We start from the raw sequence: 53,416 nt of genomic DNA on the forward strand, positions 1-53,416 counted from the left end.
ACCGCGGTACCGCCCAGCGCCAGCTCCGCCAGATGCGGCAGGCTGTGGTCGATGTGGCGCAGGATATGTTCAAGCATCGCCACCCAGCCAGAAATCTCCTGACCCAGCGTCAGCGGCGTAGCGTCCTGCAGATGGGTACGGCCAATTTTGACGATATCGGCAAAGGCATGGGCCTTCTGGTCGAGGGTCTGTTTCAGCACATTCAATTGGGGGATCAACTGCTCGCGCAGGGCAATCAGTGCCGCCACGTGCATCGCCGTCGGGAAGACGTCATTGGAGCTTTGGCTTTTGTTAACGTCATCGTTGGGGTGGATTTTGCGTTCCATGCCGCGCACTCCGCCGAGCAGTTCGCTGCCCCGGTTTGCCAGCACTTCGTTCATGTTCATGTTGCTCTGCGTACCGGAGCCGGTTTGCCAGATGGCGAGGGGAAATTCATCAGGGTGTTTTCCCGCCAGCACTTCATCAGCGGCGGTAATAATTACGGTGGCTTTCTCCGCCGCCAGCAGGCCCAGATCCTGGTTCACTTTGGCGGCCGCGCGTTTGGTCAGCGCCAGCGCCTGGATAAGCGAGACAGGCATTTTTTCAGTGGAGATACGGAAGTGTTCCAGCGAACGCTGGGTTTGCGCGCCCCAAAGTTTGTCCTGCGGGACGTCGATGGCACCCATCGAGTCTTTCTCACTGCGTGAGGTGGTCATTACTTTCTCCTTGATAACAACGAAGTGGGTTGCTCACAGCTCAAAGAAATAAGTATTGATGAGAACGGGAAAACGGTATGGCGCTTTGTGCGCTCTTTTTTTACCGGGCGGCATTCGCACCGCCCGGCATAACTACAGACTTACTTTACACAAGCAGAACACTGGGAGGACTGGATCTGCTTGAAGAAGTCATTGCCTTTGTCATCCACCAGGATAAACGCCGGGAAGTCCTCGACTTCGATTTTCCAGATAGCTTCCATCCCCAGCTCCGGGTATTCCACGCACTCCAGGCTTTTGATACTGCCCTGCGCCAGCACCGCGGCCGGGCCGCCGATGCTGCCCAGATAGAAGCCGCCATGTTTGTGGCAGGCGTCGGTCACCTGTTGGCTGCGGTTGCCCTTCGCCAGCATGATCATGCTGCCGCCGTTGGCCTGCAGCTGATCGACATAGGAGTCCATACGGCCTGCAGTGGTTGGGCCTAACGAGCCGGACGCATAGCCATCCGGTGTTTTTGCCGGGCCTGCGTAGTAGATCGGGTGATCTTTAATGTACTGCGGCAGCCCTTCGCCGTTATCCAGACGCTCCTGCAACTTAGCGTGCGCGATATCGCGACCGACAATAATGGTGCCGTTCAGCGACAGACGGGTGGAGACCGGATAGGCAGAAAGTTGCGCGAGGATCTCGCTCATTGGACGGTTCAGGTTAACGTGGACCGCTTCCCCCTCGCCCGCCTTACGCAGCGCTTCCGGGATGTATTTGCCTGGGTTGTTTTCCAGCTTTTCGATCCAGACGCCGTCGCGGTTGATTTTGGCCTTGATGTTGCGGTCTGCCGAGCAGGAGACGCCCATTCCCACCGGGCAGGAGGCACCGTGACGCGGCAGGCGGATCACGCGGATGTCGTGGGCAAAGTATTTGCCGCCAAACTGTGCGCCCAGACCAAGGTTCTGCGCTTCGACCAGCAGTTCTTGCTCGAGCTGAACGTCACGGAACGCCTGACCGTGTTCATTCCCTTCGGTCGGGAGGCCATCGTAGTATTTGGTGGAGGCCAGCTTGACGGTTTTCAGGGTGCTTTCTGCCGAAGTCCCCCCGATGACAAACGCGATGTGGTACGGCGGGCAGGCTGCGGTGCCGAGGGTGCGCATCTTCTCGACCAGGTAGTTTTTCAGCTTGCCCGGCGAGAGCAGCGCTTTGGTTTCCTGATAGAGATAGGTTTTATTGGCGGAACCGCCGCCCTTGGCGATGCACAGGAATTTGTATTCGTCGCCATCGACGCTGTACAGGTCAATCTGCGCCGGCAGGTTGGTGCCGGTGTTGACCTCTTTGTACATATCCAGCGCCGCATTTTGCGAGTAGCGCAGGTTATCTTCGATATAGGTGTTGTACACGCCGTGGGCCAGGGCCGCTTCATCACCGCCGCCGGTCCAGACGCGCTGGCCTTTTTTACCGGTAATGATGGCAGTGCCGGTGTCCTGACAGGTCGGCAGAATGCCTTTGGCGGCGATATCGGAGTTACGCAGGAACTGCAGCGCGACGTATTTGTCGTTTTCGCTGGCCTGCGGATCGCTGAGAATATCGGCCACCTGCTGCTGATGCGCCGGGCGCAGCATAAAGGAGGCATCGTGGAAAGCGTGCTGCGCCAGCAGCGTCAGCGCCTGCGGATCGACTTTGAGGATCTCTTGTCCCTCAAATTCAGAGACGGAAACGTGGTCGCGGGTTAACAGGTAATATTCGGTCTGATCCTTTGCCAGCGGGAAAGGATCCTGGTAATGGAAGGGTTTGTTCGACATTGATCTCTCACTTACGACATTGCTGATTATGGTTCAGGCAGATCTTCCGTTGCCCTGCTTAAAAGCGAGTTGGCCTATCCTACACAATTTTTTAACAAAAACTGAGACTAGTACGACTTTTTCCGCGCAGAGGTTACTTCCGCCCGGTTTATTGCTTTAATACGGGCAGTTAATTCCACATTTGAAACAGGGCTTGATAATGCAAAAACTCATCAACTCAGTGCAGAACTACGCCTGGGGAAGTCAAACTGCGTTAACGGATCTCTACGGCATCGCCAACCCGGACAACCTGCCGATGGCAGAGTTGTGGATGGGCGCGCACCCGAAGAGCAGCTCAAAAATTGACGATGCCCACGGCATACGCGCTCTGCGCGATGTGATCGATGCCGATAAAGAGACGCTGTTAGGTAGCGCTGTCGCCCAACGTTTTGGCGAACTGCCGTTCCTGTTTAAGGTCTTGTGCGCCGATCAGCCCCTCTCTATCCAGGTCCATCCCAACAAACATGCTTCGGAAGAAGGCTTTGCCAAAGAGAACGCGGCCGGTATTCCGCTGGATGCCGCTGAGCGTAACTATAAAGACCCGAATCACAAACCTGAGCTGGTGTTCGCCCTGACCCCGTTCCTGGCGATGAACGCCTTCCGCGAGTTCTCTGAGATCGTCTCCCTGCTGCAGCCGGTTGCCGGGGCGCACAGCGCGATTGCCCACTTCCTCGAAAAACCCGATGCCAGCCGTCTGAGCCACCTGTTCGCCAGCCTGCTGAATATGCAGGGCGACGAGAAAGCGCGCGCGCTGGGCGTGCTGAAAGCCGCGCTGAACAACCAGCAGGGCGAGCCGTGGCAGACCATTCGCGTGATTTCAGAATTTTACCCGGACGACAGCGGCCTGTTCTCTCCGCTGCTGCTGAACGTGGTGAAACTGGCCCCCGGCGAAGCGATGTTCCTGTTTGCCGAAACGCCGCACGCCTACCTTAAAGGGGTGGCGCTGGAGGTGATGGCCAACTCCGATAACGTTCTGCGCGCGGGGCTGACGCCGAAGTATATCGATATCCCGGAACTGGTTGCCAACGTGCAGTTCGTTGCCAAACCGGCGGCGGAGCTGCTCACCCAGCCGGTACAAAACGGCGCTGAGCTGGACTTCCCGATCCCGGTAGATGACTTTGCCTTTTCCCTGCATGCCCTGAGCAGCACAGAAACGGTTATCGCCCAGCAGAGCGCCGCGATCCTGTTCTGCGTGGACGGCGAAGCGGTACTGAGCAAGGGCGACGAGCGGCTGGTACTGCAGCCTGGCGAGTCCGCCTTTATCGCCGCCAACGACTCACCGGTTAGCGTCAGCGGCGTCGGACGACTGGCAAGGGTATTCAATAAGCTGTAGTGACCTACTGATTGTTTTAACAATTATTGCTAAGCTATAGGTAACCTTATGACCTTACCGGGCGGTTTTGACCGCTCGGTTTCATTTTTATGGATAATCACGATGAAAAAATCGGTTATAGCTGCAGGCATTATTGTTGCGTTAGGCGTGGTCTGGACAGGTGCTTCCTGGTTTACCGGGAAACAGCTGGAAACCCGCATGGCCGAGATGGTGGCTCAGGCAAATAGCGAAATCAAAAAATCCGGGCTCGAACTGAGCTATCAGGACTATCAGCGCGGCGTGTTCTCCAGCCATCTGCAGCTGGTGGTTAAACCGCTGGCCGGCACCGAAAGCCCGTGGCTGAAGCCGGGCGAGAGCATTATCCTGAACGAAGAGGTCGATCATGGCCCGTTCCCGTTGACCCAGCTGAAAACCTTCAACCTGATCCCGTCGATGGCCTCGGTTAAAACCACCCTGGTGAACAACGAAGCCGCGAAGCCGCTGTACGATCTGGCGAAGAATGAATCCCCGTTCGTGGTGGACACCCGCATCAGCTATGCCGGTGACACCCGCTCCGATATCGCCCTGAAACCGCTGAACTACGAGAGCGGCGACGAGAAAGTGGCCTTCAGCGGCGGTAACTTCCAGCTGGATGCGGATCGCGAAGGCAATGTCTTCTCCCTGAAAGGTGAAGCGGCCAGCGGTCTGGTTAACGCGGTGAACGAATACAATCAAAAGGTCCAGCTGACCTTTAACAACCTGAAAGCCGAGGGTGACAGCCACCTGACCAGTTTTGACGAGCGTATTGGCGACCAGAAGATCATCCTGGATAAGCTGGCAATCGCCATTGAAGGCAAAGAGATGGCGGTTCTGGAGGGGATGGATCTCACCGGTAAATCTGAGGTTTCTCAGGATGGCAAAAGCATCAACAGCCAGCTGGATTACACCCTCAAGAGCCTGAAAGTGCAGAATCAGGATCTGGGCAACGGCAAGCTTACGCTGAAAGTCGGCAATATCGACGGGCAGGCCTGGCACCAGTTTAGCGAGAAATACCGCGCCGACAGCCAGGCGCTGCTGGCCGACAAAGCGCTGATGACCGATAACCCAGCGCTGTACCAGCAGAAAGCGATGGATGCTTTCTTCGGCAACCTGCCGATCCTGCTGAAGGGCGAACCGGTGGTGACCATTGCCCCGTTGAGCTGGAAAAACAGCAAAGGCGAGACCAACTTCAACCTGTCGCTGTTCATGAAGGATCCGGCCACCGCCACGGGTGAAGCGCAGACCCTGTCCCAGGAAGTGGATCGCAGCGTGAAGTCCCTCGAAAGCAAGCTGACCATCCCGATGGACATGGCGACCGAGCTGATGACCCAGGTGGCGAAGCTCGAAGGCTATAACGACGAAGACGCGGGCAAGCTGGCCAGCCAGCAGGTGAAAGGCCTGGCGGCGATGGGTCAGATGTTCCGCATCACCACCCTGGAAGACAACGTGATTGGCGCCAGCCTGCAGTACGCGAATGGCCAGGTGACGCTCAACGGGCAGAAAATGCCGTTGGAAGAGTTTGTTGGGATGTTTGGCGTGCCTACGCTGGGGATGCCAGAACCGGCAGTTCCGGCTGAACCTGCCGTCCCGGCAGACCCTGCGGTTCCGGTTGTGCCTCAGCAGTAAAAAACAAAACCCCTCTCCGAGGGGTTTTTTATTGCTTCAGGCTAACGCCCTACCACCAGCCTTGCCGGGACAATCTGATGTCCCGCCGCCACATCGCTGCGTTCAATCCGCTGCATGATGCGGTCGGCCAGGGTATATCCCATCTCGCGGGCGGGCGTCGTGATCCAGGCAATCGGCAGATCGTCGAGCGCATTTTCCGGCACATCGGCGAATGCCCCCAGCGCAACCTGGTGATCGAAGAAAGCATCCACCCCGACCTCCCCACTCTGGCGTCCGGCCCGCATCAGGCCAAACCACGCCCCCGTCGCAATCGCCTCGTTATAGCAGATCACCGCGCTGATGGTCGGGTTGTGGCGCAGCAGCGCCCCGATGGCTTCGGCGGCTTTTTTCTGACTGGCGTCGCACTCGACCACCCATTCGCTGTGGAACGGCAGGCCATATTTCAGCAGCGTGGCGCAATAGCCCCCCACCCGCTCCGCACGGGTCAGGGAGGCACTGTTGCCCCCCAGCCAGGCGATGCGCTGGTGACCCCGACGAATAAGATGTTCGGTCAGCATTTGTGCGGCCTGCATATTATCCGGGCGCAGCGTGTCGGCCTCGTCCAGATAGCTGGCACGGGAGGCAAACACCAGAGGAACGCCTTTTTGCGCGGCGCGCTCGCACAGTTCATTGCTCAGACCGGAGGCCCCGGCAATGATCACCCCGTCGACGCCCTGGGACAGTAGCATGTCGAGACGCTGGAGCAGCTGATCGGCTTCACGTCCGCCGTGGAGTAAAAACACCATCCGCCCCTGGACCTCCAGCGCCTCCGTCAGGCCGGCGGTAAGCTCGGCATAAAACGGCGAGGTCAGGTCGCGCACAATCAAACCAATCACCCCACTTTGCCCACCGCGCAGCGCCGAGGCCTGGCGATTGCGCACAAAGCCCAGCTGTTCAACTGCGTCATTGACCCGCTGACCGGTGGCGGAGGAGATCCGTCCTTTTCCGCTCAACACCAGTGAAACGGTGCTGACAGACACGCCAGCCGCCAGCGCGACGTCATTAATGGTGATTTTTTTCGCTACAGCCATGTGTCGGCGTGACTCCCTGATAATGAGATCGGTAAAACGTTTTATCAATACGTTATCTTTATACTCTCTACCAAAGCCTGAGAATGTGATTTAGCGCGCACTAAACTTTGATAAAACGTTTTATCTTCTCGCAGCACTGAGGCAGGTAAACTTATTTTAACATTCAAGGAGTCGTTTTATGACGGCGAAAGCAGCACAAAAAATATCGCTATGGGAGTTTTTCCAGTCGTTGGGTAAAACCTTTATGCTGCCCGTGGCGCTGCTCTCCTTCTGCGGGATCATGCTCGGGATCGGCAGTTCCCTGAGCAGCAACGATGTCGTTACCCTGATCCCGATGCTGGGCAACCCTGTGCTGCAGGCGATTTTCGTCTGGATGAGCAAAATCGGCTCTTTTGCCTTTAGCTTCCTGCCAGTAATGTTCTGTATCGCTATCCCGCTGGGGCTGGCGCGCGAGAACAAAGGCGTCGCGGCATTTGCCGGTTTCGTTGGCTACGCGGTAATGAACCTGGCGGTCAACTTCTGGCTGACCGCGAAAGGCATTCTGCCAACCACCGACGCGGCAGTGCTGAAAGCCAACAATATTCAGAGTGTGCTGGGGATCCAGTCGATTGATACCGGCATCCTGGGCGCAGTGATCGCGGGCGTCATCATCTGGATGCTGCACGAACGTTTTCACAATATCCGCCTGCCGGACGCGCTGGCCTTCTTTGGTGGCACCCGTTTTGTGCCAATCATCACCACCGTGGCGATGGGCCTGTTCGGGCTGGTGATCCCGCTGGTGTGGCCGATTTTCGCAATGGGCATTACCGGTATCGGCAATATCATCAACAGTGCCGGTGATTTTGGCCCGATGATTTTTGGTACCGGCGAACGCCTGCTGCTGCCTTTTGGCCTGCAGCACATTCTGGTGGCGCTGATCCGCTTTACCGAAGCCGGTGGCACCATGGACGTCTGCGGCAATAACGTCAGCGGCGCGCTGACCATTTTCCAGGCGCAGCTGAGCTGCCCTACCACCCACGGCTTCTCGGAGAGCGCGACCCGCTTCCTGTCGCAGGGTAAAATGCCGGCGTTCCTCGGCGGCTTACCGGGTGCGGCGCTGGCGATGTACCACTGCGCGCGTCCTGAAAATCGGCATAAGATTAAAGGCCTGCTGATTTCCGGCGTCATCGCCTGCGTGGTCGGCGGTACTACAGAACCGATCGAATTCCTGTTCCTGTTCGTCGCCCCGGTGCTGTATCTGATCCATGCTCTGCTGACCGGTCTGGGCTTTACCACCATGGCGGTGCTGGGCGTCACCATTGGGAATACCGACGGCAACGTGATCGACTTTGTGGTGTTCGGCATCCTGCACGGTCTGGCAACCAAATGGTATCTGGTGCCGGTGGTGGCCGGGATCTGGTTTGCGGTCTACTACGCCATCTTCCGCTTCGCCATCACCCGCTTTAACCTCAAAACGCCGGGCCGTGATATCGAGAGTGCGGCCAGCGTGGAACAGGCGGTGGCGGGCGTCACCGGAAAATCGGGTTACAACACCCCGGCAATTCTGGCAGCCCTCGGCGGCGCGGATAACATCACGACGCTGGATAACTGCATCACCCGCCTGCGTCTGTCGGTGAAGGAGATGTCGAAGGTCGACACTGCGGCGCTGAAAGCCAATCGTGCCATCGGCGTGGTCCAGCTCAACCAGCACAATCTACAGGTGGTGATTGGCCCGCAGGTCCAGTCGGTGAAAGATGAACTGGCCACCCTGATGCGCACCGTAGAAGCCTGACGTCTCGCCCCCTTCGCTGAAGGGGGCATTCATTTAAAGGACGAGAAGATGTTCGATTTTTCAACCGTCGTGGATCGTCACGGCACCTGGTGCACCCAGTGGGATTACGTCGCCGACCGTTTCGGCGCATCCGACCTGCTGCCTTTCACCATCTCCGATATGGATTTTGCCACCGCCCCCTGCATTACCGATGCCCTGCATCAGCGCCTCGATCATGGGGTGTTTGGCTACAGCCGCTGGAAAAACGACGAGTTTCTGGCGGCCGTTGTCCACTGGTTCCAGCAGCGTTTTGCCTGCCCGATTGACACCGACGCATTAGTGTATGGCCCGTCGGTCATCTATATGGTTTCTGAGCTGATCCGCCAGGGGTCAAATCCGGGCGACGGCGTGGTGGTGCATACTCCCGCCTACGACGCGTTTTACAAAGCCATCGAGGGCAATCAGCGCCGGGTGGTGGGCGTGGCGCTGGAGAAAGACGCTACCGGCTGGCAGTGCGATATGAACGCGCTTGAAGCGGTGCTGGCCCAACCGCAAAACCGCATTCTGCTGCTGTGCAGCCCGCAAAACCCGACCGGCAAGGTCTGGACCCGCGACGAGCTGACCACCATGGCCGCGCTGTGCGAACGTCATAACGTGAAGGTCATCAGCGATGAAATTCATATGGATATGGTGTGGGGCGAGCACCAGCACATACCCTGGAGCGCGGTGGCGCGCGGCAACTGGGCGCTGGTCACTTCCGGCTCCAAAAGCTTTAACATTCCCGCCCTGACCGGCGCCTATGGTCTGATTAGCGATGAGCCCAGCCGGAGTGCGTACCTGCAGGCGCTGAAAAACCGGGATGGCCTGTCGTCACCCTCGGTGCTGGCGCTGGTTGCCCACATTGCCGCCTACCGCCAGGGCGAGCCGTGGCTGGATGCACTGCGTCAGTATCTGGAGGCCAATTTAGGCTATGTTGCTGAGACGCTGAACGCTGCGTTTCCCGCGCTCAACTGGCAGCCGCCGCAGGCCTCTTACCTGGCGTGGATAGACCTGCGCCCGCTCAATCTTGACGACAACGCCCTGCAGAAGGTGCTGATCGAGCAGCAAAAAGTGGCGATCATGCCGGGGTATACTTACGGTGCGGAGGGCGCAGGTTTTGTGCGGCTCAATGCCGGATGCCCGCGCAGTAAGCTCGAGCAAGGGGTGCAGCGGTTGATTGCCGGGATCCGCTCACTGGGTTAAAACGTTTGCGCAACGGAATATTCCTTTGCGCAAATAGCTTTTTACCTCGTTTTATTTTTATAATGGGCCGCACTACTTTAACTATAAGAGTGCGACCATGATTGATTCCCGCCTGCCGTTAACTGACATTCACCGCCATCTTGATGGCAACATTCGTGCCCAGACCATTCTCGACCTCGGGCAACAATATAATTTGACCCTGCCCGCCCGGACGCTCGAAAGCTTAATCCCGCACGTCCAGGTCACCGAAAACGAACCGGATCTGGTCAGCTTCCTGAGCAAGCTCGACTGGGGCGTGAAGATGCTGGCCTCGCTGGATGCCTGCCGTCGCGTGGCATATGAGAACATCGAAGACGCAGCCCGCAATGGCCTGCACTACGTTGAGCTGCGTTTCTCCCCGGGATATATGGCGATGACCCACCAGTTGCCAGTAGAGGGTGTCGTTGAAGCGGTGATTGCGGGTGTGCGCGAAGGTTGCAAAGCCTTTGACGTTGAAGCGCGTCTCATTGGCATCATGAGCCGTACCTTTGGCGAAGCAGCATGCCTGCAGGAGCTGGAAGCGCTGTTGGCGCACCGGGATCAGATCACTGCCATCGATCTGGCGGGTGATGAACTGGGCTTCCCTGGCAGTTTGTTCCTCTCTCACTTCAACCGCGCGCGCGATGCAGGCTGGCACGTCACCGTGCATGCCGGTGAGGCCGCAGGCCCGGAGAGCATCTGGCAGGCGATCCGTGAGCTGGGCGCCGAGCGTATTGGTCACGGGGTAAAAGCGGTGGAAGACAGAGCCCTGATGGATTTCCTGGCGGAGCAGCGCATCGGGATTGAATCCTGTCTGACGTCCAATATCCAGACCAGCACCGTCGCCACGCTGGCGCAGCATCCGCTGAAAATCTTCCTTGAGCATGGGGTTCTGGCCTCGCTGAACACCGACGATCCGGCGGTTCAGGGCGTGGACATTATTCATGAATATACGGTGGCTGCGGCGCTGGCCGGGCTGAGCCGGGAGCAGATCCGCCAGGCGCAGATCAACGGTCTGGAGATGGCCTTTTTAACGCCTGCTGAGAAACAAGCGCTGCGTGATAAGGTTGCGCAGGGATAATAAAAAGCCCGGCATCTCGCCGGGCTGATTGCATTACGCCAGACAGAGCGTCGAGCGATGTTTGGCGGATTCAATACCCAGCTCGATCAGCTCCATAATCTGAATCGCCTGACTTGCCGGAACCGGGTTTTCACCGTCACCGTTCAGCGCATCGCGGATACCCGCGTAGTACGCCGGATAGTTGCCCGGCAGCGTCAACCAGCTCTCTTCCACTCGCTCTTCACCCTCAACGCGGGTCAGGACGCCGTCACGCATGTCGTAGCCCCAGTCTTCCTGCGGCAAACGCTCGCCATTTTTCAGACGATCTTCCTGTGGGTCGAGACCGTATTTCACATAGCTGCCGCGCGTACCGTGAACGATATAGCGCGCCGACTCCGCCGCCGCCAGCATGGTGCCGTGCAGCACGACGCGACGCTGCGGATAGCTCAGTACCGCATGGAAGTAATCCGTGGCCTGCGAGCCTGGACGCAGCTGGGCCAGATCGACGGTCAGGCTGACCGGCAGGCCAAACAGATTGACGGCCTGATCGAGAAGATGCGGAGCCAGATCGTACCAGATGCCGCTCCCGGGGCCTGCCTGCTCGCGCCAGCGGTTACGCACCTGCGGACGGAAACGGTCAAAATGAGACTCAAAGAAAGCTACTTCGCCGAGTGACCCATCGGCAATCAGCGCCTTGACGGTCAGAAAATCGCTGTCCCAACGACGGTTGTGGAATACGGACAGCAGTTTGCCGAGGCTTTTTGCCAGCGCATCCAGCTCGCGCGCTTGTGACAGTGTCACGGTGAAAGGCTTATCGACGACCACGTGTTTACCCGCTTCCAGGGCGGCTTTCGCCAGCGGGAAGTGCGTATCGTTTGGCGTTGGGATCACAATCAAATTAATATCGGGATCGTTGAACAGATGCTTAGGCTCGGAGACCACCGGGACCGTCGGCCAGTCAGCATGGACTTTCGTCGCGTCGCTGCTGGACACTGCCGCCAGCACCATCCCAGGCGTACCGGCAATCAGCGGCGCGTGAAACGTTTTGCTCGCGTAACCATAACCAATTAATCCAACACGGATTTTGTCACTCATGAAGTTGCCTCTCATCTTTTTACACGCTTATTTCACACGATCTTTTCATACGTCACAATAGTTTAATCTGGGGTTTCCCGGTGAAATACACTATTTGCAATCAGTAATTTCTAATTAACATTTATAACTTGCTGAATAAAATAATAAAACAGCCTCGCAAACCGCTTGCCGCATGGACGGGTGCGCTGTAAAATTCTCAACCTGAATTTATGGACAAATCTAATTAATGAATCATGACGACAATTATTAATCGAATTATTGAGTTAGCAGGGTGGATTGTTCTGGGCGTGTCAGTCGTGTTACTGGGTATCGCCAGCCAGATTGATACCTATCAGCCGCCAGAGCCGGTTAACAGCGTGATGCAGCATACCCCCCCTAATAACCACAGCTGATGGCCGTTGCGTATTGCCAGCCGTCATGAACAGCGTTACCCTTCTGCAGGCGTCAGTCGACGCCTGATTTACCAGTAAAGAAAATTCTTAATTTTGCCGACGGGCAGGTACCGCTGTTTACCTTTTTTTGATCCGTTTGTTATTCAAACGAAATACCCCTTCGGTATGACTGACTTTATATAGGGAAAATAATTAATATGACCGTGCAAGATTATTTATTAAAATTTCGCAAAATTAATTCGCTGGAAAGCCTGGAAAAGCTGTTTGACCATCTGAACTATACCCTGAGCGATCATCAGGAGATCATCAGCATGTACCGTGCCGCCGATCACCGCCGCGCTGAGCTGGTCTCTGGCGGGCGTTTGTTCAACATCGGTGAGGTTCCCAAGGCGGTCTGGCACTTCGTGGAATAAGAAAGTAGCCATTCAACTGAATTGTTATATAATCTCGCCCCTGCTAATTTCGCTGCACGCGCTTTGACTGACTTTCGGGAGAGAAGATGGCCACAACGGCTGGAGAAAAAATTGGCGGCTGGTTACTCGCCCCGCTTGCCTGGCTGCTGGTTGCTTTATTGAGTGCCTCCCTGGCGCTGCTGCTTTACACCACGGCGTTAATTACCCCGCACGCGTTAAAAACGCTGGGCGCACAGAATACGTCTGAAATCGTGATGTGGTTTATCTCCTTCGCCTTCGCGATCGCCATGTGGTACTACACGTTGTGGCTGACCATCGCCTTTTTTAAGCGCCGTCAGAAAGTCCCTAAGCATTATATTATCTGGCTGCTTGTCTCCGTATTACTGGCGGTGAAAGCGTTTGCCTTTTCGCCGGTTTCCGATGCGCTGGCCGTGCGTCAGTTGCTCTTCCCTCTGCTGGTGACCGCGCTGTTCGTGCCCTACTTTAAGCGCTCGACGCGGGTGAAGAACACCTTTGTGAACCCGTAATAACCCTACAGTTAACCTGTTGTCGCCTGCGTCGCTTTGTCCGATAATAGGCGGCTTTTTTATTTCAGGCTGAATAATGACCGATTACTTACTGCTCTTTGTCGGCACGGTGCTGGTGAACAACTTCGTCCTCGTGAAGTTCCTTGGCCTTTGCCCGTTTATGGGTGTGTCTAAGAAGCTAGAAACCGCGATGGGGATGGGGCTGGCAACCACCTTCGTGATGACTCTCGCCTCTATTTGTGCATGGTGGATTGACACCTGGATCCTGATCCCACCCGGTCTGACCTACCTGCGCACGCTGGCCTTTATTCTGGTTATCGCCGTGGTGGTGCAGTTCACCGAAATGGTGGTGCGTAAAACCAGCCCGGCGCTGTACCGTCTGCTGGGTATCTTCCTGCCGCTGATCACCACTAACTGTGCGGTGCTCGGCGTGGCGTTGCTCAACATTAACCTTGGGCATAACTTCCTGCAATCGGCGCTGTACGGCTTCTCTGCCGCCGTCGGCTTCTCGCTGGTGATGGTGCTGTTTGCGGCAATCCGCGAGCGCATGGTCGCCGCCGATGTCCCTGCACCGTTTCGCGGTAACGCCATCGCGCTGGTGACCGCCGGTCTGATGTCGCTGGCCTTTATGGGCTTCAGTGGTCTGGTGAAGTTGTAATGAATGCTATCTGGATTGCCATCGCCGCCATCAGTGTGCTGGGGCTGATTTTTGGCATTATCCTCGGTTACGCCTCGCGCCGCTTTGCGGTGCAGGACGATCCGGTGGTCGAAAAAATCGATGAGCTGCTGCCGCAAAGCCAGTGCGGACAGTGCGGCTACCCTGGCTGCCGCCCTTACGCTGAGGCGGTGGGTTCCGGCGGCGAAAAAATTAACCGCTGTGCCCCCGGTGGCGAAGCGGTGATGCTGAAGATTGCCACACTGCTTAACGTAGATCCGCAGCCCGTTGATGGCGATGAGAGTGTTCAAGAGCCGGTTCGCGTGCTGGCGGTCATTGACGAGCCCAACTGCATCGGCTGCACCAAATGTATTCAGGCCTGCCCGGTCGATGCCATCGTGGGTGCTACCCGCGCGATGCATACCGTGATGGCGGATCTGTGCACCGGCTGTAATCTCTGCGTCGCGCCTTGCCCGACACAGTGCATTACCTTAGTGCCGGTAGAGACAACGACCGACAGCTGGAAATGGGATCTCCAGACCATTCCGGTGCGCATTATTCCAGTGGAACAACATGCTTAAGTTATTTTCTGCCTTCAGAAAAGAGAAGATCTGGGATTTCGACGGCGGTATTCACCCGCCGGAGATGAAAACCCAGTCCAGCGGTACGCCGCTGCGCCAGATTCCGTTGGCCAACCACTTTATTATTCCCCTGAAACAGCACATTGGCGCTGAGGGTGAGCTGTGTGTCAAAGCCGGTGACAGCGTGTTACGCGGCCAGCCGCTGACCTTCGGGCGCGGACGGATGCTCCCGGTTCACGCCCCGACCTCGGGCAAAGTGGTGTCCATCGCGCCGCATACGGTCGCCCACCCTTCGGCGCTGTCCGAACTGTGCGTGGTGATTGAAGCCGACGGCGAAGACCGCTGGATCGACCGCGACGGCTGGAGCGACTATCGCAGCCACAGCCGCGAGGCGCTGATCGAGCGCATTCACCAGTCCGGCGTGGCCGGTCTGGGTGGCGCGGGCTTCCCGACCGGCAACAAACTGCAGGGCGGCGGCGACAAAATCCAGACGTTGATTATCAACGCTGCCGAATGCGAGCCTTATATCACTGCCGACGATCGGCTGATGCAGGACTGCGCGGCGCAGATTGTCGACGGGATTCGCATCCTCGCGCATATTCTTCAGCCTCGCGAAGTGCTGATCGGCATCGAAGATAACAAACCGCAGGCGATCTCCATGCTGCGCGCGGTGCTGGCAAACAGCCACGACATCAGCCTGCGGGTAGTCCCGACCAAATACCCCTCTGGCGGCGCAAAGCAGCTGACGCAAATTTTAACCGGGAAGCAGGTTCCGCTCGGCGGGCGCTCCTCGGACATTGGCGTGCTGATGCAGAACGTCGGTACCGCGTATGCGGTGAAACGTGCCGTTGTCGACGGTGAACCGCTCACCGAGCGCGTCGTCACCTTAACGGGCGAAGCCGTAAACCGGCCTGGCAACGTCTGGGCACGCTTGGGTACGCCGGTCCGCCACCTGCTGGAGCAGGCCGATTTCTGCCCGGGAGCCGAGCAGTTGGTGATTATGGGCGGCCCGCTGATGGGCTTTACCCTGCCGTGGCTGGACGTTCCGGTGGTAAAAATCACCAACTGTCTGCTGGCCCCGTCTGCGAGCGAGATGGGCGAAGAGCAGGAAGAGAAAGGCTGCATTCGCTGCAGCGCCTGCGCCGACGCCTGTCCGGCGGATCTGCTGCCCCAACAGTTGTACTGGTTCAGTAAAGGCCAGATCCACGACAAAGCCAAAGCCCATAATCTGGCCGACTGCATTGAATGCGGCGCCTGCGCCTGGGTTTGCCCGAGCAGCATTCCGCTGGTGCAATATTTCCGCGTCGAGAAAGCCGAGATTTATGCCATCGAGCGGGAAGAAAAACGCGCGGCCGAAGCCAAAGCGCGCTTTGAAGCCCGCCAGCTGCGCCTCGATCGTGAAAAAGCTGCCCGTGAAGCGCGCCATAAAAAGGCTGCGGTGCAGCCTGCCGCGAAAGATCAGGACGCCATCAGCGCGGCCCTGGCGCGCGTTCGCGAGAAGAAAGCCACCGCGACCCAGGACGTGGTGATCCCGGCAGGACGTCGTCCGGACAACAGCGATGTGATTGCCGCCCGCGAAGCGCGAAAGGCCGAGGCCCGCGCCCGTCAGGCAGAAAAAGAACAAGCGACCCAGCCGCAGCCGGATGTTGATCCGCGTAAAGCCGCGGTTGAAGCCGCCATCGCCCGTGCCAAAGCGCGTAAAGCGCCGCAACCCGAGGTGATTGAGGTCGAGCAGGCCCCGGTCGACCCGCGCAAAGCGGCCGTCGAAGCCGCGATTGCGCGTGCCAAAGCGCGCAAAGCGACGCCGCCGGATGTGACCCTGACAGAACCTACACCAGTCGACCCGCGTAAAGCGGCAGTCGAAGCCGCCATCGCCCGTGCGAAAGCACGCAAAGCGGCACAACAGGAAGAAGAATCGGCGGCCAACGACGATCCGCGCAAAGCTGCAGTTGCTGCGGCGATTGCGCGCGTTCAGGCCAAAAAAGCCGCACAGCAGGCAGTCAACGAGGATTAAATGGTTTTCAGAATCGCAAGCTCCCCTTATACCCACAACCAGCGTCAGACATCGCGCATTATGATGCTGGTTTGTCTGGCCGCGCTGCCGGGCATCGCCGTTCAGTTCTGGTTTTTTGGCTGGGGGACGCTGTTTCAGATAATCCTGGGCTGTGCGAGTGCGCTGGCCGCTGAGGCGCTGGTGCTAAAGCTGCGCAACATGGCGGTCAGTAAGATTCTGGCCGACAACTCTGCCCTGCTCACCGGTCTGCTGCTGGCCATCAGTATTCCGCCGTTTGCTCCCTGGTGGATGGTGGTGCTGGGTACCGTTTTCGCGGTGATCATTGCCAAACAGCTGTACGGTGGACTGGGCCATAACCCGTTCAACCCGGCGATGATTGGCTACGTGGTATTGCTGATCTCGTTCCCGGTGCAGATGACCAGCTGGCTGCCGCCGCACGACATCGCCGCCACTGTACCGGGCATTATTGATGCGCTGCAGGTGATTTTCTCCGGCCATACCGCCAGCGGTAGCGATATGTTAAGCCTGCGGATGGGCGTGGATGGCATCAGCCAGGCGACGCCGCTCGACACCTTTAAAACCTCCCTGCACGCGGGACACAGCGTCGAGCAGATCCTGAACATGCCGATCTACAGCGGCGTGCTGGCAGGCGCGGGCTGGCAGTGGGTCAATCTGGCCTATCTGGCGGGCGGTCTGTTTATGATTTGGCAAAAGGCGATCCGCTGGCACATTCCGGTCAGCTTCCTGGCTACCCTGGCAATCTGCTCCGGGCTGGGCTGGATTTTCTCGCCGGAAACGCTGGCCTCGCCGCAAATCCATCTGCTCTCCGGAGCGACCATGCTCGGTGCGTTCTTTATCCTTACCGACCCGGTGACAGCCTCCACCACCAACCGTGGACGCCTGATCTTTGGCGCGCTGGCCGGTCTGCTGGTGTGGCTGATCCGCTGCTTTGGCGGCTACCCGGACGGCGTGGCCTTTGCGGTTCTGCTGGCTAACATCACCGTACCGTTAATTGATTACTACACGCGACCGCGCGTGTATGGCCATCGCTAAGGGACTCGCCATGCTAAAAACCATGCAGCAACACGGCGTGACGCTGGCGCTCTTTGCCGCCGTCCTCACCGGCCTGACCGCGCTGGTCAACGGGCTGACCAAATCCACCATCGAAGAGCAGGCAGCCCGCCAGCAAAAGGCGCTGTTCGACCAGGTGATCCCGGCTGACTTCTACGATAATGACCTGCAAAAAAGCTGCTTTATCGCGCAGGCTGCCCCGCTTGGCAAAGGACAACACCGTATTTTTATCGCCCGTAAAGGCGATACCCCGGTCGGCGCGGTAATGGAAGCGACTGCACCTGACGGCTATTCCGGTGCCATCCAACTGCTGGTCGGGACCGATTTCAGCGGCACCGTGCTGGGCACGCGCGTCACCGAACATCACGAAACCCCAGGACTTGGTGATAAAATTGAAACGCGCCTGAGCGACTGGATTTTGCATTTTGCCGGTAAAGTTATCCACGGCAGCGACGATACCGCGTTTGCGGTCAAGAAAGATGGTGGCGAATTCGACCAGTTTACCGGTGCGACCATCACCCCACGCGCAGTGGTGAATGCCGTCAAACGCGCGGGTGTCTACGCGCAAACGCTGCCCGCGCAGCTTAACAATCTGCCCGCCTGTGAGGAGTAATCATGAGCCAGGTTAAAGAGGTTATCGTCCAGGGTCTGTGGAAAAACAACTCTGCGCTGGTGCAGCTGCTGGGGATGTGTCCGCTGCTGGCCGTCACCTCGACCGCCACCAATGCCCTGGGTCTGGGGCTGGCAACCACGCTGGTGCTGACCCTGACCAACCTGTCTATTTCGGCCCTGCGTCGCTGGACGCCGTCTGAGATCCGTATTCCCATCTACGTGATGATCATCGCCTCGGTGGTGAGCGTCGTGCAGATGCTGATTAACGCCTACGCCTTTGGTCTGTATCAGTCGCTGGGGATTTTTATCCCGCTGATCGTGACCAACTGTATCGTGGTCGGGCGTGCTGAAGCTTTTGCGGTGAAGAACGATCCGCTGATCTCCGCCCTCGATGGGTTTGCTATCGGAATGGGGGCGACCTGCGCGATGTTCGTGCTGGGATCAATGCGTGAAATCCTCGGCAATGGCACCCTGTTCGACGGCGCAGACGCACTGCTGGGCGGCTGGGCGAAAGTCCTGCGCATCGAGGTGTTCCACACCGACACCCCATTCCTGCTGGCGATGCTGCCCCCTGGCGCCTTTATTGGCCTTGGCATGATGCTGGCAGTAAAGTACCTGATTGATGAGAAACGTAAACGCCGGGCTGCCGCACGCAGCATTGAGGAAGGGATCCCCGAGAAGGCTTCATGAATAAAGAGAAACGGTTAGCGATTTTACAGCGCCTGCGGGATAACAATCCGCACCCGACCACAGAGCTGAACTTTAGCTCTCCGTTTGAGCTGCTGATTGCGGTCCTGCTTTCTGCTCAGGCTACCGACGTGAGCGTGAACAAAGCCACCGCCAAACTTTACCCGGTGGCCAACACGCCGCAGGCGATGCTGGAGTTGGGCGTTGACGGGGTGAAAGCTTACATCAAGACCATCGGCCTGTTTAACAGCAAAGCCGAGAACGTGATCAAAACCTGCCGCATGCTGCTGGAGCTGCACGGTGGCGAGGTGCCGGAAGACAGGGCGGCGCTGGAAGCCCTGCCCGGCGTCGGACGCAAGACCGCCAACGTGGTGTTGAATACCGCATTTGGCTGGCCAACAATTGCGGTCGATACCCACATCTTCCGCGTCTGTAATCGGACTCACTTTGCCCCGGGCAAAAACGTCGAGCAGGTGGAAGAGAAACTGCTGAAAGTGGTTCCGGCGGAATTTAAGGTCGACTGTCATCACTGGCTGATCCTGCACGGTCGCTATACCTGCATCGCCCGTAAGCCGCGCTGTGGCTCCTGCCTTATCGAAGATTTATGTGAATTCAAAGAGAAAGTCGATATCTGAAACCGTCATCCGACGGTTTTTTTAATCCTGCAAAGTTACCCCTGTCTGCGCGCAATTTCTCACGTGATCCTGCTTCACCTTTCCGCATGGGCCGGTCATTGTTCGGTTATATAACGTTCAAACAGGTTAATTGTTTTTTTAACAGCTAAAATTTCTATGAGTATGTGATCGCGATCACCCTGATAACGCGATGTTGCATTTTTGTGTATAAAATCGCGATAACTCCTTACATCAACAAGAACCCAGCCCTGTAACACCACATATCTGACCAGATAACTTTCAGATTATGGCCCATATCACTGCTTATTACCTTTAACAGCAGAACATATCGCCATCCGCCCACTAATCAGCCAATTGAGTAGTGAAAAAAACCAGCAAATCAGGCTGACTGAAATTTAACGCTGAATAACATTTATGTTTCCGGTTAATTATAGCGACAGAGTTAAATGTAACAGAGTATTGCAAACATCTTGCCAGACGGGTCAGGATAGTGAACATTAACCGCCGTTTCCCCTCCCACTATAACTATAAAGCGGATGGACTACGGTCATCACGCTGTGAACACCCCCTTAATATGGGATGTAAAAAAAGAGGTATATGTGTCTATTGCAAACAAAAAACCAGCAGAAGAAAGCGTAAGTCTCAACGCTTTTAAACAGCCAAAATCGTTCTATCTCATTTTCTCTATCGAGCTGTGGGAGCGTTTTGGTTACTACGGTCTGCAGGGGATCATGGCAGTTTACCTGGTAAAACAACTGGGTATGTCCGAAGCAGATTCCATCACGCTGTTTTCTTCTTTTAGTGCCCTGGTATACGGTCTGGTCGCAGTCGGCGGCTGGCTGGGTGATAAAGTTCTCGGGACCAAACGTGTCATTTTACTCGGTGCCATCGTACTGGCTATCGGTTACGGTCTGGTTGCCTGGTCTGGTCACGATGCCGGTGTGGTTTACATGGGTATGGCGACCATCGCAGTGGGTAACGGCCTGTTCAAAGCGAACCCGTCTTCCCTGCTTTCTACCTGCTATAACAAGGATGATCCGCGTCTGGACGGTGCATTTACCATGTACTACATGTCCATCAACATCGGTTCCTTCTTCTCGATGCTGGCAACCCCGTGGCTGGCCGCTAAATTCGGCTGGAGCGTGGCGTTTGCCCTGAGCTTCGTCGGGATGCTGATCACCGTTGTGAACTTCCTGTTCTGCCGCAGCTGGGTGAAGGACTACGGTTCAAAACCTGACTTTGCACCGGTACAGATGGGCAAACTGCTGGCAACTATCGTCGGCGTAGTGATTCTGGTTGCTGTTGCCACCTGGCTGCTGCACAACCAGGGCATCGCACGTGCGGTGCTGGGCGTTGTGGCACTGGGTATCATCGCTATCTTTGCGAAAGAAGCGTTTGCGATGCAGGGTGCTGCGCGCCGTAAGATGATTGTCGCGTTCATCCTGATGCTGGAAGCGATTTGCTTCTTCGTCCTGTACAGCCAGATGCCAACCTCGCTGAACTTCTTTGCGATCCGTAACGTTGAGCACTCTATTCTGGGTATCGCGTTCGAACCTGAGCAGTTCCAGGCACTGAACCCGTTCTGGATCATGGTTGGTAGCCCGATTCTGGCCGCTATCTATAACAAGATGGGCGATCGTCTGCCGATGCCGCACAAGTTCGCCGTCGGTATGGTACTGTGCTCTGGCGCCTTCCTGGTGCTGCCGTTGGGTGCGAAATTCGCCAGCGACGCGGGCATTGTTTCCGTTAACTGGCTGATCCTGAGCTACGCCCTGCAGTCTATCGGTGAGCTGATGATCTCCGGTCTGGGCCTTGCGATGGTTGCACAGCTGGTTCCACAGCGCCTGATGGGCTTCATCATGGGTAGCTGGTTCCTGACAACCGCCGGTGCTGCACTGATCGCTGGTAAGATTGCTAACCTTATGGCCGTGCCATCAGACGTGACTGACCCGCTGGTTTCCCTGCATGTTTACGGCGACGTGTTCCTGCAGATTGGTATTGCCACTGCGGTTATCGCCTTGCTGATGATGCTGACAGCACCGAAGCTGAACCGTATGACTCAGGACGACGACAGCACCGCCAAAGCGACGACCACCGCTACTGCGTAATGTCATCGGGAAACGACTGAACAGAAGCCGCTAACTGTGTGTTAGCGGCTTTTTTTTTATTCCGCTGAGCACTACCATACAGTAAACCTAGCCAACAGGAGTGACCGATGAAACTGTTCTACAAACCAGGCGCCTGCTCTCTTGCCTGTCATATTACGCTGCGTGAAAGCGGGAAAGACTTCACCCTTAGCAGCGTTGACCTGATGAAGAAAAAGCTGGAAAACGGCGACGATTTCTTTGCGGTGAATCCAAAAGGTCAGGTTCCGGCACTGCTTCTGGAAGACGGTACGCTGCTGACCGAAGGGGTGGCGATTATGCAATACCTGGCGGATGGCGTGGCCGATCGCCAGCTGCTGGCACCCACCGGCAGCATCGCGCGCTACAAGACCCTTGAGTGGATGAACTTCATCGCTACCGAGCTGCACAAAGGCTTTACGCCGCTGTTCCGCCCGGATACCCCGGAAGAGTACAAACCGACCGTTCGCGCACTACTGGAGAAAAAACTGCAGTACGTGAATGACCAGTTGAAAGACGATCATTGGATTTGCGGTCAGCGCTTCACGATTGCCGATGCGTATCTCTTTACCGTCCTGCGCTGGGCGCGGGCAGTGAAACTGAACATGGAAGGATTGGGCCACATCGACGCCTACATGGCGCGGATGGCGGAACGTCCGGACGTGGCTGCGGCGCTGGAAGCGGAAGGGTTGAAGTAAGGACGTTGTTTGTTGCCCGGCGGCGCGTTGCCTGCCGGGCAATGATGTCAAAGCTGTGTCGCGCTAAACAGATGCTCTGGCTTCGCGATACGATCCTGCGCCGCCACCACCTGCAGCTCATACTCCTGCATATTCTTCGTGGCGATCATAATCTCGTACACCGCCGACGTGACGTGCTCCAGCGCATCACGCACCGTTGCCCCCTGCAGCAGCTTCACCAGCAGCAGGCCGCTGGTCACATCACCCACGCCCACCGGCTGACGAATCCCAAAATCCACCAGCGGACGGCTGATATGCCAGGCTTCATCTTTGGTCACCAGCAGCATCTCAAAGCGATCCAGGCTTAACCCGGCGCGCGCCAGATGCTTCACCAGCACGATTTCAGGGCCCTGGGCAATCAGTTCCCGGGAGGCGGCAATCGCCTCATCCACGCTGTTGACGGCGTGTTCGCAGAGGATTTCCAGCTCGATCAGGTTCGGGGCGATGATATCGCTGGCCGGTAATGCATGACGCACGTGAAACTCCGCGACGCCAGGCGCCACGATGCAGCCTTTTTCTGGATGACCCATCACCGGATCGCAGAAGTATTTTGCTGCCGGGTTAGCCGCCTTCACCTGACGCACGATGCCGAGAATATGCTCGCCCTGCTCTGCCGAGCCCAGATAGCCGCTCAGGACGGCGTCACAGGTCTTCAGCTTGTCGATATCAGCAATGCCTTGCACGATGTCGGTCAGGTGCGCAGGCGGCATCACGCAGCCGGTCCATTTACCGTATTGCGTATGGTTGGAAAACTGAACGGTGTTTAACGGCCAGACGTTGGCCCCAAGACGACGCATCGGAAATTCAGCGGCGCTGTTGCCAGCATGCCCAAAAACGACGTGGGACTGGATGGCGAGGATATTCTTCATTTTCTTACCACAACCCTGAAAAAATAAAGGGGCGTGGTTTCCCACGCCCCTGTTGTTTTTATGCTGACTTCCAGCAAACCAGACAGTAATTCTTTTTGCCGCGACGCAGTAAGGTGTAACGACCATACAGACGATCGCTGTCCACAAAGGTATATTCCTCGTTGGACTGTTTTTCACCGTTGATGGTGATGGCGTTCGAGGCGATGGTTTTACGCGCCTGACCGCGGGACGGCTGCAGCTCGGAGTCGACCAGCGCCTGCATCAGGTCTGCGCCTTTCTCCATCTCAACCATTGGCACACCATCCTGCGCCAGCTGTTCGAAGTCGGCTTCGCTCAGATCGCTCAGTGTGCCGTTAAACAGGCTGGCGGTGATACGCTTCGCGGCCACCAGCCCCTCTTCACCGTGAACCAGACGGGTAACCTGCTCCGCCAGCACATACTGCGCGCGCGGCGCTTTACCGCTGGTCTTGTCTTCTTCTTCCAGGGCATTAATCTCTTCCAGATCCATAAAGGTGAAGAACTTCAGGAAGCGATACACGTCGGCGTCGGCGGTGTTGATCCAGAACTGGTAGAACTTATACGGGCTGGTTTTCTTTGGATCGAGCCAGACCGCGCCGCCTTCGGTTTTACCGAATTTGGTGCCGTCAGACTTGGTGATCAGGGGAACTGTCAAACCGAAGACCTGGTTCTGATGCAGGCGACGGGTCAGATCGATACCGGAGGTGATGTTACCCCACTGATCGGAGCCGCCAATCTGCAGCGCCACACCGTGCAGGTTATTCAGACAGGCAAAGTCATAACCCTGCAGCAGGTTATAGGAGAACTCGGTGAACGAGATCCCCTGGTCGTCACGGTTCAGACGCTGCTTCACCGCTTCTTTGTTGATCATCTGGTTAACAGAGAAGTGCTTGCCGATATCACGCAGGAAGGTCAGCACGTTCATACCGCCAAACCAGTCGTAGTTATTGGCCGCAATCGCCGAGTTTGCACCACAGTCGAAGTCGAGGAACGGGGCAACCTGTTTGCGGATTTTATCCACCCACTCCTGCACGGTGTCTGCCGTATTCAGTTTACGCTCAGCGGCTTTAAAGCTTGGGTCGCCAATCAGACCCGTTGCGCCGCCGACCAGTGCTACAGGCGTATGGCCTGCCAGCTGGAAGCGTTTCAGGCATAACAAAGGAACCAGATGCCCCAAATGCAAGCTATCGGCGGTAGGATCGAAGCCGCAATAGAGGGCGATCGGGCCTTGCGCCAGTCGCTCTGCTAACGCTTCCTCGTCCGTCACCTGAGCCACGAGGCCCCGCTCTTGCAATTGTTTAATCAAGTTACTGCTTGCCATCAAATTCTCCATGTATAAAACGACTGCACCTTTGCCGGTACACGACTTTTCGCCAGACGCGAAAGGTACATAGAATAAAGCGCTGACACCGGTTGTACCAGCGCTTAAGCGAACAAATTTCGGGGATTAAGGTGCCAGTCGATCGATTTTCCACGCGTCGTTATCGCGCTGGTACAAAAAACGATCGTGCAGACGATGTTCTCCGCCCTGCCAGAACTCCATTTGCTGGATGGGCACGCGGAATCCGCCCCAAAAGCTCGGCAGCGGCACTTCACCCTGCTGGAATTTCTGTTTCAGTTCGAGGAATTTGCTTTCCAACACGCCACGGGCCGAGATGCGGCTCGACTGTTTAGAAACCCAGGCGCCAATCTGGCTGTCACGCGGGCGGGAGTGGAAATATTTCAGCACTTCCAGCGTGGAGAGACGCTCGACGGTGCCGGTGACCATCACCTGACGCTCGAGCATATGCCACGGGAACAGCAGGCTGATACGCGGGTTGTTTTCGAGGTGGTGCGCTTTACGGCTGCCAAGGTTGGTATAGAACACCAGACCTTTTTCATCATAATGCTTGAGCAACACGATGCGCTGATAGGGTTGACCGTGCTCGTCGACGGTCGCCACCACCATCGCAGTGGGATCGGCAAGGCGGGCCTCACAGGCCTGTTTTAGCCAGCGTTCAAACAGCACCAGCGGCTCGGCGGGGAGATCCTGGCGACGCAGGCCGCCTTTGGTGTATTCGCGGCGCAGATGCGCAATTTGCTGCAATTCGTCGTTATCAGACATGGCGTTAACTGAGGTTGTGATCGGGTGGCGCTATTGTGCGCCGCCCCCTGCAAAATCTCAACGCTTCGGATTTTGGATCTGACAATTGTTCAGCACGCTGCGGTCGCGTTTGTAGACCGTGGCGCTGTCGCCTTTCGACCAGAACACGTAAACACCGTCAGAGTAGCGGGTGCCCGAGGCGGACATTCCCTGCTTCAGCGTCAGCAGCTTGTTGTCATAAACGAAGCTGACTTCCTGGCGCGGATTATTGAGCTTAACGGTGAGCGGCTTTTCTTCGCACTGGTAGGCCAGCGTGTCGGTTTGCATACGCTCAACAAACTGGTTGTAAACGCTACAACCCGCCAGCAGAAAAGGGGTTAAAACAAGAAGCAGTTTTTTCATGGGTGTGTTCCGAAGACTATCCTGGTCCCGGAGGGCAACGCCGCCCTCCCGTTTCCTGTTAGTTTACCCTTCGCATCCGTAGGTGAAATTCGGTTAACTCTGATTTTGTCGCGGATTGGCTGGAAAAACAGCACCTAACACGCTGGCTTCACGCGCGCCGGTCACCGACGGTAAATTACCCGGCAGCCCCGCCACCGTGCGCCAGGCCAACCAGGCAAACGCCAGGGCTTCCATGTCATCGCCGCTGATCCCCACCCGATCGGTGGTGGTCACTTCCGTGCCAGGCAGCAGGCCCGCAAGACGCGCCATCAGCAGCGGATTACGGCCGCCGCCGCCGCACACCAGCAGCCGCACGCAGCCGCCGCTTAACAGCACTTGTTCAGCAATCGACACGGCGGTGAGTTCGGCAAGCGTGGCCTGCACATCCTGTGGCGCCAGACCCGGGAAGCGGGCCAGATGACGCTCCAGCCAGCCGTAGTTAAAGTACTCGCGTCCGGTGCTTTTTGGCGCCGGTGCCGCAAAATAGGGATCGAGCAGCATGTTCTGCAGCAGCGGGATAATGACTTTACCGCTGCAGGCCCAGTTGGCGTCTTTATCGTAGCCTTTGCCCATCTGACGCCAGATCCAGGCATCCATCAGCATATTGCCCGGTCCGGTATCGAACCCGCGTACCGGCTGGTCAGGGATCAATAGCGACAGGTTGGCAATCCCGCCAATGTTCAACACCATCCGGCGCTCGTGGGGATGCGCGAGCAGCGCATGATGAAAGGCCGGCACCAGCGGTGCGCCCTGCCCACCCAGAGCCATATCCCGACGGCGAAAATCACCCACGACGGTTACGCCCGTTTTCGCCACGATCTGATTATTGTCGCCAATTTGCAGCGTATGGGGATAATCGCTGCCCGGCTCATGCCAGACGGTTTGCCCGTGACAGCCGATGGCGACCACGTCCTGAGGACGCAGATTTTCCTGATTCATCAGCGCCTGCACGGCATCGCCGAACAAGCGTCCCAGCTGGGTGTCGAGCTGGCCCAGCTGCGACAGCGTCAGCTGCTGCCCCTGGCAGATGTTGAGGATCGCGTGCTTGATTTCCGGCGGAATGGGCCAGCTCAGGCTGGCCTGCTGTGCGACCATGTTCTCGTCTATTGCCGCAAGAACGACATCCACGCCGTCAAGACTGGTACCTGACATTACGCCAATATAGCGACCCGATTTCATATGCTTTCCTTAATCCGCCTGGGCTGTGGGCACACTCCACCATAAACGCGTAATCAATGCTATGGCGGACATATACTTTTTAACAATACCTGACACTTACGTGCATTCCAGGAATATTCCGCATGGCACTTTTGCGCCAGGTCAACGCCTGTTTATCTCTGGTTAAGTCAGAATCAAGTACAATTCTCTTAATGTTTAAGCGAAGATAGGATCTATGGCACCCGATGCCATATAATTTAGCCATACGGAGCGCATCGCGTTTATTTGGTGAACAGGAGATTCAAATGATTTTACGTGTACTGGCCGTGTCGATGATTGGTTTTACTCTGGCTGGTTGTGTTAATAGCAGCTCTATGTCCGGGGATGTTTACAGCGCTTCTGAAGCCAAACAAGTTCAGAATGTGACTTATGGCACCATTGTTCATACTCGCCCGGTACAAATTCAGGGCGGCGATGACGCTAACGTTATCGGTGCGATTGGCGGTGCAGTGCTGGGTGGTTTCCTCGGTAACACCGTCGGTGGCGGCACAGGCCGCTCTCTGGCGACCGCAGCTGGCGCAGTAGCCGGTGGCGTTGCGGGCCAGGGTGTGCAGGGCGCGATGAACAAAACTCAGGGTGTAGAGTTAGAAATTCGTAAGGATGACGGCAGCACCATCATGGTGGTGCAGAAGCAGGGTAACACCCAGTTCGCTGCAGGTCAGCGCGTTGTGTTAGCCAGCAACGGTAGCCAGGTGACCGTTTCCCCACGCTAATATCCGGGCAGGTCAGTGACAAGAAAAAGCCTTGCGTATGCAAGGCTTTTTTATGGTCAGTCGCGAGACTGGAGCTCGTTAATATTGTGCTCAAGCCGGGCCACCAGCGAGATCAGCAGTTCCAGTTCAGCGGGCGATATTCCGGAGAGGATCTCACCGCGCGTTTTACTGATTACCATTTCCATCTCGGTAATAATGGGGGTAGCTTTTTCAGTCAGTTTAATTCGCTTAGCACGACGATCGCTGGCACAGGTCTGTCGAGAAATCAGTCCCTTATCTTCCAGTTGATCGAGTGTACGAACCAGGGATGGCTGCTCAATGCCTATCGCTTTAGCCAGTTGGATCTGCGACTGGTCGGGCGGCAGCTGATGAATATTATGCAGCGTAACCCAATGCGTCTGTGTCAATTCCAGAGGTTTCAGGCGATGGTCAATCAGAGCACGCCACACGCGTACTAACCTTGCCAGATCAGAACCTAATGGCGATTCCAATTTCATCTCCTTATAATTAGCTTGCTAAGTTATTATACTGATTTTAGAATAGTTTGCAGCATTTATATTGCCAAAACAAATGCAATACTGCATTCATCCAACAAGATTCTTTTGATTTACACTGAATTGTGACGCCCTGGTGCGTTATGGCGGGCCGCTGAGGCCACTTCCCCTTTGCAAAGGAACCGGCTCGTGAAGTTTACGTTTAACGCCACCGGGTTACCGCTTCAGGACTTGATTGTCGGTGCCTCTGTTTACTTTCCCCCTTTATTTAAGGCGGTGATGCTGGGTTTTATTCTCTGGCTGGTCACCCACCGTCTGCTGCGCGACTGGATGTATTCCGGTGAAATCTGGCATCCCATGCTGATGGATCTCTCGCTGTTTGTTCTTGCGGTCTGCCTGGGCCTTGTTGTATTAATTGTCTGGTGACTCTTGTATGAAAACCCTGAAATATTTCTCATCGCTGTTGGTTGTTGCGCTGGCGCTCATCGCCGGTTGGTGGCTGTGGAATTATTATATGCAATCCCCATGGACCCGCGATGGCAAAGTGCGCGCCGAGCAGGTCAGTATCACGCCGCAGGTTTCCGGCACCATTACGACCCTTAAGATTAAAGATAACCAGTTTGTCCATGCCGGTGAGGTGCTGTTTCATATTGATGAAACCCCCTGGCACATCGCGGTGCTGAATGCCGAAGCGCAGCTGGCGAAAGCCCGGACCGATCTGGCCAAAGCCGATAACGAAGCCAACCGCCGTCGTCATCTGTCGCGAAACTATATCTCCGCCGAAGATATGGATACGGCCAATATCAACGTCCAGGCGATGCAGGCCAGCGTCGAGGTGGCCGAAGCGGCGCTCAAGCAGGCCCAGTGGCAGCTGACGCAGACCGTGGTCAAAGCCCCGGTTGACGGCTGGGTGACGAATCTTTCCACCCGGGTGGGCGATTACGCCACCACCGGGCAGCCGCTGTTTGCGCTGGTCGACAGCCACTCATTTTACGTGGTCGGCTATTTTGAAGAGACTAAACTGCGCCACATCCGCGAGGGTGCGCCTGCCCAGATTACCCTCTACAGCGGCTCGGTAACGTTACAGGGTCACGTTTCCAGCATCGGGCGCGCCATCTACGATCAGAGCGTGGAGACCGATTCAGGGCTGGTGCCCGACGTGAAGCCGACTATCCCGTGGGTGCGGCTGGCGCAGCGCATTCCGGTACGCATCACCTTTGACCAGCTTCCGGCGGATCTGACCCTGGTCTCCGGCACCACCTGTAGCGTGGCGATCGGGACCCTGCCGTGAAGGTGTCCGCTTTTTCCTGGCGTAACCTGCCGTGGATAAAGGCAACCTCTGCCCAGTGGCGCTATGCCCTGCGCAACGGGATCGCGATGTGCCTGGCGCTGACCGTCGCTTATTGCCTTAATCTGGATGAGCCCTACTGGGCGATGACCTCGGCGGCGGTGGTCAGCTTCCCGACGGTTGGCGGGGTGATCAGTAAAAGCCTTGGCCGCGTGGTGGGCAGCTTGCTGGGGGCCACCGCGGCGCTGATTATCGCCGGGCATACCCTGAACGATCCGTGGCTGTTTTTGTTCAGCATGGCGGGGTGGCTCGGGGTCTGTACCTGGGCCTGCGCCCACTTTACCAATAACGTCGCCTATGCCTTTCAGCTGGCGGGTTACACTGCCGCAATCATTGCCTTTCCGGTGGTCAATATTCTGGATATCACCCAGCTGTGGGATATTGCTCAGGCCCGCGTCTGCGAGGTCATTATCGGGATACTCAGCGGCGGGGTGATGATGATGATCCTGCCCAGCACCTCGGATGGCACCGCCCTGATCGGTGCCCTCAAGAGCATGCACGCCCGACTGCTGGAACATGCCAGCCTGCTGTGGCAGCCCGACAGCAACGATACGATTCGCCAGGCCCATGAGAAAGTGATCGCCCAAATCCTGACCATGAACCTGCTGCGCATTCAGGCCTTCTGGAGCCACTATCGCTTTCGGCGGCAAAATGCTCTGCTGAATTATCTCCTTCACCAGCAGCTGCGGATGACCAGCGCTATCTCCAGCTTACGCCGGATGCTACTGAACTGGCCCGATCCCCCCGCGCACACACGGGAGATTATCGACCAGCTGCTGGCTGCGCTCGCACGACCCGACACCGATGTTTATACCGTGGCGCGTATTATCGCCCCGCTGAAACCCGCAGCAGGGGGCGATTACCGCCATCGCGCCGTCTGGCAGCGGTTACGCTATTTCAGCCGCCTGTATCTGCAGAGCAGCCGCTGGATAGCAGCGGTCGAGACCGCCACCCCGGTAACCGAGTTTAGTGTTCCGCACAGCCCGGCGCTGGCGCGTCATACGGACAACCTTGAAGCCTTATGGAGCGGCTTTCGCACCTTCTGCGCGCTGTGCCTGGTGGGCGCCTGGAGCATTTCCACCCAGTGGGAATCAGGCTCGGCGGCCCTGACGCTGGCGGCGATCAGTAGCGTGCTCTACTCCGTTTCGCCAACGCCGTTTAATTCGCTGACGCTGCTGTTGCGCACCCTCGTCCTGCTCTCGCTGTTCAGTGTTGTCTTCAAATTTGGCCTGATGGTACAGATATCGGATCTGTGGCTGTTCCTGCTGTTTCTGTTCCCGCTGCTCACCACTATGCAGCTGATGAAGCTGCAAATCCCTCGCCAGGCCGGCCTGTGGGGGCAGCTGATTGTGTTTATGGGTTCGTTTATTTCAGTCACCAATCCGCCCGTGTATGACTTTGCCGATTTCCTGAATGACAATCTGGCGAAGATCCTCGGCGTGGGGTTGACCTGGCTGGCGTTCGCAGTACTACGACCGGGATCGGATGCGCGCAAAAGCCGCCGCCACATTAAGGAGCTGCGTCGCGGTTTTGTCGATCAGCTCAGCCGCCGACCGCGGCTAAGTGAAAATGGGTATGAATCACTGGTGTACCATCACGTCAGCCAGCTGAACACCAGCCAGGACGCGCTCTCGCGCCGCTGGCTGCTGCGCTGGGGTGTGGTGCTGCTGAACTGCAGTCACGTGGTCTGGCAGCTGCGCGGGTGGGAAACCCGCTCCGATCCGCTGGCGCAGGTGCGCGACGTGGCAGTTTCACTCCTGCGCGACATCATGAGCGAGCGCGGCGTGCAGCAACGTCCGCTGGCCGCCACCCTTGATGAATTAAAACGGATCTGTGACACCCTCGGGCACCATCCCCAGCCTGCGGCGCAGGATCTGGCCGCGCTTATCTGGCGGCTGCACTGTTCCCTGTCCCAGCTGGAGCAGGCGCCCGCGCCGGGCACCCTCAGCGATCAGATCACCCCGCAGGCGTAGCGGGCCCCACCACCGCCAAGCGGTTTGGGTTGATCGGACATATTATCGCCCCCGACGTGGATCATCAGCGCTTTGCCTTTCACCTCATCCAGCTTTTTAAGGCGTGGCGCGACAACGGGATCGGTGGCTTTACCGTCGTTATTGACCACCAGCACCGGCAGATCGCCAAGATGTCCCATGCCGTCCGGGCCTTCATGTTTGCCGCTGCTGTGCGGATCGAGATGCCCACCCGCCGATTCGGCAGCAGAAGGCTTGCCCTCTTTCATGGCGGGTTCGCAGGAACCTTTCGCGTGGACGTGGAAACCGTGTTCGCCCGGAGGAAGGGCTTTAAGATTGGGGGCGAACTCCAGTCCCTTATCCGTTTCGGTGATTTTCACCGTCCCGACCGACTGGCCTACCCCCTGAGAGGTGACGAGGTTCATCTCAACTTCGTCGCTGGCAGCCTGCGCACCTGCGCACACCATCAACGTCAACATCGCCAGAGTAAAACGCTTCATATGACCTCCTTCGGTTAATATTTGCCCCTTAAGCTTATACCAGGGGCAACGATTTCACCGGGAAGTCAATTGAATGCAGAATTACGGTACGTCGTAACCCAGCGCGGCTTTACGAATGCGGAACCACTGCTGGCGTGTCATCTGAAGCTGTTCTGCCGCCAGGGCGGAACGCACGCGCTCGATTTTACCGGAGCCAATAATCGGCAGCGGCTTCGACGGCAGACGCAGGATCCACGCATACACCACCTGCTCGATGCTTTCTGCGTTCAGCTCCTGCGCCACCTGGGCCAGCTCATCGCGCAGCGGCTGGAAGGATTCGTCATTGAACAGGCGACCACCGCCGAGGCAGGACCAGGCCATTGGGCGAATGCGTAGCTGTTGCAGCTGATCAAGCGTGCCATCCAGCAGCAGCGGCTGGTACACCGGGGAAATTTCAACCTGATTGGTAGCCAGAGTAAACGGCAGGCGCGACTGCAGCAGTGCAAACTGGGCCGGGGTAAAGTTAGACACGCCGAAATGGCGCACTTTGCCGCTCTGGTGCAGGGCGAGGAACGCTTCGGCGACCTCGTCGGCATCCATCAGCGGATCCGGGCGATGGATCAGCAGCAGGTCGATATGATCCGTTGCCAGATGGGTCAGCGACTGCTCGGCGCTCTGAATGATATGGTCACGATCGGTGATGTAATGGCCGAGGGCATGCTCAGTTTTTGCGGTGGTGGCAATGCCGCATTTGGTGACGATCTCCATGCGCTGACGCAGCGCTGGTGCCAGCTTCATCGCTTCGCCAAAGGCCGCTTCACACTGGTAGCCGCCGTAAATATCGGCGTGATCGACGGTGGTGATCCCCAGATCCAGATGCGCTTCAATAAAGCTCGCCAGCTGCTGAGCGGACATATTCCAGTCCATCAGACGCCAGTAGCCCATCACAAAACGGGAGAATTCCGGGCCCTGTGGGGCAAGGGTAATACGCTGAACCATAGCAATTTCCTCAAAAAAAGACTGGGGTGAGTATACGCAATTACGGGGCTAAAACAGTGAGGGTTGCTGCGGTTCTTCGGTTTCGGAGGCTCTGTTTGCGCGCATTTTGCGCAGCAGACGCTGGCGACACAGGCGCAGGATCTCCTGTTTCTGCGGATCGCTCATGGCTTGCCAGTTAAAACGCTCCTCCCGGCTGCGCATACAGCCGCGACAAAAGCCCCGCTCATCCGACTGGCAAATACCCCGGCACGGGCTCTGGACGGGAAAGAACTCCAGTTGTTCAGCCACACCCACCTCCCCGCTCCCCATGATTACAGTAAAGTGAAGACCTTAAGCCGGGCTAACGCAAGACGTCAACCGCAGAAATGCACATTAAGGTTTCACTAATCTTCGCTCCCTATACTCGCGTCATCAAAGCAATGAATGGTCCGGATGATGATGCAGTCGATTAAAAAGTTACAGTGTAACGATATAAAGTTCACTCTGGGGTGCGCCCTGTTATTTACGTTGTTAAATGCCCTGTTTATCCAACGCAGCTGGGCAGTGATCGCCCCAACACGGCTACATGATTTTATTTTTGCCCTGACGGTGCCACTGGTGCTGTTTTGCGGCTGGGTGATGGTATTCAGTATTCTGAATATCCCCCTGATCCGCAAGCCGCTGCTGGTACTGCTCACCCTGGGCTGTGCGGGCGCGACCTATTTTATGTTCACTTACGGGGCGGTGATTGACCAGAATATGATGGTCAACGTCTTCGAAACCAACTCCCAGGAAGCCACCGCGCTGGTCACCCCGCAGTTGCTGCTGTGGCTGGCGGTTGCTGGTCTGGTCCCTTCGGCGGTGCTGGCCATGATCCGCATTCAGCCCGGTAAAGTCTGGCAAACGCTGCTGATGCGTCTGGCGACGATCCTCGCCAGCCTGTTAATCATTATTCTGGTCGCTTCGGTGTTTTATAAGGACTACGCCTCGTTGTTCCGCAACAATAAAGGCATCGTCAAAATGGTGACCCCGGCGAACTACGTCAGCGCCATCGCAAAATACAGCAAGGCACGTTGGTTTGCGGGCGATCAGACCTTAATCCGGTTGGGCGAAGATGCGCATAAAGGTCCGATGATGCTGGCACAGCAGAAAAAAACCGTGCTGGTGCTGGTTGTCGGCGAAGCCTCCCGGGCGCAAAACTATTCCCTGAACGGCTACGAACGCGAAACCAATCCTGAACTGAAAAAACAGAACGTAATCAACTTCCCGCAGGCCTCCTCCTGTGGCACAGAAACGGCCGTTTCGGTGCCGTGTATGTTCTCGGGGATGCCGCGCAAACAGTATGACGCCGACCTGGCTCATCATCAGGAAGGGTTAATGGACGTGCTGGCCCACGCGGGAGTCAATCTGCTGTGGCGGGATAACGACGGTGGCTGTAAAGGTGCCTGCAATCGCATCCCGCATACCGACATGACTCAGTGGAAGCTGGACGCGCTGTGCAAAAACAACGCCTGTATTGACGACGCCAATCTCTGGCACCTGGACAGCGTCTTAGACGGCCTGAAGCAGGACAGCGTGCTGGTGATCCACCTGATGGGCAGCCACGGTCCGGCTTATTATCAGCGCTACCCGGAGCAGTACCGCCGCTTTACCCCGACCTGCGACACCAACCAGATCCAGGACTGCGATCATCAGGCGCTGCTCAATACCTATGACAACACTATTTTGTATACCGACAGCGTGGTGAGTAAGACCATCGACATGCTGAAAGCCCGGCAATCCACGATGAACACTGCGCTGATTTACCTGTCCGACCACGGTGAATCGCTGGGGGAAAACGGTCTCTATTTGCACGGTACTCCTTATATGCTGGCGCCCGAGCAGCAGACCCATATTCCGTTTATATTCTGGCTGTCGCCGGACTATCAGCAAAACTACCGCGTTAATGAACAGTGCCTACGCGACCAGGCCGGGAAAGAGGCAGTATCCCAGGACAATCTGTTCGCCACAGTGCTGGGGATGATGAATATCCAGACAGCGGTTTATCAGCCGCAAATGGATCTCCTCACCCGCTGTCGTCGAACTTAACGCTTGCATTAGACCGACTGGTCTATTACATTGTCCGCATGAATAAGCACACTGAACACGATACACGCGAACACCTGCTGGCAACCGGCGAGCGTCTGTGCATGCACCGGGGCTTTACCGGGATGGGGCTGAGCGAACTGCTCAAAACCGCCGACGTGCCGAAGGGATCGTTTTACCACTACTTTCGCTCGAAAGAGGCGTTTGGCGTGGCCCTGCTGGAGCGCCACTTTGCCGGCTACCATCAGCGTCTTGCCAGCCACTTCGCCAGCGGTGAAGGGAATTATCGCGATCGTGTTCTGGCTTACTATCAGGAAGCGCTGACCCAGTTCAGTCAGCAGGGCCTGATCAGCGGTTGCCTGACGGTGAAACTGTCCGCCGAAGTGTGCGATCTGTCAGAAGATATGCGCACGGCAATGCATAAAGGGGCCACCGAGGTGATCGCCCTGCTGGCGCAAGCGCTGGAGAAAGGCCGTGCTGAAAGGTCACTGGTCTTTATCGGCGAATCCTTCGCGCAGGCACAGGTACTTTACTCCCTGTGGCTGGGGGCGAATCTGCAGGCCAAAATGTCCCGCAGTTCGCTGCCGCTGGAAAGCGCGCTGGCTCATGTGCAAAACATCATTGCAACGCCTGACGTATAACAGGCGTTTTTATTTAACGATTTACTAGTCGACCGGTCTATTCAGGAGCCACTATGTCAGCCGAAAAATTATTTACCCCCCTTAAAGTGGGCGCAATCGAAGCACCTAACCGCGTTTTCATGGCACCTCTCACCCGCCTGCGCAGCATCGAGCCGGGTGATATTCCGACCCCACTGATGGGCGAATACTATCGCCAGCGCGTCAGTTCAGGTCTGATCATCTCGGAAGCCACGCAGATTTCTTTCCAGGCCAAAGGCTACGCTGGCGCACCGGGCCTGCACAGCCCGGAGCAGATCGCCGCGTGGAAGAAAATTACCGCGGGCGTACATGCTGAAGAGGGTCGCATCGCGGTCCAGCTGTGGCACACCGGCCGTATCTCGCACAACAGCCTGCAGCCGGGTGGTCAGGCGCCGGTAGCCCCTTCCGCACTGATCGCGGGCACCCGCACTTCGCTGCGTGATGAAAACGGTCAGGCGACCCGGGCAGATACCTCCCTGCCGCGTGCCCTTGAGCTGAACGAAATCCCGGGCATCGTGAATGATTTCCGCCAGGCGGTCGCCAACGCCCGTGAAGCCGGTTTCGACCTCGTCGAACTGCACTCGGCACACGGCTACCTGCTGCACCAGTTCCTGTCACCTTCTTCTAACCAGCGTACCGATCAGTACGGCGGTAGCATCGAGAATCGTGCCCGTCTGGTGCTGGAAGTGGTGGATGCTGTTTCTCAGGAGTGGAGTGCCGATCGCATCGGGATCCGCGTCTCGCCAATCGGTTCGTTCCAGAACGTGGATAACGGTCCGAACGAAGAAGCTGATGCCCTGTACCTGATTGCAGAGCTGGCGAAGCGCGGCATCGCGTATCTGCACATGTCCGAGCCAGACTGGGCAGGCGGCGAGCCGTATTCTGATGCCTTCCGTCAGAAAGTCCGCGACCGCTTCCCGGGCGTGATCATCGGTGCTGGCGCGTACACGCCAGAAAAAGCCGAAGACTTGATTAACAAAGGGTTGATCGATGCCGTGGCCTTTGGCCGCGCCTACATCGCCAACCCGGATCTGGTGGCGCGTCTTGAGCGTAAAACCGAGCTGAACCCACAGCGCCCGGAAAGCTTCTACGGCGGCGGTGCCGAAGGTTATACCGATTATCCTTCTTTATAGTCCCTCCATTGATAGCGGCGACGATTCGCCGCTATACTAAAACATCGTTTCTGTTCAAGATGATAAAAGCAAAGAGGATATTATGCGCTTACTCCATACCATGCTGCGCGTTGGCGACCTGCAACGTTCCATTGAGTTTTACACCAACGTACTGGGCATGACCCTGCTGCGCACCAGCGAAAACCCGGAATACAAATATTCACTGGCGTTTGTTGGCTACGGCCAGGAAAGCGAAGAAGCGGTTATCGAACTGACCTATAACTGGGATGTTGATAGCTACGAGCTGGGCACTGCGTACGGTCACATCGCACTTGAAGTGGATAACGCGGCTGAAGCCTGCGAGCGCATCCGCAGCAACGGCGGCAACGTCACCCGTGAAGCGGGCCCGGTTAAAGGCGGCACCACGGTTATCGCCTTCGTCGAAGATCCCGACGGTTACAAAATCGAACTGATTGAAGCCAAAGATGCCGGTCGCGGTCTGGGTAACTGATCCTTCAGGGCGCGTGATGCGCCCGTTGTTTTACTGCATCCCGCTCTAAAATTTGCCATAATGCGCTCTGCTTTTTTCCCCTTGTAAGAGATCCAGATGTCCGATAACGCTCAAATTACCGGTCTGTGCGACCGTTTTCGTGGTTTTTATCCTGTTGTGATTGATGTTGAAACCGCAGGATTTAACGCCAAAACCGATGCGCTGCTGGAAATTGCCGCCATCACGTTGAAAATGGATGAACAGGGCAATTTGCTGCCGGACTCCACGCTGCATTTCCACGTCGAACCTTTCGAGGGGGCTAATCTGCAGCCCGAGGCGCTGGCGTTTAACGGCATTGACCCGAGTAACCCGCTGCGCGGGGCGGTCAGCGAATACGACGCGCTGCATGCCATTTTCAAAATGGTGCGCAAGGGCATGAAAGATCAGAACTGCAATCGCGCGATCATGGTGGCGCACAATGCCACGTTCGATCACAGCTTTATGATGGCCGCCGCCGAGCGCGCCTCGCTCAAGCGCAACCCGTTCCACCCGTTCGTCACCTTCGATACCGCCGCATTAAGCGGACTGGCGCTGGGGCAAACGGTGCTGTCAAAAGCCTGTATCACGGCGGGCATCGCCTTTGACGGCACCCAGGCGCACTCTGCCCTGTACGATACCGAACGCACATCCGAGCTGTTTTGCGAGATTGTTAATCGCTGGAAACGCCTCGGCGGCTGGCCGCTGCCGGAAGCGGAACCTGAAGCATAAAAAAAAGCGACCTTTTGGTCGCTTTTTTGTGTCCATGACGCGAGAAATTACTCTGCGTCTGGCTCTTCAGATTTGTATTTCGCTGCGGTCTCTTTGATCAGCTGCTGCAGTTCGCCGCGCTGATACATTTCGATCAGGATGTCGCACCCGCCGACCAGTTCGCCGTCAATCCACAGCTGTGGGAAGGTTGGCCAGTTAGCGTATTTTGGCAGCTCAGCGCGGATATCCGGATTCTGCAGAATATCAACGTAAGCAAAACGTTCGCCACAGGCGGACAGCGCCTGAACTGCTTGTGCGGAGAAACCGCAGCTTGGCAGCTTTGGAGAACCTTTCATGTACAGGAGAATCGGGTTTTCAGCGATTTGTTGCTGAATTTTTTCAATAGTAGTGCTCATGTCTTGCTTCCTTTAACTTCTGTTACGGCAATCGACTGTCATTGTAGCGTCTCAGACCGACAACGGAAAATAACATTTTCGTCACGTATCGTATTTTACCGCGCGTCGCATAAAGATGCATTAATAACGCATGTTAGATATGTACTGCCCTGATTTTTGCTCAGCGAATGACCAGGCCAGCGAAAGGATGTTTATTTTTTTTGCACTCGATTACAAAACGCAGTTTTAAGTGCAAAAAGTTTATTAACGTCGGGGCTTTTTATAGATTAGAATCGACAGGTTTTGTAAATCACCTGCCGGCATTATTCATGCCAGCAATTACCAGGGGACTGCCCAGTGGCGCGAATAAATAAATTCTCGATCACGCTCTGTGCTTTGCTTTTTTCGACTCTCTCTTTCACGCCGCTGGCTAACGCCTCAGAGCAGGCGCGGTCTTCGGCTACGCATAAAACGCATCTGGCGAAAGTAACCGAACCCAAGAAAAAAAGCGCGACCAGCAAAACCACTAAAAAAGAGAGCACCAGTAAAAAAAGCACCACCAAAAAGAGCACCGCAAAGAAAGCCCTCGCGAAAACACCGCAAACCGCCTCCAGCAAGAAAAACAAAAATTCCCCTCACAATGCCACCCGAGCCACGCAAACGGCTTCGCGCGTTGTGACAGAGAAGTGTACGACCCGCAAAGGACACAAAAAGCAGTGCGTTAAAACCAGCAAGACCACAACCATTGCCGCCGCGCATAAAGTCCGGGTGCAAAAAGCGCAAAGCACAGCGTTAAATAAATTAATGGGACAGATTGGCAAACCGTATCGCTGGGGCGGAAGCTCACCGCGTACCGGTTTTGACTGCAGCGGTCTGGTCTATTACGCCTATAAAGATCTGGTGAAATTCCGTATCCCGCGCACCGCCAACGAAATGTACCATCTGCGCGATGCGTCTCCGGTCACCCGGGGTGAACTGGAAAGCGGCGATCTGGTGTTCTTCCGCACCCAGGGTCGCGGGACGGCCGATCACGTCGGCGTGTACGTCGGCAACGGCAAGTTTATCCAATCCCCGCGCAGCGGCCAGGATATCCAGATCACCTCCCTGAGCGAAGATTACTGGCAGCGTCACTACGTTGGCGCACGCCGCGTGATGAAGGCCAACACCATTCGTTAATCCCCTGCCCTGCTGGCTCTTCAGCAGGGTAAGTTCTTCTTTTGTCTAACCTTTCATTTTGCTACTCTACCCGCACGTTCAATATGGTTATTGAATGGATCACTATAATAAGGAGAGAAGCAATGTCGTTTGAACTACCTGCATTACCGTATGCAAAAGACGCCCTGGTCCCGCACATTTCTGTGGAAACCCTGGAATACCATTACGGTAAGCATCACCAGACCTACGTCACCAACCTGAACAACCTGATCGCTGGCACCGCGTTTGAGGGCAAAACCCTCGAAGAGATCGTGCGCGGCTCCGAAGGGGGCGTGTTTAACAATGCCGCGCAGGTCTGGAACCACACCTTCTACTGGCACTGCCTGGCACCCAATGCCGGTGGCGAACCAACGGGTGAACTGGCTGCGGCCATCAGCGCTACGTTTGGCAGCTTCGCCGCCTTTAAAGCGGCGTTTACCGATGCAGCAGTGAAGAACTTTGGCGCGGGCTGGACCTGGCTGGTTAAAGAGGCGGATGGCACGCTGGCAATCGTCTCAACGTCCAATGCAGGAACGCCGCTGACCACGAACGCTACGCCGCTGATGACCGTCGACGTGTGGGAACATGCGTACTACATCGATTACCGCAATGCGCGCCCGAACTACCTTGAGCACTTCTGGGCGCTGGTGAACTGGGAATTTGTAGCGAAGAACTTCGCAGCATAAATGCAGTGCAGAAGGGCGAGCCCTTCTGCATTATTGTTACTCGGTGGCACCCACCGGCTGCGGCTGATTTCTGCCGGACGCGAGCACCAGAATTAGGCCCAGGGCGGCAATCATTGCCCCCATTACCGGCACAAAGCTGTACCCCATGCCGCTGGAGATCACCGCCCCGCCTGCCGCCGCGCCGAGCGCATTGCCCAGATTGAAAGCACCGATATTCACTGACGACGACAGCCCCGGCGCATCGCTGGCGACACGCATCACGCGCATCTGCAGCGGCGGCACCACCGCGAAAGTTGCCATCCCCCACACCACCATCGCAATTGCCGCGCCGATCTCATTGCGTGCCAGCCAGGGAATTGCCAGCATAATCACGATCAGCAGCAGTAAAAAGCCCTTCAGCGTGCCATTCACTGACTTATCCGCCAGCTTGCCGCCCAGGTAGTTACCCAGCGAGAACCCAACGCCGATCAGCACCAGCATGGCAGTGACAAAGGCCGGGGTCGCCTGGTTGATGTCGTGCAGCACCGGCGAAATATAGGTATAGAGGGTAAACATTGCCCCGGCGCCCAGCACCGTGGTCAGCAACGCAGACAGCACCTGCGGGCGCATCAGCACCGCCAACTCTTTGCGCACCTCCGGCTTTTCACCCGCCCCGCCTTTCGGCAACGAGAAGAACAGCGCGATCATCGCCACCACGCCAAGCCCCGCAGTCGCAAGGAACGACATCCGCCAGCCAATCACTTCGCCCATCCACGTCGCCGCCGGGACGCCGCCAATATTGGCAATCGTCAGCCCCATAAACATGGTAGCCACTGCGCTCGCCTGCTTATGTTTAGGCACCACGCTTGCAGCCACCACTGAGCCCAAGCCAAAGAAGGCCCCGTGGTTCAGGCTGGTGAGGATGCGGGACAGCATCAGGGTGGTGTAATCCGGCGCGAGGGCCGACAGCACGTTACCAACGGTAAAAATCGCCATCAGGAAGATCAGCGCATTACGACGGCCACGATGCGACAGGAGAAGCGTCATCAGCGGTGCCCCCACCATCACACCGATGGCATAGGCACTGATCAGCATTCCTGCGGCGGGAATAGAAACATCCACACCCCGGGCGATGACCGGTAACAATCCCATCGGGGAGAATTCAGTGGTGCCAATGCCAAATGCACCAATCGCCAGGGCCAGCAGGGGAAAATTGATTTTCATACTTCAACTCCAGACACCGTGTCGTCACGCGACACAGAACAATGAAGGCGAAAGCATGACATCAATCACAAAAAATGAGAAGTTTACATTTTGGCAAAAGATTATTGCAGGAGGCGTAACAATCAGCCAGGAGAAACGAGGGAGAGCAGGCTCCCCCGTATCGATCAGTGCAGCGCAGCAGTGAAAGCACTCGCCACGATCAAACTCAGGACAATAACGGTCGTAACCAGCGAAAACTTAAGATCGGTACTCATCAATTTTTCTCCTTTTAATCACCCCATGAAGAGTGAGCTTGCTCATTTTTACACAGTTCACAGCAAAAATCTTGCGGGTTTTAGGTGGATTACCGTTTTTGTTCTTCCCCTTTTGGTCAAGATCAGCCAAAATTCCACGCTAAATTTATTAGCGTACCGGCCATTGACCCCCTCCTGACGTCCTGTGTCGTTTTCCCGGCGTACCGCAATTCAAATTGCGCAATTAGGGCGAGTGAAGGCAAACGTTTACCTATTGGTTTTTCAGGAGCTTAGATATGGTCTGGAGTGACATCTGATGGCAACAATTAAAGACGTGGCGAAACGCGCAAACGTTTCCACTACAACCGTATCACATGTGATTAACAAAACGCGCTTTGTCGCGGAAGAGACGCGCAACAACGTCTGGGCGGCGATTAAAGAGCTGCACTATTCTCCAAGCGCCGTGGCCCGCAGCCTGAAAGTGAATCACACCAAGACAATCGGCTTACTGGCGACCAGCAGCGAAGCGCCCTATTTTGCTGAAATTATTGAAGCCGTAGAGAAGAATTGCTTCCAGAAAGGCTACACCCTGATTCTGGGCAACGCCTGGAACAGCCTCGAGAAACAGCGGGCCTATCTGTCGATGATGGCGCAAAAGCGCGTTGATGGCCTGCTGGTGATGTGTTCCGAATACCCGGAATCGCTGCTCAATATGCTGGAGGAGTATCGCAATATTCCGATGGTGGTGATGGACTGGGGCGAAGCCAAAGCCGACTTTACCGACTCGGTAATCGATAACGCCTTTGAAGGCGGGTATATGGCCGGTCGGTATCTGATCGAACGCGGCCACCGCGAAATTGGCGTGATTCCAGGGCCGCTGGAGCGCAACACCGGCGCCGGTCGACTGGCAGGCTTTATGAAAGCGATGGAAGAGACGCTGATCACTGTGCCGGAAAACTGGATTGTGCAGGGCGACTTTGAGCCGGAATCCGGCTACCGCGCGATGCAGCAGATCCTCTCCCAGAGCCCGCGTCCGACGGCGATATTCTGCGGCGGGGATATTATGGCGATGGGCGCGCTGTGCGCCGCCGACGAAATGGGCCTGCGCGTCCCGCAGGATATTTCGCTGATCGGCTATGATAACGTGCGCAACGCGCGCTTCTTTACGCCGGCGCTGACCACCATCCACCAGCCGAAAGATTCGCTGGGGGAGACGGCCTTCAATATGTTGCTGGATCGTATTGTCAGCAAGCGCGAAGAGTCACACTCCATTGAAGTGCATCCGCGTCTGATCGAACGCCGCTCGGTCGCGGATGGTCCTTTCCGCGACTACCGCCGTTAATCCTCCCCGGGAGCCAGCCCCTCTGGCTCCCGCAGCCATTCCTTATTCATCGTTTCGCTATCGCCGAGATACGCCAGCAGCCACGCCAGGGCCGGAGAGATATCGTTTTGCTGCCAGGTCAGGCAGCAGGCGGCATCCGGGAAGGGATTTTCCAGCGACAGCGCCACCCACTTGCCACTGTCAATCCACGGTCGGGCGACGTGCGCCGGTACCATCCCCACGCACAGTCCGGCAGAGAGACAGGACGCTGACGACTCCCAGTCCGGGGTCACGATCCGCCGCTGATTATCCAGCAGCCAGGTGATGCGCTTCGGCAACGAACGTGAGGTATCTTCCCGCACCAGCGATGGCCAGTTGCGCAAAGTATCATCGCTGAGCGGCCCTGCCATCGCGGCCAGCGGATGGTGGCTGGCCACCACGCAGTTCCAGCTCAGGGTGCCCATATCGCGAAACGCATAGCGCCCCCCTACCGGGATAGCCTGGGTCGCACCGATCGCCATCTCGACCCTGCCGTCCGCCAGCGCATCCCAGACGCCATTGAAGACCTCCTGGGACACCCGCAGCTCCACGTCAGAAAAGTGACGATAGAAATCAACGATCATCTGCCGGGTGCGCTCGGGGCGCACAATATTATCCACCGCAATCGACAGATGGCCTCGCCAGCCGTTGGCAATCTGCTGACACTGTTCTCGGGTGATCTGCATTTTTTTGATAACAGATCGCCCCTCCTTGAGAAACCACACCCCGGCGGGCGTCAGCTCCACATCCCGGTGACGCCGTTCAAACAGCGGCACCGCCAGCCACTCCTCCAGCTGACGCACCGTATAGCTGATGGCAGAAGGCACCCGGTGCAGCTCCTGCGCTGCACCGCTAAAACTGCCGTTGCGCGCGACGGCATCCACCACTTCTAGAGAATATTCTGACCACATTTTCTGCCTGCAAAATTTTTGAATGCAACAGCCAAATATTAGCGTTTCACAAGCCGGATTGCACTGCCTACACTCTGCGGCAATGACACCTGCACCTATAACGGAGAATAAACACAGTGATACCTGGGAAAGGATTTTTAGTCTGGCTTGCCGGGCTGAGCGTGCTCGGCTTCCTGGCAACTGACATGTACCTGCCCGCTTTTGCGGTCATGCAGGAAGATTTGCAAACCCCGGCGGCGGCCATCAGCGCCAGCCTGAGCCTGTTCCTGGCAGGCTTTGCCTTTGCGCAACTGCTGTGGGGACCGCTGTCCGATCGCTTCGGACGCAAACCGATTCTGCTGGCCGGGCTGGCCATTTTTGCCCTCGGCTGTCTGGGGATGCTGTGGGTCCGCGAAGCGACCTGGCTGCTGGTGCTGCGCTTTATTCAGGCGGTCGGGGTGTGCGCTGCGGCGGTCACCTGGCAGGCGCTGGTAACCGATTACTATCCGGCCTCGCGCGTTAACCGCATCTTCGCCACCATTATGCCGCTGGTCGGGCTTTCTCCGGCGCTGGCGCCGCTGCTCGGCAGCTGGATCCTCGCCCATTTTGACTGGCAGTCAATTTTTGCCGTGCTGTTCGTTATCGCCCTGGTGCTGATGATCCCGGCCTTTAGCCTGAAGCCTGCGACGGCGAAAGCGCCCGCAGAATCTCGCGTCACCTTTTTATCGCTGCTGCGCTCACGTGTTTATAGCGGTAACGTGCTGATCTACGCCGCCTGTTCGGCAAGCTTCTTCGCCTGGCTGACCGGCTCGCCGTTTATCCTCAGCGAAATGGGCTATAGCCCGGCCGCAATCGGCCTCAGCTACGTGCCGCAAACCATCGCCTTCCTGATTGGCGGTTACGGCTGTCGCGCCGCGCTGCAAAAATGGCAAGGACCTCAGATGCTGCCGTGGCTGCTGGGCCTGTATGCGCTCAGCGTCATCGCAACCTGGGCGGTTGGGTTTATCCCGGGCGTGGGTCTGGCTCCGCTGCTGGTGCCTTTCTGCCTGATGGCGGTGGCCAACGGCGCGATCTACCCAATTGTGGTGGCGCAGGCCCTGCGTCCCTTCCCGCAGGCCACCGGCAGCGCGGCGGCTCTGCAGAACACCCTGCAGCTGGGTCTGTGTTTCCTGGCGAGCCTGCTGGTCTCGTGGCTGATCGCCACCCCGCTGCTGACCACCACCAGCGTGATGCTGGTCACCGTGGTGCTGTCTGTGATGGGCTATCGGATGCAGTACGTTCGCGCCCGCCAGCAGCAGGACGATCTCAGCGCAGAATCCTCGCGTGCCTGATGACACCGACTCTGTCATTAGCGTGCTAACCTTCTGGTGTTGAATCACGCTTTTTTCAGGCCTATACTTATTTGTGCGTTCTAATAAATACGATAAGTATTAGGCATTAACGGGAGCAGGAACGCTCCCGTTTCTCCATGGATGGCCTTTCGGCAAGGGTAATCTCCCTTCCTCTGTTCTACGTCGGATATTAGCCTCGCGGGTCATCCCCGTGAGATTTCTCACAGCCCTTATCCCGGGGGTTATGATCACAGCAAGTGATGGAGAAGCTATGAGTTCATCGTGTATAGACGAAGTCAGTTTTCGCAACGACAGCTGGTTCAGGATAGTGAATGAAATGCTGACCCGGGCGGGCATTACCGTCAACGGTCCGGCAGCGTCCGATCTGCAGGTCAAACATCCCGACTTTTTTAAACGCATTATGCAGGAAGGTTCCCTCGGCCTTGGCGAGAGCTATATGGACGGCTGGTGGGAGTGCGAACGGCTGGATATTTTTTTCAATAAGGTCCTGCGGGCCGGACTGGAAAATCAGCTTCCCAGCCACCTGAAAGACACCCTGCGTATTGCCACCGCCCGCCTGTTCAACCTGCAAAATAAAAAACGCGCCTGGATTGTTGGCAAGGAGCATTACGATCTTGGCAACGATCTGTTCAGCCGCATGCTTGACCCAACGATGCAATACTCCTGCGGCTACTGGAAACAGGCCGAAAGCCTGGAACAGGCGCAGCAGGATAAACTGCGGCTGATCGGCGAGAAACTGCAGCTCCAGCCCGGCATGCGGGTGCTGGATATTGGCTGCGGCTGGGGTGGGCTGGCGCATTTTTTAGCCAGGCACTATGGCGTCAGCGTGGTGGGTGTGACAATTTCGGCGGAACAGCAAAAAATGGCCCAGTCTCGCTGTCGCGACCTGGATGTCACCATTTTACTGCAGGACTATCGCGATCTTGACGATCAGTTCGACCGGATTGTCTCCGTGGGAATGTTTGAGCACGTGGGGCCAAAAAACTACCCGACCTACTTTAACGTCGTCGATCGCAACCTCAAGCCGGACGGTCTTTTTCTGCTGCACACTATTGGTTCGCAAAAAACCGACCATCGTGTCGATCCATGGATCGACAAATACATCTTTCCGAATGGCTGTTTACCCTCCGTTCGCCAGATAGCGAACGCCAGTGAAGCGCATTTTGTGATGGAAGACTGGCATAACTTTGGCGCGGATTACGACACCACCCTGATGGCGTGGCATTCGCGTTTCCTCGCCAGTTGGCCGGAGATCGCAGACAACTATTCTGAACGATTCAAACGGATGTTCAGCTATTACCTGAATGCGTGTGCCGGTGCGTTTCGTGCGCGGGATATTCATCTGTGGCAGGTGGTTTTCAGCCGCGGGGTGGAGAACGGTTTGCGGGTGGCGCGCTAAAAAAACACCCCGGGAAACCGGGGTGTTTTTTATTATTCGATATCGAGCGCTTGTTGGATGGCGGCCTCTTTTGCCGCCAGCACGCGCTCAACGGTATCCACTACCGCCTGGGTCTGGGGATCGATCTCAATATTGACCCGATGCCCCAGTTTTTTCGCCCCCAGCGTCGTGCGCTGCAGCGTCTCAGGGATCAGGTGCACGCAGAAGCGGGTTGGCGTCACTTCACCCACGGTCAGGCTGATGCCGTCCACGCCGATAAAGCCTTTATACAGGATGTACTTCAGTAATAACGGATCCTGAACCTTAAACCAGATTTGGCGGTTATTTTCCGAGGTCAGGATTTTGGAAATTTCAGCGGTGGTCATAATATGACCGGACATTAAATGCCCGCCAATTTCATCGCTGAACTTTGCCGCGCGCTCAACGTTAACGTCGTCACCCACCACCAGCTCACCAAGGTTAGTGATACGCAGCGTCTCTTTCATTAAATCAAAGCTAATCAGGTTGCCGTTAATTTCGGTAACCGTCAGGCAACAACCGTTATGTGCAACCGAAGCACCCGTTTCCAGGCCATCGAGCATATACTCCGGCAGGGCCACAATATGGGTGCGGAAGTTCGGTTTTTCATCAATGGACACCAGTTTCGCGGTGCCCTGCACAATACCAGTAAACATGCTTACCACTCCTGTTTGTTCCTTCGGTGCTGACACCGTTTAATCGCACCACAATAACAGTTGAAAATAGAGGTTGCCAGCACACTACCTTTTCTGGCGATTTTTTCACTAGATAATTAACCATTCCCCGCTACAATAGCTGGAATTCCCCGCATCTTCTTCTTGCTGCTTTTCGCAGCGGCTTTTTATTCTCTCAAATAACAACAAGATCAAAGGTGTTCACGTGCAGAAGTACATCAGTGAAGCGCGTCAGTTATTAGCTCTGGCAATCCCGGTGATCCTCGCGCAAATCGCCCAAACCTCAATGGGATTCGTTGATACCGTCATGGCCGGGGGTTACAGCGCCACCGACATGGCCGCCGTCGCTATCGGCACCTCTATCTGGCTGCCGGCTATTTTATTTGGTCACGGTCTGCTGCTGGCCTTAACCCCGGTGGTTGCCCAGCTTAACGGCTCCGGACGCCGGGAGCGCATTGCCCACCAGATCCGTCAGGGCTTCTGGCTGGCCGGTTTTGTTTCAGTGTTAATCATGATTGTGCTGTGGAACGCGGGCTATATTATTCACGCCATGCGCAATATTGACCCCATGCTTGCGGATAAAGCCGTCGGCTATTTACGCGCCCTGCTGTGGGGGACCCCGGGATATTTATTCTTCCAGGTAGCACGTAATCAGTGCGAAGGTCTGGCGAAAACCAAACCGGGTATGGTGATGGGTTTTATCGGGCTGCTGGTCAATATTCCGGTGAACTACATCTTTATTTACGGTCACTTTGGCATGCCGGAGCTGGGCGGCGTTGGCTGCGGCGTGGCGACGGCTGCAGTGTACTGGGTGATGTTCTTCAGCATGCTCTCCTACGTGAAGCGCGCCCGGTCGATGCACGATATTCGTAATGAGCCCGGATTCAGCAAGCCGGATATGGCGGTAGTTAAGCGCCTGGTACAGCTGGGCCTGCCGATTGCGCTGGCGCTGTTCTTTGAAGTCACCCTGTTCGCCGTGGTCGCCCTGCTGGTGTCCCCGCTGGGCATCATCGACGTAGCCGGGCACCAGATTGCCCTTAACTTCAGCTCGCTGATGTTCGTTCTGCCGCTGTCGCTCGCCGCTTCCGTGACCATTCGCGTCGGGTATCGCCTCGGTCAGGGCTCAACGCTGGAGGCACAAACTTCAGCGCGTACCGGGATAGCCGTGGGGATCGGCATGGCGATGTGTACCGCCCTGTTCACTATCACCCTGCGCGAGCAGATTGCGCTGCTGTATAACGACAGCCCGGAAGTGGTGATCCTGGCCTCGCACCTGATGCTGCTGGCGGCGATTTATCAGATCTCCGACTCCATCCAGGTGGTCGGCAGCGGCGTGCTGCGCGGCTATAAAGACACGCGGTCGATTTTCTTTATTACGTTCATCGCCTACTGGGTACTGGGTCTGCCGAGCGGCTATATCCTGGCGCTTACCGATCTGGTGGTCGACCGGATGGGCCCGGCCGGGTTCTGGATTGGCTTTATTATCGGCTTAACCTCTGCGGCGATCATGATGATGCTGCGGATGCGCTTCCTGCAGCGCCAGCCTTCAAGTGTGATTTTGCAACGCGCTGCTCGCTAATTACTCACCGGCCGCCTGCGGGCGGCTACTTTCTCTTCACTTTGCGCGGGAATGAAGCAATCGCGTGAAATCTGAAAGAAAAATGCAGTTTACCTCTTGCCTGATGCGGCCACTGCCGCTAATATTCGACCCCGTTGTCACACACAACATTGCGTTCATAGCTCAGTTGGTTAGAGCACCACCTTGACATGGTGGGGGTCGTTGGTTCGAGTCCAATTGAACGCACCATTCTCTACAGTGCGTCCGTAGCTCAGTTGGTTAGAGCACCACCTTGACATGGTGGGGGTCGGTGGTTCGAGTCCACTCGGACGCACCATTTCAGTTATTCCTCAGTACCTTCTCTTAGTTCAAAGTCCAAATCTTAGTCTGTTTTTCACCCGTGCTGTTTACGCTTCTCGCATTCCATGCTGATGTCGCAGACAAACAGAACACCGGTCAGTCTCCGGGTTAAACGTCTTATATTGACGCTGGCAGCAACGGCAGGTGAGTTGTGTCCAGGGAAAACGCAGGACCTGGTTTTCATCTACCCGCTTTTCAATATCAATGGCCTGCACGGGACACACCGCAGCACAGCTCGCACAGCCGATACACAATGACGACGTGAACGTCAGCGCCCCCTCTGTCAGTTGCAGCGCCTTTTGGGTACAGACACGGGTGCAGGCGCCGCAGGCGATGCATTGCGACCGATCCAGCGCCAGCTGATATTCGCTGATGGCAGACAATGCCTGACGACGGGCCTGTCGCCCGGTCGAAACAGTACCTGACTGCACGTCCACTTCACTGGCCTTCAGAAAGTGTCGACGCTCAGCATTGATCGCCTTTTGCGGCGGCGGCAGGATCTGCCAGACCGGGGCATTCAATTCCCGTAGCCAGAGGTTTAATGCGGCTACGGCGCGCACCCAGCCGGGATGGGTCTCCATGTCCAGCGCCACAGCCCGGATGCCATGCTGGTGATGCCACATCAATAGCTCTTCAACGGAGGGTGCCAGCGTCGAAAACGGTGCCACTAAGGTGAAGGCAATATAACGGCGCGTTTCAGGCCGCAGGTTTTGCAGTGCATCCGTCGGACAGACAAACAAGCATTGGCCGCACCGAAGGCACGCATCCTGATCAATGGTCGGCGTCGTTGCCGTAGGGACAATGGCGTTGACCGGGCACGCCGCCACACATGCCCGGCAGTCGTGGCGGGGAAACTGTTTGCATAAGCAGGAGCCCCCCACACCGGGCGGCGCAAGGGGCTGGGTCAGGCGAAATAACGCCATCAGTTAATGCAGAAAAATATAAAGCGGAACAGCACTTCAGCCAGCACCAGCAGCAGACTGCCGATCATCAACCCGGCCTTCCCCTGACGCCACGCGCTCACCACAAACAGCAGTGCGCCGAGTACGGACACGACCCAGCTAAACACGCGCAGACCGCTGAACTGATGGAACGCGTCCAGCGGCTGGTGAGGTAAGGTAACGACACCGCTCAGGCTGGCGTTTGCCAGATTCTGCATATAGTCCGGTTGAGCCAGCAGACGAATCGCAACAATCGCAGCCACCAGCATCCCGGCGAAACGCAGCACCGACTGGCGCGCACTGGCCACGGCGTGTGATTTGAGCATCGGCAGCCACACCAGCGCCACCGCACCCAGCACGCCAACGGCGCCATAAAACATCAGCCAGGTATTAAGATGGCTCCAGGTTATGACCGACGTATGCGCATAAATCGCACTCATGCACCAGACATCCACCAGGCCCAGCACGGTCGCAATCGGGAGTAAGCCCGCTATCAGCTGGTTTTTAACCAGCATGATCAGTGTACACAGTCCCAATACCGCCAGATAGATACTGGCAAAGACGATTTCACGGCTCAGCCACGAGCTGGCGACGTGGCGCAGCGCATTAAAGGCGTTCAGCGGATAGCCGAGGTGCAGCGTAGAAACAATCAGCCCCAGGCCGCCCGCCACGCAGGCGGTAAGCATCACCGGCAACAGCTGGCGCTTAACCTGCGGAATGCGCGACGCGGGACGGGCGGATAGCGTCAGGAATAACGTCATTCCCACGGAGCCTTGTACCAGCAGGGTAAAGATCAGTAGCGGTAATTCATGCATGCGGGAGTTCCTCTTTTTCCGCACCCTGATGCGCTTTAATCACCAGGTTGGGATGCGTAATGGCCGAATCCGGTAAGCCCTGCACGTCACAGAGGTTGCCGTATTTAGCGCGCAGTTCGTCAATCGGACCGAACTTAATCGCCCCTAGCGGACAGGTTGCAACGCAAATCGGCTGTTCGCCTTTCGCCTGCAAATCGATGCAGAAATCGCACTTTGACATCTGCCCGGCTTCCTCATTCATCTGCGGCGCACCGTAAGGACACGACCAGGCGCAATAGCCGCAGCCGACGCATTTGGTGGTATCGACGCGTACAATGCCGTCTCCCGGACGCTTGTGCATCGCCGTGGTCGGGCAGTTTTTGGTGCATATCGGATCGGCGCAGTGGTTGCAGGAGATCGACAGCGTGTAGGCGTACACATTATGGGTCACGCCCCCCAGCCCGGTCGGCATAAATCCACCGCCTTTCACTTCATAGACGCGGCGAAAACGCTGTCCGACGTCCAGATTGTGCTTGTCTTTACAGGCCACCTGGCAGGCTTTGCACCCGGAGCAACGCGACGAGTCGATGAAAAAGCCAAGCTGCTTGTCATTGACCGGTGGGTATTCCTTATACTGCTGCGTCATACTTTGCGACCTCCACAAGCATGGTTTGATGAGAATTGCCTTTCGCAAGTGGCGTAATACGCGCGGAACTCAGTACGTTTGCACACCCGCCGTGGTCAACCCCCTCGGCATCCGGCTGCCACCAGGCCCCTGCCTGCATGGCGACAACGCCCGGCATAATGCGTACCGTGACCTCCGCAGGCAACTGGCAGATACCACGCTGGTTATGAATGCGCACCCTATCCCCCTGGCGGATCCCGCGTTTTTGCGCATCGAGTGGGTTGATCCATAGCTTTTGCACCTGCACTTCCTGCAGCCAGGGGTTGGCATACTGGGTGGAGTTCGCGCGGTTTTTACCTTTCCAGGTGATCAGCTGCAGCGGGAACTGCTGCGCGAGCGCATCTTCCGGGCCTTCGTGGGCCGGGACGTAATGCGACAGAGCAGGAATTTCCGGGTTGTTCATGTCGTACAGGCGCTTTGAGAAAATCTCAATTTTTCCGGATGGCGTCGGGAACGGATGATTCTGCGGATCGCGGATGTTGTCCTCAAACGCCACGTACGGCTTGCTCTTAAACAGATGCTTACGTGTTTTCAGCAGCTCAGAGAAGGTCGGCAGATGTTCATCCGGCATCGACAGGCGAGTCTGCTCCCAGATATGTTCAATCCATTGCTGCTCGGTACGGCCCTCACTGAACTGTGGCTCAATACCCAGTTTCGCGGCCACTTCACGCTGCCAGTCATAGTCAGAGCGGCGTTCAAACTCCGGCTCAATCAGCTTTTCGGATAGCACCAGGTAGTTTGCCGTTCCCCAGGTTTCACCGATGTTCCAGCGTTCCATAAAGCTGGTTTCCGGCAACAGCAGATCCGCGTAGCGGGCGCTTGGGGTCATGTAGAGATCGCTGACGACGATAAACTCAATGCGGGACTCGTCCTCCAGCACCCTCACCGCCTGGTGCAAATCCGGGTTCTGGTTTGCCAGGTAGTTACCCGCCAGTGAAAACAGGATCCGGATATTACTTTTTAAGTTATCCGCCCCTTTCAGCCCCTGTTCCGGCGTGACCTTGCTGGCATCCTCGGCGGCCTGCACCCAGTTCATGATCGAGATACTTTCTTTTACCGGGTTATCCGGCATGTCCGGGCCTGTGGCAAATTTACGGTTGGCGCTACCGCCGTAACCGGCTGCCCAGCCGCCTTTAATTCCCACGTTGCCGGTGAGGGTCGCCAGTAACGTCGAACCACGGGCGGTACGCTCACCACAGTTATGTCGCTGCGGACCCCATCCCTGAATCAACGCCGCTGGTTTGGTGTTGGCGTAATCCCGCGCCAGCTGGCGAATGGTTTGTGCCGGGACATGGGTGATTTTTTCAGCCCACTCAGGCGTTTTGACCTGACCGTCTTTGTCGCCCATCAGATAGGCCACCAGCGACTCGTTAGCAGGCACGCCTTCTGGCATGGAAGCTTCGTCAAAGCCGAGGGTATAGCTGTCAATAAAGGCTTTGTCATGCAGATTTTCACTGACGATGACGTACATCATCGCATCCATCAGCGCATTGTCGGTCGAGGGCAAAAGCGGGATCCATTCATCGGCCAGCGAGGCCACGGTATCGGAATAGCGCGGATCGACCACGATAAAGCGCGTGCCGTTTTGCTTCATCTGCTGAAAATAGTGGTTGCTGTGACCAAAAATGGTTTCGGTCGGGTTGTGCCCCCACAGGATCACCAGCTTCGTCTCGGCCAGCGTATCCAGCGAGTTACCGCTGGCGACCGCACCATAGGTGTACGGGGTAGCGGCGGCGGTGTTGCCCATGCTCACAGAGTGGTAATACTCCAGATATCCCCCGGTGAGATTG

The 53,416-nt window shown here is 56.7% G+C and carries 54 protein-coding genes and 2 tRNA genes; 34 read left to right on the forward strand and 22 right to left on the reverse strand.

The genetic code is table 11. The features are described 5' to 3' along the window. On the reverse strand, positions 1-695 hold a 695-nt coding region (locus ACRDD5_RS09995; protein WP_438676661.1), incomplete at its 3' end, for a lyase family protein. A 140-nt stretch (positions 696-835) separates the two neighbouring features. Then, positions 836-2,482, reverse strand: coding sequence for a class I fumarate hydratase FumA (gene fumA / locus ACRDD5_RS10000; protein ID WP_438676662.1), 1,647 nt, complete (start codon positions 2,480-2,482; stop codon positions 836-838). Positions 2,483-2,681: 199 nt separating this feature from the next. Here fumA and manA point away from each other — a divergent pair, with 199 nt between their 5' ends. Together manA and ACRDD5_RS10010 are read left to right on the forward strand one after the other, a co-directional pair. Beyond that, complete coding sequence (manA, locus tag ACRDD5_RS10005; RefSeq protein WP_438676663.1) at positions 2,682-3,854, forward strand: mannose-6-phosphate isomerase; 1,173 nt, start codon at positions 2,682-2,684, stop codon at positions 3,852-3,854. Between the two features lie 102 nt (positions 3,855-3,956). Next, on the forward strand, positions 3,957-5,498 hold the full coding sequence (locus ACRDD5_RS10010) for a YdgA family protein (RefSeq protein ID WP_438676664.1): 1,542 nt from the start codon (positions 3,957-3,959) through the stop codon (positions 5,496-5,498). A 41-nt stretch (positions 5,499-5,539) separates the two neighbouring features. On the opposite strand, the gene ACRDD5_RS10015 is transcribed toward ACRDD5_RS10010, so the two are convergent. After that, a complete protein-coding gene (locus tag ACRDD5_RS10015) occupies positions 5,540-6,568 on the reverse strand; it encodes a Mal regulon transcriptional regulator MalI (protein ID WP_438676665.1) in 1,029 nt (342 codons plus the stop codon). Between the two features lie 178 nt (positions 6,569-6,746). Here ACRDD5_RS10015 and malX point away from each other — a divergent pair, with 178 nt between their 5' ends. The 3 genes from malX (at position 6,747) to add (ending at position 10,659) form a co-directional block, all read left to right on the forward strand. After that, positions 6,747-8,339, forward strand: a complete 1,593-nt coding sequence (gene malX / locus ACRDD5_RS10020) for a maltose/glucose-specific PTS transporter subunit IIBC (protein ID WP_271283735.1) — start codon at positions 6,747-6,749, stop codon at positions 8,337-8,339. Positions 8,340-8,387: 48 nt separating this feature from the next. Further along, the gene (locus ACRDD5_RS10025) at positions 8,388-9,560 is read left to right on the forward strand and encodes a MalY/PatB family protein (RefSeq protein ID WP_438676666.1); all 1,173 of its coding nucleotides are present in this window, start codon (positions 8,388-8,390) and stop codon (positions 9,558-9,560) included. Positions 9,561-9,657: 97 nt separating this feature from the next. After that, on the forward strand, positions 9,658-10,659 hold the full coding sequence (gene add / locus ACRDD5_RS10030) for an adenosine deaminase (RefSeq protein WP_271283737.1): 1,002 nt from the start codon (positions 9,658-9,660) through the stop codon (positions 10,657-10,659). A gap of 33 nt (positions 10,660-10,692) precedes the next feature. Here the strand turns inward: add and ACRDD5_RS10035 are convergent, their stop codons facing one another. Further along, complete coding sequence (locus ACRDD5_RS10035; protein ID WP_438676667.1) at positions 10,693-11,733, reverse strand: oxidoreductase; 1,041 nt, start codon at positions 11,731-11,733, stop codon at positions 10,693-10,695. Positions 11,734-11,966: 233 nt separating this feature from the next. Between ACRDD5_RS10035 and blr the strand changes: the two genes are divergently transcribed. The 12 genes from blr (at position 11,967) to gstA (ending at position 22,141) form a co-directional block, all read left to right on the forward strand. Further along, a complete protein-coding gene (gene blr, locus ACRDD5_RS10040) occupies positions 11,967-12,125 on the forward strand; it encodes a division septum protein Blr (RefSeq protein WP_271283739.1) in 159 nt (52 codons plus the stop codon). A gap of 197 nt (positions 12,126-12,322) precedes the next feature. Further along, positions 12,323-12,538, forward strand: a complete 216-nt coding sequence (gene ydgT, locus ACRDD5_RS10045) for a transcription modulator YdgT (protein ID WP_271269851.1) — start codon at positions 12,323-12,325, stop codon at positions 12,536-12,538. 86 nt (positions 12,539-12,624) lie between these two features. After that, on the forward strand, positions 12,625-13,065 hold the full coding sequence (locus ACRDD5_RS10050) for a DUF2569 domain-containing protein (protein ID WP_438676668.1): 441 nt from the start codon (positions 12,625-12,627) through the stop codon (positions 13,063-13,065). 76 nt (positions 13,066-13,141) lie between these two features. After that, positions 13,142-13,723, forward strand: coding sequence for an electron transport complex subunit RsxA (gene rsxA / locus ACRDD5_RS10055; RefSeq protein WP_438676669.1), 582 nt, complete (start codon positions 13,142-13,144; stop codon positions 13,721-13,723). Then, positions 13,723-14,301 carry an electron transport complex subunit RsxB gene (gene rsxB, locus ACRDD5_RS10060; RefSeq protein WP_271283741.1) on the forward strand — a complete coding sequence of 193 codons (579 nt, stop codon included), beginning with the start codon at positions 13,723-13,725 and terminating at the stop codon, positions 14,299-14,301. Before rsxA ends, rsxB begins: the two co-directional genes overlap by 1 nt. After that, entirely contained in the window at positions 14,294-16,315 is a 2,022-nt protein-coding gene (gene rsxC, locus ACRDD5_RS10065; RefSeq protein WP_438676670.1) for an electron transport complex subunit RsxC, read from the forward strand. Before rsxB ends, rsxC begins: the two co-directional genes overlap by 8 nt. Then, complete coding sequence (rsxD, locus tag ACRDD5_RS10070) at positions 16,316-17,368, forward strand: electron transport complex subunit RsxD (RefSeq protein WP_438676671.1); 1,053 nt, start codon at positions 16,316-16,318, stop codon at positions 17,366-17,368. 10 nt (positions 17,369-17,378) lie between these two features. Beyond that, the gene (rsxG, locus tag ACRDD5_RS10075; protein ID WP_438676672.1) at positions 17,379-17,999 is read left to right on the forward strand and encodes an electron transport complex subunit RsxG; all 621 of its coding nucleotides are present in this window, start codon (positions 17,379-17,381) and stop codon (positions 17,997-17,999) included. Between the two features lie 2 nt (positions 18,000-18,001). Further along, on the forward strand, positions 18,002-18,688 hold the full coding sequence (locus ACRDD5_RS10080; protein WP_271283745.1) for an electron transport complex subunit E: 687 nt from the start codon (positions 18,002-18,004) through the stop codon (positions 18,686-18,688). Continuing rightward, on the forward strand, positions 18,685-19,320 hold the full coding sequence (gene nth / locus ACRDD5_RS10085) for an endonuclease III (protein WP_271283746.1): 636 nt from the start codon (positions 18,685-18,687) through the stop codon (positions 19,318-19,320). Before ACRDD5_RS10080 ends, nth begins: the two co-directional genes overlap by 4 nt. Before the next feature lie 599 nt (positions 19,321-19,919). Beyond that, entirely contained in the window at positions 19,920-21,428 is a 1,509-nt protein-coding gene (gene dtpA / locus ACRDD5_RS10090) for a dipeptide/tripeptide permease DtpA (protein WP_271283747.1), read from the forward strand. A 107-nt stretch (positions 21,429-21,535) separates the two neighbouring features. After that, the gene (gene gstA / locus ACRDD5_RS10095) at positions 21,536-22,141 is read left to right on the forward strand and encodes a glutathione transferase GstA (protein WP_438676673.1); all 606 of its coding nucleotides are present in this window, start codon (positions 21,536-21,538) and stop codon (positions 22,139-22,141) included. Positions 22,142-22,188: 47 nt separating this feature from the next. Here the strand turns inward: gstA and pdxY are convergent, their stop codons facing one another. The 5 genes from pdxY to anmK all read right to left on the reverse strand — a co-directional run bounded on the left by pdxY (position 22,189) and on the right by anmK (position 26,770). Beyond that, positions 22,189-23,049, reverse strand: coding sequence for a pyridoxal kinase PdxY (gene pdxY / locus ACRDD5_RS10100; RefSeq protein WP_438676674.1), 861 nt, complete (start codon positions 23,047-23,049; stop codon positions 22,189-22,191). Positions 23,050-23,107: 58 nt separating this feature from the next. Beyond that, on the reverse strand, positions 23,108-24,388 hold the full coding sequence (gene tyrS, locus ACRDD5_RS10105) for a tyrosine--tRNA ligase (protein WP_271283750.1): 1,281 nt from the start codon (positions 24,386-24,388) through the stop codon (positions 23,108-23,110). A gap of 126 nt (positions 24,389-24,514) precedes the next feature. Beyond that, complete coding sequence (gene pdxH / locus ACRDD5_RS10110; RefSeq protein ID WP_438676675.1) at positions 24,515-25,171, reverse strand: pyridoxamine 5'-phosphate oxidase; 657 nt, start codon at positions 25,169-25,171, stop codon at positions 24,515-24,517. A 57-nt stretch (positions 25,172-25,228) separates the two neighbouring features. Beyond that, positions 25,229-25,552, reverse strand: coding sequence for a C-type lysozyme inhibitor (mliC, locus tag ACRDD5_RS10115; protein ID WP_271283752.1), 324 nt, complete (start codon positions 25,550-25,552; stop codon positions 25,229-25,231). 93 nt (positions 25,553-25,645) lie between these two features. Then, the gene (anmK, locus tag ACRDD5_RS10120; RefSeq protein ID WP_438676676.1) at positions 25,646-26,770 is read right to left on the reverse strand and encodes an anhydro-N-acetylmuramic acid kinase; all 1,125 of its coding nucleotides are present in this window, start codon (positions 26,768-26,770) and stop codon (positions 25,646-25,648) included. A 284-nt stretch (positions 26,771-27,054) separates the two neighbouring features. Between anmK and slyB the strand changes: the two genes are divergently transcribed. Then, positions 27,055-27,522: an outer membrane lipoprotein SlyB gene (slyB, locus tag ACRDD5_RS10125; protein WP_271283754.1), complete on the forward strand. Its 468-nt coding sequence runs from the start codon at positions 27,055-27,057 to the stop codon at positions 27,520-27,522. Between the two features lie 56 nt (positions 27,523-27,578). Here slyB and slyA read toward each other — a convergent pair whose 3' ends face one another. Beyond that, positions 27,579-28,019 (reverse strand): transcriptional regulator SlyA, encoded by a 441-nt coding sequence (slyA, locus tag ACRDD5_RS10130; RefSeq protein WP_271283755.1) that lies wholly within the window; start codon positions 28,017-28,019, stop codon positions 27,579-27,581. Positions 28,020-28,205: 186 nt separating this feature from the next. On the opposite strand from slyA, the gene ACRDD5_RS10135 reads away from it, so the two are divergent. From ACRDD5_RS10135 to ACRDD5_RS10145, 3 genes are read left to right on the forward strand one after another with little or no spacing between them, the layout of a single operon-like run. Further along, positions 28,206-28,442: a DUF1656 domain-containing protein gene (locus ACRDD5_RS10135; protein ID WP_271283756.1), complete on the forward strand. Its 237-nt coding sequence runs from the start codon at positions 28,206-28,208 to the stop codon at positions 28,440-28,442. 7 nt (positions 28,443-28,449) lie between these two features. After that, a complete protein-coding gene (locus ACRDD5_RS10140; protein WP_438676677.1) occupies positions 28,450-29,307 on the forward strand; it encodes an efflux RND transporter periplasmic adaptor subunit in 858 nt (285 codons plus the stop codon). Continuing rightward, a complete protein-coding gene (locus ACRDD5_RS10145; RefSeq protein ID WP_438676678.1) occupies positions 29,304-31,337 on the forward strand; it encodes an FUSC family protein in 2,034 nt (677 codons plus the stop codon). Before ACRDD5_RS10140 ends, ACRDD5_RS10145 begins: the two co-directional genes overlap by 4 nt. Here the strand turns inward: ACRDD5_RS10145 and sodC are convergent. The 3 genes from sodC to ACRDD5_RS10160 all read right to left on the reverse strand — a co-directional run bounded on the left by sodC (position 31,316) and on the right by ACRDD5_RS10160 (position 33,121). Beyond that, a complete protein-coding gene (gene sodC, locus ACRDD5_RS10150; RefSeq protein ID WP_271283759.1) occupies positions 31,316-31,834 on the reverse strand; it encodes a superoxide dismutase [Cu-Zn] SodC in 519 nt (172 codons plus the stop codon). The two genes, ACRDD5_RS10145 and sodC, sit on opposite strands and share 22 nt — an antisense overlap. Before the next feature lie 81 nt (positions 31,835-31,915). Further along, positions 31,916-32,812 (reverse strand): aldo/keto reductase, encoded by an 897-nt coding sequence (locus tag ACRDD5_RS10155; protein ID WP_271283760.1) that lies wholly within the window; start codon positions 32,810-32,812, stop codon positions 31,916-31,918. 48 nt (positions 32,813-32,860) lie between these two features. Continuing rightward, positions 32,861-33,121 (reverse strand): DUF1289 domain-containing protein, encoded by a 261-nt coding sequence (locus ACRDD5_RS10160; protein ID WP_438676679.1) that lies wholly within the window; start codon positions 33,119-33,121, stop codon positions 32,861-32,863. Positions 33,122-33,250: 129 nt separating this feature from the next. Between ACRDD5_RS10160 and eptA the strand changes: the two genes are divergently transcribed. The 5 genes from eptA (at position 33,251) to rnt (ending at position 37,905) form a co-directional block, all read left to right on the forward strand. After that, positions 33,251-34,879, forward strand: a complete 1,629-nt coding sequence (gene eptA, locus ACRDD5_RS10165) for a phosphoethanolamine transferase EptA (protein ID WP_438676680.1) — start codon at positions 33,251-33,253, stop codon at positions 34,877-34,879. A gap of 38 nt (positions 34,880-34,917) precedes the next feature. After that, complete coding sequence (locus ACRDD5_RS10170) at positions 34,918-35,517, forward strand: TetR/AcrR family transcriptional regulator (RefSeq protein ID WP_438676681.1); 600 nt, start codon at positions 34,918-34,920, stop codon at positions 35,515-35,517. 53 nt (positions 35,518-35,570) lie between these two features. Further along, positions 35,571-36,668, forward strand: coding sequence for an alkene reductase (locus ACRDD5_RS10175; protein ID WP_438676682.1), 1,098 nt, complete (start codon positions 35,571-35,573; stop codon positions 36,666-36,668). Between the two features lie 82 nt (positions 36,669-36,750). Further along, a complete protein-coding gene (gene gloA / locus ACRDD5_RS10180) occupies positions 36,751-37,158 on the forward strand; it encodes a lactoylglutathione lyase (protein ID WP_271283764.1) in 408 nt (135 codons plus the stop codon). A 96-nt stretch (positions 37,159-37,254) separates the two neighbouring features. Continuing rightward, positions 37,255-37,905 (forward strand): ribonuclease T, encoded by a 651-nt coding sequence (rnt, locus tag ACRDD5_RS10185; RefSeq protein ID WP_271283765.1) that lies wholly within the window; start codon positions 37,255-37,257, stop codon positions 37,903-37,905. A 47-nt stretch (positions 37,906-37,952) separates the two neighbouring features. Here the strand turns inward: rnt and grxD are convergent, their stop codons facing one another. Next, entirely contained in the window at positions 37,953-38,300 is a 348-nt protein-coding gene (grxD, locus tag ACRDD5_RS10190) for a monothiol glutaredoxin 4 (RefSeq protein ID WP_271283766.1), read from the reverse strand. 336 nt (positions 38,301-38,636) lie between these two features. On the opposite strand from grxD, the gene ACRDD5_RS10195 reads away from it, so the two are divergent. Together ACRDD5_RS10195 and sodB are read left to right on the forward strand one after the other, a co-directional pair. Further along, the gene (locus ACRDD5_RS10195; protein ID WP_438676683.1) at positions 38,637-39,455 is read left to right on the forward strand and encodes a C40 family peptidase; all 819 of its coding nucleotides are present in this window, start codon (positions 38,637-38,639) and stop codon (positions 39,453-39,455) included. A 122-nt stretch (positions 39,456-39,577) separates the two neighbouring features. Next, positions 39,578-40,159 carry a superoxide dismutase [Fe] gene (sodB, locus tag ACRDD5_RS10200; protein ID WP_438676684.1) on the forward strand — a complete coding sequence of 194 codons (582 nt, stop codon included), beginning with the start codon at positions 39,578-39,580 and terminating at the stop codon, positions 40,157-40,159. Between the two features lie 36 nt (positions 40,160-40,195). On the opposite strand, the gene ACRDD5_RS10205 is transcribed toward sodB, so the two are convergent. Then, positions 40,196-41,362, reverse strand: a complete 1,167-nt coding sequence (locus ACRDD5_RS10205) for an MFS transporter (RefSeq protein ID WP_438676685.1) — start codon at positions 41,360-41,362, stop codon at positions 40,196-40,198. A 164-nt stretch (positions 41,363-41,526) separates the two neighbouring features. Continuing rightward, complete coding sequence (locus ACRDD5_RS10210; protein WP_271269819.1) at positions 41,527-41,616, reverse strand: cytochrome bd-I oxidase subunit CydH; 90 nt, start codon at positions 41,614-41,616, stop codon at positions 41,527-41,529. Positions 41,617-41,911: 295 nt separating this feature from the next. Here ACRDD5_RS10210 and purR point away from each other — a divergent pair, with 295 nt between their 5' ends. Beyond that, entirely contained in the window at positions 41,912-42,937 is a 1,026-nt protein-coding gene (purR, locus tag ACRDD5_RS10215; protein WP_438676686.1) for an HTH-type transcriptional repressor PurR, read from the forward strand. Here the strand turns inward: purR and punR are convergent. Beyond that, positions 42,934-43,866 (reverse strand): DNA-binding transcriptional activator PunR, encoded by a 933-nt coding sequence (punR, locus tag ACRDD5_RS10220; protein WP_271283771.1) that lies wholly within the window; start codon positions 43,864-43,866, stop codon positions 42,934-42,936. The two genes, purR and punR, sit on opposite strands and share 4 nt — an antisense overlap. Positions 43,867-43,982: 116 nt before the next feature. Here punR and punC point away from each other — a divergent pair, with 116 nt between their 5' ends. Then, positions 43,983-45,176 carry a purine nucleoside transporter PunC gene (punC, locus tag ACRDD5_RS10225; protein ID WP_438676687.1) on the forward strand — a complete coding sequence of 398 codons (1,194 nt, stop codon included), beginning with the start codon at positions 43,983-43,985 and terminating at the stop codon, positions 45,174-45,176. Positions 45,177-45,447: 271 nt separating this feature from the next. After that, positions 45,448-46,596, forward strand: coding sequence for a cyclopropane fatty acyl phospholipid synthase (gene cfa, locus ACRDD5_RS10230; RefSeq protein ID WP_438676688.1), 1,149 nt, complete (start codon positions 45,448-45,450; stop codon positions 46,594-46,596). Positions 46,597-46,628: 32 nt separating this feature from the next. Here cfa and ACRDD5_RS10235 read toward each other — a convergent pair whose 3' ends face one another. Then, positions 46,629-47,270 carry a riboflavin synthase subunit alpha gene (locus ACRDD5_RS10235; RefSeq protein WP_271283774.1) on the reverse strand — a complete coding sequence of 214 codons (642 nt, stop codon included), beginning with the start codon at positions 47,268-47,270 and terminating at the stop codon, positions 46,629-46,631. Between the two features lie 223 nt (positions 47,271-47,493). Here ACRDD5_RS10235 and mdtK point away from each other — a divergent pair, with 223 nt between their 5' ends. The 3 genes from mdtK to ACRDD5_RS10250 all read left to right on the forward strand — a co-directional run bounded on the left by mdtK (position 47,494) and on the right by ACRDD5_RS10250 (position 49,183). After that, complete coding sequence (gene mdtK, locus ACRDD5_RS10240) at positions 47,494-48,867, forward strand: MdtK family multidrug efflux MATE transporter (protein ID WP_438676689.1); 1,374 nt, start codon at positions 47,494-47,496, stop codon at positions 48,865-48,867. 151 nt (positions 48,868-49,018) lie between these two features. Then, positions 49,019-49,095, forward strand: a tRNA-Val gene (locus ACRDD5_RS10245). A gap of 11 nt (positions 49,096-49,106) precedes the next feature. Continuing rightward, positions 49,107-49,183, forward strand: a tRNA-Val gene (locus tag ACRDD5_RS10250). Between the two features lie 70 nt (positions 49,184-49,253). Here the strand turns inward: ACRDD5_RS10250 and ACRDD5_RS10255 are convergent. The 4 genes from ACRDD5_RS10255 to ACRDD5_RS10270 form a co-directional block, all read right to left on the reverse strand. Beyond that, positions 49,254-50,009 carry a 4Fe-4S binding protein gene (locus tag ACRDD5_RS10255; RefSeq protein WP_438676693.1) on the reverse strand — a complete coding sequence of 252 codons (756 nt, stop codon included), beginning with the start codon at positions 50,007-50,009 and terminating at the stop codon, positions 49,254-49,256. A 119-nt stretch (positions 50,010-50,128) separates the two neighbouring features. After that, a complete protein-coding gene (locus ACRDD5_RS10260) occupies positions 50,129-50,962 on the reverse strand; it encodes a dimethyl sulfoxide reductase anchor subunit family protein (RefSeq protein WP_438676690.1) in 834 nt (277 codons plus the stop codon). Further along, on the reverse strand, positions 50,955-51,587 hold the full coding sequence (locus tag ACRDD5_RS10265; RefSeq protein WP_438676691.1) for a DMSO/selenate family reductase complex B subunit: 633 nt from the start codon (positions 51,585-51,587) through the stop codon (positions 50,955-50,957). The genes ACRDD5_RS10260 and ACRDD5_RS10265 overlap by 8 nt, the downstream gene beginning before the upstream one ends. Continuing rightward, positions 51,571-53,416: DMSO/selenate family reductase complex A subunit (locus ACRDD5_RS10270; RefSeq protein ID WP_438676692.1), on the reverse strand; the 1,846-nt coding region annotated here is incomplete at its 5' end. The genes ACRDD5_RS10270 and ACRDD5_RS10265, both read right to left, overlap by 17 nt.

The sequence above is a fragment of the Silvania sp. genome (assembly GCF_051656365.1).
Taxonomy (GTDB): domain Bacteria; phylum Pseudomonadota; class Gammaproteobacteria; order Enterobacterales; family Enterobacteriaceae; genus Enterobacter; species Enterobacter hatchlandensis.

What these genes read in the sequence shown, in the direction of transcription:
- fumA (WP_438676662.1), bottom strand. Translation starts at nt 2,482, where the DNA reads ATGTCGAACAAACCCTTCCATTACCAGGATCCTTTCCCGCTGGCAAAG.
- manA (WP_438676663.1), top strand. Translation starts at nt 2,682, where the DNA reads ATGCAAAAACTCATCAACTCAGTGCAGAACTACGCCTGGGGAAGTCAA.
- ACRDD5_RS10010 (WP_438676664.1), top strand. Translation starts at nt 3,957, where the DNA reads ATGAAAAAATCGGTTATAGCTGCAGGCATTATTGTTGCGTTAGGCGTG.
- ACRDD5_RS10015 (WP_438676665.1), bottom strand. Translation starts at nt 6,568, where the DNA reads ATGGCTGTAGCGAAAAAAATCACCATTAATGACGTCGCGCTGGCGGCT.
- malX (WP_271283735.1), top strand. Translation starts at nt 6,747, where the DNA reads ATGACGGCGAAAGCAGCACAAAAAATATCGCTATGGGAGTTTTTCCAG.
- ACRDD5_RS10025 (WP_438676666.1), top strand. Translation starts at nt 8,388, where the DNA reads ATGTTCGATTTTTCAACCGTCGTGGATCGTCACGGCACCTGGTGCACC.
- add (WP_271283737.1), top strand. Translation starts at nt 9,658, where the DNA reads ATGATTGATTCCCGCCTGCCGTTAACTGACATTCACCGCCATCTTGAT.
- ACRDD5_RS10035 (WP_438676667.1), bottom strand. Translation starts at nt 11,733, where the DNA reads ATGAGTGACAAAATCCGTGTTGGATTAATTGGTTATGGTTACGCGAGC.
- blr (WP_271283739.1), top strand. Translation starts at nt 11,967, where the DNA reads ATGACGACAATTATTAATCGAATTATTGAGTTAGCAGGGTGGATTGTT.
- ydgT (WP_271269851.1), top strand. Translation starts at nt 12,323, where the DNA reads ATGACCGTGCAAGATTATTTATTAAAATTTCGCAAAATTAATTCGCTG.
- ACRDD5_RS10050 (WP_438676668.1), top strand. Translation starts at nt 12,625, where the DNA reads ATGGCCACAACGGCTGGAGAAAAAATTGGCGGCTGGTTACTCGCCCCG.
- rsxA (WP_438676669.1), top strand. Translation starts at nt 13,142, where the DNA reads ATGACCGATTACTTACTGCTCTTTGTCGGCACGGTGCTGGTGAACAAC.
- rsxB (WP_271283741.1), top strand. Translation starts at nt 13,723, where the DNA reads ATGAATGCTATCTGGATTGCCATCGCCGCCATCAGTGTGCTGGGGCTG.
- rsxC (WP_438676670.1), top strand. Translation starts at nt 14,294, where the DNA reads ATGCTTAAGTTATTTTCTGCCTTCAGAAAAGAGAAGATCTGGGATTTC.
- rsxD (WP_438676671.1), top strand. Translation starts at nt 16,316, where the DNA reads ATGGTTTTCAGAATCGCAAGCTCCCCTTATACCCACAACCAGCGTCAG.
- rsxG (WP_438676672.1), top strand. Translation starts at nt 17,379, where the DNA reads ATGCTAAAAACCATGCAGCAACACGGCGTGACGCTGGCGCTCTTTGCC.
- ACRDD5_RS10080 (WP_271283745.1), top strand. Translation starts at nt 18,002, where the DNA reads ATGAGCCAGGTTAAAGAGGTTATCGTCCAGGGTCTGTGGAAAAACAAC.
- nth (WP_271283746.1), top strand. Translation starts at nt 18,685, where the DNA reads ATGAATAAAGAGAAACGGTTAGCGATTTTACAGCGCCTGCGGGATAAC.
- gstA (WP_438676673.1), top strand. Translation starts at nt 21,536, where the DNA reads ATGAAACTGTTCTACAAACCAGGCGCCTGCTCTCTTGCCTGTCATATT.
- pdxY (WP_438676674.1), bottom strand. Translation starts at nt 23,049, where the DNA reads ATGAAGAATATCCTCGCCATCCAGTCCCACGTCGTTTTTGGGCATGCT.
- tyrS (WP_271283750.1), bottom strand. Translation starts at nt 24,388, where the DNA reads ATGGCAAGCAGTAACTTGATTAAACAATTGCAAGAGCGGGGCCTCGTG.
- pdxH (WP_438676675.1), bottom strand. Translation starts at nt 25,171, where the DNA reads ATGTCTGATAACGACGAATTGCAGCAAATTGCGCATCTGCGCCGCGAA.
- mliC (WP_271283752.1), bottom strand. Translation starts at nt 25,552, where the DNA reads ATGAAAAAACTGCTTCTTGTTTTAACCCCTTTTCTGCTGGCGGGTTGT.
- anmK (WP_438676676.1), bottom strand. Translation starts at nt 26,770, where the DNA reads ATGAAATCGGGTCGCTATATTGGCGTAATGTCAGGTACCAGTCTTGAC.
- slyB (WP_271283754.1), top strand. Translation starts at nt 27,055, where the DNA reads ATGATTTTACGTGTACTGGCCGTGTCGATGATTGGTTTTACTCTGGCT.
- slyA (WP_271283755.1), bottom strand. Translation starts at nt 28,019, where the DNA reads ATGAAATTGGAATCGCCATTAGGTTCTGATCTGGCAAGGTTAGTACGC.
- ACRDD5_RS10140 (WP_438676677.1), top strand. Translation starts at nt 28,450, where the DNA reads ATGAAAACCCTGAAATATTTCTCATCGCTGTTGGTTGTTGCGCTGGCG.
- sodC (WP_271283759.1), bottom strand. Translation starts at nt 31,834, where the DNA reads ATGAAGCGTTTTACTCTGGCGATGTTGACGTTGATGGTGTGCGCAGGT.
- ACRDD5_RS10155 (WP_271283760.1), bottom strand. Translation starts at nt 32,812, where the DNA reads ATGGTTCAGCGTATTACCCTTGCCCCACAGGGCCCGGAATTCTCCCGT.
- ACRDD5_RS10160 (WP_438676679.1), bottom strand. Translation starts at nt 33,121, where the DNA reads ATGGGGAGCGGGGAGGTGGGTGTGGCTGAACAACTGGAGTTCTTTCCC.
- eptA (WP_438676680.1), top strand. Translation starts at nt 33,251, where the DNA reads ATGCAGTCGATTAAAAAGTTACAGTGTAACGATATAAAGTTCACTCTG.
- ACRDD5_RS10170 (WP_438676681.1), top strand. Translation starts at nt 34,918, where the DNA reads ATGAATAAGCACACTGAACACGATACACGCGAACACCTGCTGGCAACC.
- ACRDD5_RS10175 (WP_438676682.1), top strand. Translation starts at nt 35,571, where the DNA reads ATGTCAGCCGAAAAATTATTTACCCCCCTTAAAGTGGGCGCAATCGAA.
- gloA (WP_271283764.1), top strand. Translation starts at nt 36,751, where the DNA reads ATGCGCTTACTCCATACCATGCTGCGCGTTGGCGACCTGCAACGTTCC.
- rnt (WP_271283765.1), top strand. Translation starts at nt 37,255, where the DNA reads ATGTCCGATAACGCTCAAATTACCGGTCTGTGCGACCGTTTTCGTGGT.
- grxD (WP_271283766.1), bottom strand. Translation starts at nt 38,300, where the DNA reads ATGAGCACTACTATTGAAAAAATTCAGCAACAAATCGCTGAAAACCCG.
- sodB (WP_438676684.1), top strand. Translation starts at nt 39,578, where the DNA reads ATGTCGTTTGAACTACCTGCATTACCGTATGCAAAAGACGCCCTGGTC.
- ACRDD5_RS10205 (WP_438676685.1), bottom strand. Translation starts at nt 41,362, where the DNA reads ATGAAAATCAATTTTCCCCTGCTGGCCCTGGCGATTGGTGCATTTGGC.
- ACRDD5_RS10210 (WP_271269819.1), bottom strand. Translation starts at nt 41,616, where the DNA reads ATGAGTACCGATCTTAAGTTTTCGCTGGTTACGACCGTTATTGTCCTG.
- purR (WP_438676686.1), top strand. Translation starts at nt 41,912, where the DNA reads ATGGCAACAATTAAAGACGTGGCGAAACGCGCAAACGTTTCCACTACA.
- punR (WP_271283771.1), bottom strand. Translation starts at nt 43,866, where the DNA reads ATGTGGTCAGAATATTCTCTAGAAGTGGTGGATGCCGTCGCGCGCAAC.
- cfa (WP_438676688.1), top strand. Translation starts at nt 45,448, where the DNA reads ATGAGTTCATCGTGTATAGACGAAGTCAGTTTTCGCAACGACAGCTGG.
- ACRDD5_RS10235 (WP_271283774.1), bottom strand. Translation starts at nt 47,270, where the DNA reads ATGTTTACTGGTATTGTGCAGGGCACCGCGAAACTGGTGTCCATTGAT.
- ACRDD5_RS10260 (WP_438676690.1), bottom strand. Translation starts at nt 50,962, where the DNA reads ATGCATGAATTACCGCTACTGATCTTTACCCTGCTGGTACAAGGCTCC.
- ACRDD5_RS10265 (WP_438676691.1), bottom strand. Translation starts at nt 51,587, where the DNA reads ATGACGCAGCAGTATAAGGAATACCCACCGGTCAATGACAAGCAGCTT.